This window comes from Ensifer sp. EB106-03-01-XG145, assembly GCF_058792075.1.
Genome location: NZ_JBYTEC010000003.1, coordinates 223872 through 281542, shown reverse-complemented (window position 1 = coordinate 281542; position 57671 = coordinate 223872). Strand labels below are relative to the sequence as shown.

The following is a 57671-nucleotide window of genomic DNA, read 5'->3' as shown; positions in this document are numbered from 1 at the left end:
TCGGCGATGGCACGCTTGGTGTCGTGCTGCGCGAAGCGATTGGCGTCGTCTCGATCATCACGCCCTGGAACTTCCCGTTCCTGATCGTCAGCCAGAAGCTGCCCTTCGCCTTGGCGGCGGGCTGCACCACGGTGGTCAAGCCGTCCGAACTGACCTCGGCTTCGACGCTGCTGCTCGGCGAAATCCTCGAAGCGGCTGGCGTCCCTGCTGGCGTCGTCAACATCATCACCGGCACGGGGCCGGAGGTCGGCGCGCCGATGACGACGCATCCGGATGTGGACATGGTGTCCTTCACCGGTTCGACCGGCGTTGGTCGCCTGACCATGGCCAATGCCGCACAGACGCTGAAGAAGGTGTCGCTGGAACTCGGCGGCAAGAACCCGCAGATCGTCTTCCCCGACGCCAATCTCGACGAATTCATCGATGCGGCCGTCTTCGGCGCCTATTTCAATGCCGGCGAATGCTGCAATGCCGGCTCGCGTCTGATCCTGCATCGCGATATCGCCGACGAGGTGACGCGGCGGATCGCCGAGCTTTCGGCCAAGGTCAAGGTCGGCGATCCGCTGGATCCGGAAACCCAGGTCGGCGCGATCATCACGCCGCAGCATCTGGAAAAGATTGCCGGCTATGTTTCTGCTGCATCCAAGGATGGCGCTGCGGTCGCGCATGGCGGCACGGCCCTCGATCTCGGCATGGGTCAGTTCATGGCGCCGACGATCCTCTCGGCCGTGCGCCCCGACATGGCGGTGGCGCGCGAGGAAGTGTTCGGCCCGGTTCTTTCGGTATTGACCTTCGAGACGACCGAGGAAGCGATCAGCATCGCCAATGCGATCGACTACGGTCTTTCGGCCGGCGTCTGGAGCCGCGACTTCGACACCTGCCTGATGATCGGCCGCCGCGTGCGCGCCGGCACCATCTGGATGAATACCTTCATGGATGGCGCGTCCGAGCTGCCCTTCGGCGGTTACCGCCAGTCCGGCCTCGGCCGCGAGCTCGGCCGACATTCGGTCGAGGATTACACCGAGACCAAGACGCTCAACATGCATATGGGGCCGCGCACCGGCTGGTGGATGCCGCGTTAAGGCGCTGCTGAGGGAGGAGAAGACATGCGGATCGAGGGCGGAGATCAGAGGCGGCAGGAGGCAGCGTCACGCGACGCGGCCTTGCGCATCTTTTCCGCCCGCTCAGCCCGCCGTGCTGAAACTCGCGGGGATCTGCGGACAGAGCAACAGTTGCAGCTTACTGACGTCGCTTTCGCCGCCGATCTTCTGCAGGAGCACCCGGCCCATGTCCTCGCCGGTTGCCGTCAGGTCTTCGTAGATCGTCTCGACCTGCGGCTGGATGGCGCTCAGCAGATGCGAGGTCTGCTTGGCGACGATGTCGTATTCGCGGCCAAGCGTCAGCCCGCAATCGCTCATGCCGGTGATGGTTGCGAGCGCGCAGACCTCCCCGCCGCACATGAAACTGTCCGGCGGACCGGGCTCGGCGTAGCGCTGCCGGATACGGTCGCGGATCGCGCCGGCGGGACTGTCGAGGTCGATGCCGGTGAGGATCTCATAGGCGCAGCCGGCCTCGCGCACGGCGGTCATGAAGCCATGCTGCAGATGACCGGCGAAGGTGAAGTCGGCGGGGCCGCTGATCAGCGCCGGCTTGCGCCTGCCCTTGGCGATCAGCCGTTTCGTCGCCTGATAGGAAAAGGTGAAATTGTCGTAGTCGACATAGGGGTGCGGGGTGGAAAGCTCGGTGCGCCCGTGGGTGACGAAGGGAAAGCCGAGATCGGACAGCAGCCGGACGCGGGGATCGAGCGGTTCCGTGCGCGAGAAGATCAGGCCATCGGCCATGCCGTTGCGGGTGATGTAGTTGACCGCCTCGACATTGGTCGAATTCAGGAAGTTCGGCATGACGATCAGGTGAAACGCCGTGCCCTGCAGCGCCTTGGCGATGCCGCTCATGATCGAAGTGCCGTAGCCGAGGATTTCCTCATGCGGGTCGAGCAGCACGCCGATGACATTGGTGCGGCCGGTCTTCAGGCGCTGGGCGGCGCGGTCGGGCGAGTAGCCGATCTCATCGGCGACCTCGCGCACCCGCTTGCGGGTATCGAGCGAAATCTGCGGCGCATCGGAAAGCGCGCGGGATACGGTGGTGACCGCAAGGCCGGTGATTTCCGCGATCGTGCGAAGGGTCGGCTTGCCGCGCTTGGCGGTGGAGCCACCGTCTTCGCGATGGGCGGGCTTGGAGGGATCGGCCAATGCAAGTCATCCTGAGAGCGGGCGAGAGCGGGTTTTGTAACGTGGTGCGAACGCTTAGGCAATCGAATCATGAAAACGTTTTAAATCTCGCATCGCGGCATGGTTTGCTGCACTGCAAAAGCCAATGTGTGCTATATAATTCAGCAAATTCAATCGGTTCTGAAGGTGCTAAAATACAAAATGGCGCAATGCTTGACTTGCTGAATTTATAACGTTTTAAATGGCCAGCCGCTGGCTAGAGCGGCGCGAATTCCGGGGTGGAAGGAGGTTCCACTTCGAAAACTTGCAAACGGGAGGATAACGATGCGCAAGTTGATGACGACGACGGCCGTTGTGGCGCTGATGATGGCGGCCACCGCCGCGCGCGCAGCCGAAAACGTGGAAGTTCTGCACTGGTGGACATCCGGTGGCGAAGCTGCCGCACTCGACGTCCTGAAGAAGGATCTGGAAAGCAAGGGCATCACCTGGACCGACATGCCGGTTGCCGGCGGTGGCGGTACGGAAGCCATGACCGTTCTGCGCGCTCGCGTCACCGCGGGCAACGCTCCGACCGCCGTTCAGATGCTCGGCTTCGACATTCTCGACTGGGCCAAGGAAGGCGCGCTCGGCAACCTCGATGAAACCGCTGCCAAGGAAGGCTGGGACAAGGTTGTGCCGACGGCCCTGCAGCAGTTCTCGAAGTATGACGGCCACTGGATCGCAGCTCCGGTCAACGTCCACTCGACCAACTGGGTCTGGATCAACAAGGCCGCACTGGACAAGGCTGGCGGCAAGGAACCGGCCAATTGGGACGAACTGATCGCGCTGCTCGACAACTTCAAGGCTCAAGGGATCACCCCGATCGCCCATGGCGGCCAGCCCTGGCAGGATGCGACGATCTTCGACGCTGTCGTGCTTTCGCTCGGCACCGACTTCTACAAGCAGGCCTTTATCGACCTCGACCCGGCAGCGCTCGGCGGCGACAAGATGAAGGAAGCCTTCGATCGCATGACGAAGCTGCGCTCGTATGTCGACGACAACTTCTCCGGTCGCGACTGGAACCTCGCTTCCGCCATGGTCATCGAGAACAAGGCCGGCCTGCAGTTCATGGGCGACTGGGCGAAGGGCGAGTTCCTGAAGGCCAAGAAGGTGCCTGGCACCGATTTCGTCTGCATGCGCTTCCCGGGCACGCAAGGCTCGGTCACCTTCAACTCCGACCAGTTCGCGATGTTCAAGGTTGCTGACGACAAGGTTCCGGCGCAGCTCGCCATGGCTTCGGCCATCGAAAGCCCGACCTTCCAGTCGGCCTTCAACGTGGTCAAGGGTTCGGTCCCGGCCCGCACCGACGTTCCGGACACGGACTTCGACGCTTGCGGCAAGAAGGGCATCAAGGACCTCGCCGAAGCCAACAGCAACGGCAAGCTTTTCGGTTCCATGGCGCATGGCCATGCCAACCCGGCTGCCGTCAAGAACGCGATCTACGACGTCGTGACGCGTGAGTTCAACGGCGAACTGACGTCCGAAGAGGCCGTCAAGGAACTGGTCACAGCGGTCGAGGCCGCGAAGTAACGGGCTCGTTCCGGGGCGCTCAAAGCGCCCCGGACACCCATTCCGACATGCAAGCGTCGTCGTACCGCCGTGGCCAATAGGACGCGGGGAAGGGCGCTTCGATACCCAGAACCTCGCGCGGATGCCGATATCAGGGATTTCCCGACGGCCGCGCCAGAAGTGGTGAACGTTCATGGATAGCCGCAGCCGCCTGCAGGACCTGATACCGAAGCTGGTCCTTGCCCCGAGCTTCCTTATCGTCCTGATCTTTGTCTATGGCTTCATTGCCTATACCGGCTTCCTGTCGATGACGGACAGCAAGATGCTGCCGTCCTACAATTTCGTCGGGTTCAGCAATTACGCGAAGCTGTGGGCACTGCCGCACTGGTGGCGGGCGGTGAGCAACCTGGCGATCTTCGCCGCGCTCTATATCGCCATCTGCTCCGTGCTCGGCCTTGGGTTGGCGATCCTGCTCGACCAGAAGATCCGGGCCGAAGGTTTCCTGCGGCCGATCTACCTCTATCCGATGGCGCTCTCGTTCATCGTGACGGGAACGGCTTGGAAGTGGTTCCTCGATCCTGGCATCGGTCTTGAAAACACCATGCATCTCTGGGGCTGGGAGAGCTTCTCCTTCAACTGGATCAAGGACCGCAACTACGCGATCTACTGCGTCGTGATTGCCGCTGTCTGGCAGTCGACCGGCTTCATCATGGCGATGTTCCTGGCCGGCCTTCGCGGCGTCGACAACGAGATTATCAAGGCAGCACAGATCGACGGCGCCAAGACCTCGACGATCTATCGCCGGATCATCATTCCCTTGATGCGGCCGGTGTTCCTGTCGGCCTTCGTGGTGCTCGCGCACCTGGCGATCAAGGCCTACGACCTGATCATCGCCTTGACCGGCGGCGGCCCGGGGCAGGCGACCGAACTGCCAGCGACCTTCATGTATTCCTACACCTTCACCCGCAACCAGATGGGCATCGGCGCGTCCTCGGCGATCATCATGCTGGTGATGATCTTCTCGATCATCGTTCCGTATCTCTATTCCGAAATCCGGGGAGCAAAACGCTGATGAGCGCTCCGAGCCCAGACAACATCATCTCGCACAACCGCCTCACCCGCGCGCTGATCTACACCGCGCTGATCCTCTTCGCGCTCTATTCGCTGCTGCCGCTCTATGTGATGCTGGTGAACTCGGTGAAGCCGCTCGATGAGATCCGCCAGGGCGGCATGCTCAACCTGCCGCAAACCTGGACGATCGAGCCCTGGCTTCAGGCCTGGTCGACGGCGCAGATCGGCGTTCAGCCGACTGGCCTCAAGCCATTCTTCATCAACTCGATCCTGATGGTCGTTCCGGCCGTGGCGATCTCGACGATCATCGGCGCGCTCAACGGTTATGTGCTGACGAAGTGGCGCTTCCCGGGTGCCAACATCTTCTTCGGCATGCTGCTGCTCTCGTGCTTCATCCCGTTCCAGATCGTGCTGATCCCGATGGCGCGTATCCTTGGCATCCTCGGGCTCGCCGGTTCGATCTGGGGCCTGATCTTCGTCCATGTGATCTACGGCCTCGGCTTCACGACGCTTTACTTCCGCAACTACTACGAGGCGTTTCCGACGGAACTGGTGCGCGCGGCGCAGATCGATGGCGCCAGCTTCTTCCAGATCTTCTGGCGTATCCTCCTGCCGTCGTCTGGCCCGATCATCGTCGTTTCGGTCATCTGGCAGTTCACCAATATCTGGAATGACTTCCTGTTCGGTGCGTCTTTCTCCGGCCCCTATTCGACGCCGATGACGGTTGCGCTCAACAACCTCGTTTCGTCCTCGACAGGCGTCAAGGAATACAACGTTCACTTCGCGGGCGCGATCCTTGCCGCCCTGCCAACGCTCATCGTCTACATCGTGTCCGGCCGCTACTTCGTTCGCGGGCTGATGTCGGGCGCCGTGAAAGGATAGGCTCATGTCTTTCTTGAAAATCAGCAACCTGCGCAAATCCTATGGCTCGCTCGAGATCCTGAAGGACATCAACCTGGAGATTGAAAAGGGTGGTTTCCTCGTGCTCGTCGGCCCCTCGGGCTGCGGCAAGTCCACGCTGCTCAACACGATTGCCGGGCTGGAGCCGATCACGTCGGGGGAGATCGCCATCAATGGCCGCTCGGTCGCCGATCTGCATCCGTCGAAGCGCGACATCGCCATGGTGTTCCAGTCCTACGCGCTCTATCCGAACATGACGGTCGCCGGAAACATCGCCTTCGGCATGGAAATCCGCGGCGTGCCGAAGGACGAGCGCGAAAAGGCGATCAAGCAGGTCGCCGACATGCTGCAGATCGGCCATTTGCTCGACCGCAAGCCGAGCCAGCTTTCCGGCGGTCAGCGCCAGCGCGTCGCCATGGGCCGTGCGCTGGTGCGCAACCCGCAGGTCTTCCTGTTCGACGAGCCGCTGTCCAACCTCGACGCCAAGCTGCGCGTCGACATGCGCACCGAGATCAAGCGCCTGCACCATCGCATGAAGACGACGATCGTCTACGTCACGCACGACCAGATCGAGGCGATGACGCTGGCGACCAAGATCGCGGTCTTGAAGGACGGCGTGCTGCAGCAGTTCGGAACGCCGGCGGAGATCTACAACAATCCGGCCAACATGTTCGTCGCCGACTTCATGGGCTCGCCGGCCATGAACCTGTTGACGGCGCGCATCGAAAAGAGCGGTTCCGACGTTGCCGTCACGCTCGCGCGCCCGAACGCCGAGCCGATGAAGCTGGCGGTGCCGCATAACGGCGCACTCGCCGCCTATGCCGGCAAGGACGTCGTCTTCGGCATCCGTCCGGAAGCGCTGACCGATCCTGACGGGGCCGACCGCAATGCCAAGGCGATCGTCGAAGGTGAATGCCTGATCGAGGTGGTTGAGCCCGCGGGTTCGGACACTTTCGCGGTGACCCGTCTCGGCGGCAAGGAGGTCGTTGCTCGCCTGCGCGCCGATGCGCGCATCGCCCCCGGCCAGACCTCGCGCCTTGCCTTCAACCTCGACAAGGCGGTGTTCTTCGACCCGCAGAGCCAGCAGCGGATCGTGTAACGAACGATGCAGGAGCAGCCGGACATCGTCATCATCGGGTCGGGTATCGGCGGCTCCACCATTGCGGCGGGGCTTGCCGGCTCCGGTGCCCGCATCGCCATCCTCGAGCGCGGCGAGCGCCTGCCCGACACGCCGGAGGCACGCAGCTACAGCTCGATATTCGTCAAGGGCCATTTCCGACCCAGGGAGATGTGGCGCGAGCCCGATGGTGCCGAGTTCAATCCGGGAAATTTCTACTTCGTCGGCGGCAATTCCAAGCTCTTCGGCGCGGTGCTCCTGCGCTACCGTGCCGAGGATTTCACCGAGATGCAGCACCTTGGCGGCGTCTCGCCGGCCTGGCCCTTTGCCTATGAAGAGCTGGAGCCGTGGTACGGCAAGGCCGAGCAATTGTTCGAGGTGCGCGGCGAGCTGGGCCAGGACCCGACGGAGCCGTTCCACGCTTCGCCCTATCCTCACGGCCCGGTACCGGACGAGCCGGCGATTGCCCGCGCGCGCGCCGAGTTGAAGGCGCAGGGACTGCACCCGGCGACGCTGCCGCTCGGTGTCGATATCGAGACGTGGCTCGCCGGCGGGCGCACGCCATGGGACGGATTTCCCAACACCGGCGAGGGCAAGAAGGATGCCGAGACCGCATCGCTCGCGGCCGCCCTGAAGGACCCCAATATCGAGCTGATCACCTCAGCCCATGTCGACACGCTGGAGGCAGGCCCGGGCGGGCGGATCGAGGCGATCCACTACACCCACAGGGGCGAGAAGAAGCGCCTGTCGCCGATGCTGGTGATCCTGGCGGCGGGCGCGATCAATTCGGCGGCCATCCTGCTGCGCTCCGGCGACGGCAAGGGGCTGGCAAACGCTTCCGACCAGGTCGGCCGCAACTTCATGAACCACAATTGCAGCGCCATGCTGGCGATCAATCCGTTCCGGCGCAATGACAGCATCTACCAGAAGACGCTGATGCTGAACGATTATTACCTGACCGGCGGCCGGGACGGTTTGCCGCTCGGCAATGTCCAGCTGCTCGGCAAGATCAACGCCGACATCCTCAAGGCCAATGCGCCGGTCTGGGCACCGCGCTTCGCCTTCGACTTCATGGCCGGTCATGCGGTCGACTGGTACATGATGACCGAGGACCTGCCGAACCCGGAAAGTCGTATCATGGTCGACGGCAAGGGCATCATCATGCAGTGGCGGCGCTCGAACATGGAGGCACTTTCCGGGCTCGAAGCGAAGATGCGCGCGCACTTCAAGGCCGCCGGCTATCCGATCGTGCTATCCCAGGCCTTCGACAAGCGCACGCCGTCGCACCAGTGCGGCACGGTGCGCATGGGCAAGGACCCGAAGGATGCGCCGCTCGACGTTTATTGCCGTGCTTTCGACCACCCGAACCTTTTTGTCGTCGACGCGAGCTTCCTGCCCACGTCTGCTGCCGTCAATCCGGCGCTGACGGTTGCCGCCCAGGCGCTGCGCGTCGCCGACCATATCGTTGCGAAGGAGTTCCGATCATGACGTCATCGACGCGTCCCGTCGCCATCGTCACCGGCGGCCGCCGCGGCATCGGGCTCGGCGTTGCCCGCGCGCTTGCGCGCGAGGGTTTCGACATCGCGATCACCGGTCTCGGCGCTCCAGACACTGCCACGGACCAGACGCTTGCCGAACTTGCGGGCGATCGCGGCCGGGCCATCTACATCGAGGCCAATCTTGCCGATGTCGGCGGGCATGGCGCCACCGTCGAGCGCATCCGTAACGAACTCGGTCCGATCCGCTGCCTCGTCAACAATGCCGGCATCGCCTCGGTCGTCAGGGGCGATTTCCTCGACCTGCTGCCGGAGAATTTCGACACGATCGTCGCCACCAACCTGCGCGGCACGGTGTTCTTCACCCAAGCGGTTCTGGTGTCGATGCTGACCGATCCGGCCGATGTGACGCCGCGGTCGATTATCAACATCACCTCGGTTTCGGCGACGATGAGTTCGCCGGAGCGGCTCGACTATTGCATGACCAAGGCCGGGCTTGCCGCCTTCAGCCAGGGGCTGGCGCTCCGGCTCGCCAATACCGGAATCTCGGTCTTCGAGATCCGGCCGGGTATCATCCGCTCCGACATGACCGCGGGCGTCTCGGCGAAATACGACACCCTGATCGATGGCGGGCTGGTGCCGATGCACCGTTGGGGCGAGCCGGAGGATATCGGCAACATGGTGGCCGGTCTCGCCGGCGGCACTTTCGGCTTTGCCACGGGTTCCGTCATCCAGGCGGATGGCGGCCTTTCGATCGGCCGACTCTAGGAAACAGGCAGGATTTTACGGACGCTCGCAAGCGGGCAGGGTTTGGAGTTATCACGTCGAAAATTTGGAACGTTCCAAATGGCGGCGGCGGAGGAAAACAGAGAATGAGCTACGACTACATCATCACCGGTGCCGGCCCGGCCGGCTGCGTTCTTGCCAACCGCCTCTCCGAGGATTCGTCGGTGCGCGTGCTGCTGCTGGAGGCCGGCGGCGGCGACTGGAACCCGCTGTTCCACATGCCAGCCGGTTTCGCCAAGATGACCAAGGGTGTTGCCAGCTGGGGCTGGGAGACCGTGCCGCAGAAGCACATGAAGGGCAGGGTGCTGCGCTATACCCAGGCCAAGGTCATCGGCGGCGGCTCGTCGATCAATGCCCAACTCTATACCCGCGGCAACGCCGCCGACTACGATCTCTGGGCCTCCGAGGACGGCTGCACCGGCTGGGACTATCGCAGCGTGCTTCCCTATTTCAAACGCTGCGAAGACAACCAGCGTTTTGCCGACGACTATCACGCCTATGGCGGCCCGCTCGGCGTCTCAATGCCGGTCTCGGCGCTGCCGATCTGCGACGCCTATATCCGCGCCGGCCAGGAACTCGGCATTCCCTATAACCATGATTTCAACGGCCGCCAGCAGGCGGGCGTCGGCTTCTACCAGCTCACCCAGCGCAACCGTCGCCGGTCGAGCGCGTCGCTTGCTTATCTCTCGCCGATCAAGGATCGCCGTAATCTGACGGTCCGGACCGGCGCGCGCGTCGCGCGGATCGTGCTTGAGGGCACCCGCGCCGTCGGCGTCGAAGTCGTCACCGGCAAGGGCAGCGAGGTGATCCGGGCCGAGCGCGAGGTGCTCGTTTCCTCTGGTGCCATCGGCTCGCCGAAGCTGCTGTTGCAATCCGGTATCGGCCCGGCGGATCACCTGAAGTCGGTCGGCGTCTCGGTGAAGCACGACCTGCCCGGGGTCGGCGGCAACCTGCAGGACCACCTCGATCTCTTCGTCATTTCCGAATGCACCGGCGACCACACCTATGACGGCGTGGCGAAACTACATCGTACGCTGTGGGCCGGGCTGCAATATGTGCTGTTCCGTTCCGGTCCGGTGGCGTCCTCGCTCTTTGAAACCGGGGGCTTCTGGTATGCCGATCCCAATGCGCGTTCGCCGGATATCCAGTTCCATCTGGGGCTCGGCTCCGGTATCGAGGCGGGCGTCGAAAAATTGAAGAACGCCGGCGTGACGCTCAATTCCGCCTATCTGCATCCGCGCTCGCGCGGCACGGTCCGGCTTTCGTCCTCCGATCCGGCGGCAGCGCCGTTGATCGATCCCAACTACTGGGAGGATCCGCACGATCGCAAGATGTCGATCGAGGGGTTGAAGATCGCCCGCGAGATCATGCAGCAGGCGGCGCTGAAGCCTTTCGTGATGGCGGAACGTCTTCCCGGCAATTCGGTCATCAGCGATGAACAGTTCTTCGACTACGGCTGCGCCAATGCCAAGACGGATCACCACCCCGTCGGAACCTGCAAGATGGGGACGGACGCCATGGCGGTGGTCGACCTCGATCTCAAGGTGCGGGGGCTGGAGGGACTGCGCGTCTGCGACAGCTCGGTGATGCCGCGCGTTCCCTCTTGCAACACCAACGGGCCGACGATCATGATGGGGGAGAAGGGCGCCGACATCATTCGCGAGCGCCAGCCCCTGCCGCCTGCCATCTTTGCCCACGAACGTAACGACAGCCGCCCGCGCGCCCGCGCCGATATCCGTTGAGGTCCCCATGATCCGCCATTGCGTCTTCATCCGCTTCCGCCCCGAAATCTCCGAGGAGGAGAAAGCAACGATCTTCGACGAGATCGTCGCGCTGAAATCACGGTTGCCGGGTTTCATGGCAGCCCATATCGGTGGCAATGTCAGCCCGGAAGTGGGCATGGACAAGGGCCATGGCCTAGGTTTCATCGTCGACTTCACCGATGCGGCGGCCCGCGACGCCTACCTGGAAGACGAGGCGCACCGCAAGACCGGCGCCAAGATCGTCGCTGCGGCCGAAGGCGGCGTTGCCGGTATCTTCGTCTACGACCTCGAAATTGCCGATTGAGTGACGATCATGCTCGAAGCGCGCCCGTTCCTGACCCGGCTATTCGAGGAAGCCGTAAGAGCCGCCGACCCCTATGAGGCAATCAAGGCGCATCTGCCCGATCCGCCAAAGGGGCGGACCGTGGTCGTCGGCGCCGGCAAGGCGGCGAGCCAGATGGCGGCCGCCTTTGAGCGGCTCTGGAAGCATCCGTTGCGCGGGACGGTGGTGGCACGACACGGCCCGATCGAACATTGCGAGCGGATCACGGTGCTGCAATCGGCCCACCCTGTGCCGGACGAAGCCGGCCTCGCGGCCTCGAGCGTGCTGCTTTACGCCGTCTCCAACCTGACAGCCGACGATCTCGTGGTTGCGCTGGTTTCCGGCGGCGGCTCGGCCCTGCTGCCGGCGCCGCCTGAAGGCTTGACGCTTGCCGACGAGATTGCGGTCAACAAAGCGCTCCTTGCTTCCGGTGCACCGATCTCAGCGATGAATGTGGTCCGCAAGCACGTGTCGCGCATCAAGGGCGGTCGGCTCGCTGCGGCGGCTTTCCCGGCGCGTGTCGTCACCCTGGTGGTCTCCGACGTGCCCGGCGACAATCCGGCCTTCGTCGCCTCGGGTCCAACCGTTCCGGATCGCAGCACGCCGGCGGAGGCACTTGATATCGTTGCTCGTTACCGCATGGCGCTGCCCGATGGGGTGATGGCGCATCTGCGCTCGGAAGCGGCAAGAGCGCCCGATCCGGACGATCTGCGTTTTGCCGGACATGAATGCCACGTGATCGCCTCGGCGAGCGTGTCGCTGGAGGCGGCCGCGGCTAAGGCGCGCGAACTCGGTATCGAGGCGCGTATTCTATCCGATGCGATCGAGGGAGAGGCGCGTGATATCGGCCGCATGCATGCGGCGCTCGCTCGTGAAGTGGCGCTCAGGAGCCGCCCCTTCGAGAAGCCGGTGGTGCTGCTTTCCGGCGGCGAGACGACGGTGACGATCTCAGGCAAGGACTACGGCAAGGGTGGGCGCAACAGCGAATTGCTGCTGTCGCTGGCGCTCGATATCGATGGCGTTGCGGGCATTGATGCGCTTGCGGCGGATACGGATGGCATCGACGGTTCCGAGGACAATGCCGGCGCCTTTGCCGACGGTGAGAGCATAACCCGCATGCGGGCGGCCGGCATCGATCCGCGCCTGCACCTCGCCCGCCATGATGCCTGGTCGGCCTTTGCCGCGAGTGGTGATCTCTTCGCGCCCGGACCGACCGGAACGAACGTCAACGATTTCCGGGCGCTGCTGATCCGCTAGGACGCGGCTTTCTCGCAGAGATGTTAGCCGGATTCGGCGCCGCATGTGAAATGCAAACGCCGCCGCCGATATCCGCGGCGGCGGCGCTGTTTTGACTTGCTTCGCTTTGACTTACTTGGCGCGCTTCAGCGCATCGCCAAGGATCGAAACGATCTCGGCGAAATGCTTCTCTTCGGCGATCAGCGGCGGCGAGAAGGCGATGATGTCGCCGGTGACGCGGATCAGCAGACCCTTTTCGAAGCAATCGACGAAGACGTCATAGGCGCGGGCGCCGACAGCGCCGTCGCGCGACTGCAGCTCGATGCCGGCAATCAGGCCGATCGTGCGGATGTCGATGACGTTTGGCAGGCCCTTCAGGGAATGCATGGCATCGTGCCAGGCGTCCTGCAGCTCGACAGCGCGGGTCATCAGGCCCTCGTCGCGGTAGATGTCGAGCGTGGCGATGCCGGCGGCGCAAGCGGCCGGGTGGCCGGAGTAGGTGTAGCCGTGGAAGAGCTCGATCGCGTTTTCCGGACCATGCATCAGAGCATCGTGCACCTTGCGGCTGGCAAAGACAGCGCCCATCGGGATCGCGCCGTTGGTAAGCCCCTTGGCGGTCGTCACCAGATCGGGCGTGACGCCGAAGAAATCCGTCGCAAAGGGGGCGCCCAAGCGGCCGAAGCCGGTGATGACTTCGTCGAAGATCAGGAGGATGCCGTGCTTGTCGCAGATGGCGCGCAGGCGTTCCAGGTAACCCTTCGGCGGGATGAGCACGCCGGTCGAGCCGGCGACCGGTTCGACGATGCAGGCGGAGATGGTTTCGGCGCCGTGCAGCGCCACCAGCCGCTCGAGATCATCGGCAAGTTCGGCGCCGTGCTCCGGCTGGCCCTTGACGAAGGCGTTCTTGGCGAGGTCGTGGGTGTGGCGAAGGTGGTCCGAACCGGGAAGCTGCGGGAAGACGCGGCGGTTGTTGAGGATGCCGCCGACCGAAATGCCGCCAAAGCCGACACCGTGATATCCACGCTCACGGCCGATCAGGCGGGTGCGGGTGCCCTGGCCAATCGCGCGCTGGTAGGCGATCGCGATCTTCAGGGCGGTGTCGACCGATTCCGAGCCGGAGCCGGTGAAGAACACGCGGTCAAGCTTCTGGCCCTCAGGACCCGGAGCGATCTCGGCGAGACGTTCGGCGAAATCGAAGGCGATCGGGTGGCCCATCTGGAAGGAGGGCGCGAAATCCATGGTCGACAGCTGGCGCTCGACGGCAGCGGCAATCTGGCGGCGACCATGGCCGGCGTTGACGCACCAGAGGCCGGCGGTGCCGTCGAGGATCGTGCGGCCATCGGTGCTGGTGTAGTGCATGCCCTCGGCCGAGGCGAGCAGGCGCGGTGCCTGTTTGAACTGCCGGTTGGCGGTAAAGGGCATCCAATAGCTGTCGAGTACGGGAGCGTTGGGTTTGGTGTGCTGGTTCATGGCATCCTCCTGAGGTCGGCGATTGACGCCATGATTTGATTTGCCAAACAAGTCCTTTTCTGCTGTCACTTAACTCATTGAATTTCATCGGGTCGATGCAGTGTATTTGCGCTATTTCGAACAACCTGAACACCAAGGTTTGATCTGCATGACAGTCGACATCGGAAACCGGCTTCGCCATCTGAGGCTGATGCACAATCTGTCGCAACGCGAACTCGCCAAGCGCGCCGGCGTCACCAACTCGACGATCTCGCTGATCGAATCAAACGCGTCCAATCCGTCCGTCGGTGCTCTGAAGCGCATCCTCGATGGTATTCCGATCGGGCTTGCGGAATTCTTCTCCTTCGAGCCGGAGCGGCCGCGCAAGGCGTTTTATGCAGCGGAAGAACTGGTCGAGATCGGCAAGGGGCCGATTTCCTACCGGCAGATTGGCGAAAACCTCTTCGGCCGCAGCCTGCAGATCCTGAAGGAATGTTACCAGCCGGGCGCGGACACTGGAAAGGTGCCGCTGGTGCATGATGGTGAGGAGGGGGGCATCGTGCTTTCGGGCCGCATCGAGGTCACCGTCGATGACGAGCGGCGGATACTGGGGCCGGGGGATGCGTATTACTTTGAGAGCCGGCGGCCGCATCGCTTTCGCTGCGTCGGGCCGGTGCCTTGCGAGGTGATCAGCGCCTGTACGCCGCCGACGTTTTGAGGACGGACGGCGCCGGGGCGCCGTCCGCAGTACGTTACGAAAGCCGCGCGCAGGCGTCGGCGATGCGCTTGAGTGCTTCCTTCAGTTCCGCTTCCGACGTCGCATAGGAGATGCGGAAGAACGGCGACAGGCCGAAGGCCGAGCCTGGAACGACGGCCACGTGGGCATCGTCGAGCAGGTAGGCGCAGAAGTCCGTATCCGTCTCGATCGTCTTGCCCGAGGGTGTGACCTTGCCGAGCATGCCGGCGCAGCCGGAGAAGGTGTAGAAGGCACCTTCCGGAACGCGGCAGTCGAGACCGTCGATGGCGTTGAGGCCATGGACGACCAGGTCGCGGCGACGCTGGAAGCTGGCCGTGCGTTCCATCAAGAATTCCTGCGGCCCGGTGAGCGCGGCGACGGAAGCGGCCTGGCTGACGGAGGAGGGGCAGGAGGTTGCCTGGCTCTGGACCACGGCCATAGCCTTGATCAGGTCACGCGGTCCGCCAGCATAACCGATGCGCCAGCCGGTCATGGCATAGGCCTTGGAGACGCCGTTGACCGTCAGAGTGCGGTCTTTCAGGCGCGGCTCGAGCTGGGCCGGGGTGACGAAGCGAAAGCCGTCATAGACGATGTGCTCGTACATGTCGTCGACCAGCAGCCACACATGTGGATGCTTCAGGAGCACGTCGAGCAGCGGCCGGTAGTCGGCAGCGCTGTAGGCGGCACCCGAGGGGTTCGACGGCGAATTCAGGAGCACCCAACGCGTCCTCGGCGTGATTGCCGCTTCGAGCTTGTCGGCTGTCAGCCGGAAGCCCGAGGAGGCGTCGCAGGGGATCAGAACCGGCTTGCCTTCGCAGATCTGGACGATATCCGAATAGGAGGTCCAGTAGGGCGTCGGGATGATCACCTCGTCGCCGGGATTGATCGACGCCATCATGGCGTTGAACAGGATCTGCTTGGCGCCGGTTGCCACCGTGATCTCGTCTTGCTCGTAGGCAATGCCGTTTTCACGCTGGAACTTTTCGCGGATCGCCTTCTTGAGGTCCGGCGTGCCGTCGAGTGCGGTGTACTTGGTTTCGCCGCGCTTGATCGCCTCGCAGGCGGCGTCCTTGACGTAGTCGGGCGTGTCGAAGTCCGGCTCGCCAGCGCCGAGAATGATGACCGGCTTGCCTTCGCGCTTCATGGCTTGCGCGCGGGCGCCGATTTTCAGGATTTCGGAGACTCCGATCGAGGAGATCCGCGAGGCGGGCTGAAAGCCCGCCTCCTTGACCGTTTGGTTGATGGTCATGGTCGAATCCTACTTAAGTGCGCCGATTATTCGATGTCGAACGACACGCCCTGCGCCAGCGGCAGAGCCTTCGAATAGTTCACCGTGTTGGTGGCGCGGCGCATGTAGGCCTTCCACGAGTCCGAGCCGGATTCGCGACCGCCGCCGGTTTCCTTCTCACCGCCGAAGGCGCCGCCGATTTCAGCACCCGAGGTGCCGATGTTGACGTTGGCGATGCCGCAATCCGAGCCGTCGACCGCCAGGAAGCGTTCGGATTCCTGCATGTCGCGGGTGAAGATCGAGGACGACAGGCCGGCCGCGACCGCATTGTGGTCGGCAACGACGGCGTCGAAGTCGCTGTACTTCATGACGTAGAGGATCGGCGCGAAGGTCTCTTCGAGCACCGGGCCAGCCTGCTTCGGCATTTCGACGAGGGCCGGCTTGGCATAGTAGCCGTTATCATAGCCGAGTTCGACGCGTTCGCCGCCGGTGACGGTGCCGCCATGGGTCTTGGCTTCGCCGATTGCCTTCTGCATGCTGTCGAAAGCAGCCTTGTCGACGAGCGGGCCGACGAGGGCGGTCGATTCCAGCGGGTTGCCGACCGAGACCGAGCCATAGGCCTTCTTCAGACGCGGAACGAGCTGGTCATAGACGCTCTCGTGCACGAAGAGACGACGCATGGTGGTGCAACGCTGGCCGGCGGTGCCCATGGCGCCGAAGGCGATGGCGCGCAAGGCCATGTCGAGATCGGCCGAGGGGCAGACGATGCCGGCATTGTTGCCGCCGAGTTCGAGGATGGCGCGGGCAAAACGCTTGGCAAGGCGCGGGCCGACGTCGCGGCCCATGCGGGTGGAACCGGTCGCCGAAACGAGCGGAACCTTCGGGTTGTCGACGAGGACTTCGCCGACGGTGCGGTCGCCGATGAGAACCTGCGACAGGCCTTCCGGCGCATCGCCGAAGCGGGCGAGTGCACGCTCGAAGATTGCCTGCGAGGCAAGCGCCGTGAGCGGGGTCTTTTCCGACGGCTTCCAGACGACGGAGTTGCCGCAGACGAGCGCCAGCGCCGTGTTCCACGACCAGACGGCGACCGGGAAGTTGAAGGCCGAGATGACGCCGACGACGCCCAGCGGATGCCAGGTTTCCATCATGCGGTGGCCGGGGCGCTCGGTGGCGATCGTCAGGCCGTATAGCTGGCGGGAAAGACCGACGGCGAAATCGCAGATGTCGATCATTTCCTGGACTTCGCCGAGGCCTTCGGAGGTGATCTTGCCGGCTTCGATCGAAACCAGGCGGCCGAGGTCGGCCTTGAAGGCGCGCAGTTCTTCGCCGAGCAGGCGGATCAGTTCGCCGCGCTTCGGTGCCGGAACCAGGCGCCAGGCCTTGAAGGCTTCATGAGCCTTTTCGATCTTGGCGGCGGCTTCCGCAGCCGAAACCGTCTTGAGGTTGCCGATCTTCTCGCCGGTGACCGGGCTGTAGGACGGCATGTCGCCGCCGGTGTAGAGTTCCTTGGCGACGCCCATCTTTTCGAGAAGCGCTGCGGCTTCCTTGGTCACGTCGACTTTTTTGGTTGCGATGTTCATGGTCTGACTCCCGTTTTCCTGGCTTGACCTATCCGAAGCGCACGCTGCCGAGCTTTCCCGGCGAGGTGAGCGTCTTCAGGCCTGCGGCCATGTCCTTGAGTTTGTCTGGTGTATAAATGTCGTAATAGGCCTGGTTGCGGCGGCCGATCGCATGTTCCGCGCTGAAGCTGCCGTGATACTCCTCAACGGCGACCGCGAAAACCCATTCGCGCAGCCGCGGTTCGAAGGTCTCGTCCTTGAGAAGGTCGCTGTCCTTCGGCACGACGAGGTTGAAGTGCACGCCGCCGTCGCCGATATGGCCGAAGTCGCAGACGGTCACATCAGGGAATTTCGCCGGCATTTCGGCCTTCATATGGTCGCAGAAGGCCATGATGTCACCCCTGCGGAAGGAGACGTCGAAGGCGATCAGCTTGCCGAGATGCTTGACGCCCTCGGACAGAGCGTGGCGCAGCGCCCAGATCTCATGCGGCGGGCCGACGAAAGCATCGGCGAGCGGCGCCTCTTCCATTTCCCAGATCTCGGCAAGTGCCGATTCCAATACCGCGTCGAGCGACTGTTCGCCGTCGCGCGGTGCCCAGGTGCGGCTGATCTCGGCGAGGATGACATAGTCAGGAACGTTGCCGCCCTGGAAGGGGTTCTTCAGTGACGGCACATGGGCGAAGGCGGCCTTGACGGCGTTCTTCGACATGCCCTCGAAGGCCGAGAGATAGGCGCCGAGCCGCTCTTCCATGGCGCGGAGCAACGGCAGTACATGGGCGCCGCTTGCCGGAACGAGCAGCGCGGTTGCCGTCTGTTGCGGCAGGCGTTCTAGGTTCAGCACGCATTCGGTGACGATGCCGAAGGCGCCCGAAGTGCCGATAAAGAGCTGCTTCCAGTCAACGCCGGTGTTGTTCTTGCGCAGGTCGCATTGCAGGTCGAGCACGGTGCCGTCCTCGTCTGCGAGAACGACCTTGAGCCCGAGGGTGTTGCGGCGCACGTCGCCATATTTCAGAAAGCGCGAACCGCCGGTATTGGTGGCGATCATGCCACCGATACGCGGGTCGGCGCCGAGATCGATCGGGAAGAACAGGCCGTGCTCTTCCAGGCGCCGGTTGAGATCGGACAGCCGAAAGCCGGCGTCGAGCCGCACCGACCGATTGTCGAGGTCGAGCTCGAAGCGCTTCGCCAGCCGGTCGAGGCTGAGCACGGCCTCGTCGCCCGATTGATCTGGGGTCGAGCCGGAAACGAGCCCGGTGTTGCCGGATTGCGGGATGAGCGCTATGCCGTTCGTGACGCAATAGGCGACTGCAGCAGAGACTTCTTCCGTCGTTGCCGGCCGCAGCACGAGCGAGGTCCGGCCGCGATCGTAGCGCGCGCCGGTCTCGTAGGCTTCCAGGTCTTCAGGACGCGTAACGACCCCCTTGTTTCCAAGGATGTCGGCGAGCGCGTCGATGTGCCGTTTGTCGATCATCAGAAAAGCATCATTCCGCAGCGATCGCGCCGGTCAAGGCCCGGATGCAGCTTTCGATCGAAGCCTGCTCAATGCCGGCATAGTGATCGAACTCGTTGAGCACGGTGGCGCCGAGATCGCTTTCGAAGCGCTTCTGGTTCGGGCTCGCGACGAAGTCCTGCTGGGCGCCGTCGCCGAGGTTCGACTGGAAGATACCCGCGGCGCTGACCGGCAGGAAGTCTTCGTAGACGATCGCGTCGAACTGGACGAGACCGCTCGCGATCAGCGCTTCGATGTCACGCGCCGGGGAGACGCCGGCCTTGCGGCCTTTCTCCGTCAGCGAGTAGCTGAAATAGCCGAGGCCGGCTTCGCGGATGCCGGCCCAATTGTCCGGGAAGGGTTCGAAGGCCTTGGCGAGGGCCGCTTCGTATTCGCGGGCATTGGAGCCGTCGGCGGCCGGGCGGACGATCTTGCGCGAGGCGTCGAGCAGGTCGTCATAGAGTGCACGACCCTTCGGGGTCAGCGCGATGCCGCGCTGCTCGATCTCGCCGAAACGGGCGGTGTGGGAGCCGGCCTTCCAGGCGCCGTCGGCATCCTTGAAGGAAACCGGTTCTTCCAGCGCCTTGAACGAGGTCTGGCGCAAAAGGATCGGGCACTTGCGGGTCGGCGGGCCCTCGACGACGGCCTTCGGTGCGATCTCGTATTCCGGCATCAGCGCCTGCACCTTGTCGATGTCGAGCGTGCGCGGCGTCAGGTGATTGATGTGCGGACCCTTGAAGGAAACGACGTCGGCGATCAGACGATGGGCGTCGTGCAGACGCTTGTACATGTCGGCGCTGACATTGGCCTTGTCGTGCCAGCGGAAGGTTTCGAGCACTTCCGAGACGAAACGCTCAGCGTCGGCTTTGTCGAGACCGCCGTCACGTTCAGCCTTTTCGGTCAGTTCGACAGCGACGGGCGTAAAGATCCGGCGCTCGGCGAGGATCGCCTGTGACTCGGCGCGCAGGCTCTCGTCAGCGATCAAGTCCAGGCGCAGAAGCGAGGTGAAAACGCGGAAGGGATTGCGCTTCAGAGCGGCGTCACCAACGGGGCGGAAGGCCGTCGAGTGCACCGGCACACCGGCAGTCGACAGGTCGTAGTAGCCGACCGGGTACATGCCCATGACGGCAAAGACGCGACGCATCATCGATAGCTCGGCGGGCGTGCCGAGGCGGATCGCGCCGTGGCGTTCCTCGGAGATACGGTCGAGCGAATCGGTGGCGTCGAGGCGCTCCTTCAGGAGCGGGTCGGCGGCGAGCGTATCGTCGTTCACCTTGGCGACCAGTTCCATCAGCGTGCCGTAGGCCGGCACCTCGTCGCGGTACATGACCGACATGGCTGCGGAAAAGGCCGAACGGATGTCGTCGGCCGATACGAAACTATTCTCTTTCACTGGGGCTCGCCTCGCGCTATGGGTGAAGGACAAGGTCATTCTCATTTCGGATCATATCCGATCGAACTGGCCATTGATCGCGTTGCTTCTGACTATGTTGATGCGAGGCTGGAATGAAGTTAAGCCGCAGGCTGGTTCCCGACGTGACGACGCTGCAGGCGTTCGAATGCGCGGCGCGACACGGCAGCTTCACGCAGGCCGCTGCCGAGCTGAACCTTACCCAAAGCGCCGTCAGCCGGCAGATCAAGGATCTCGAAAACCAGCTCGGCGTGCTTTTGTTCGAGCGCGTGCGCCAACGGGTGATCCTGTCGGATGCCGGCCAGAAGTTCCTGCCCGAGGTTCGCCGTCTCCTCAATCAGACCGAGGAGCTGATGGTGCGCGCCATGGCTTCGGCGCGGGCGGACTCGACGCTCTCGATCGCGTCGCTGCCGACTTTCGGCAGCCGCTGGCTGGTGCCGCGCCTTCCCGACTTCCTCAAGCGCCATCCGGATACGGTGCTGAACATCGCCTCCCGTTCCGCGCCCTTCGATTTCGACGAGCAGAACTTCGATCTCGCCATTCACTACGGCCAACCGGTCTGGGCGCGCGCCACCTGCAGCTATCTGTGCAGCGAGATCATCGTGCCCGCTGCGAGCCCTGCCCTGTTGGCGAACCATCCGATCGAGACCCCCGAGGATCTCGTCGCCGGCCCATTGCTGCATCTCGCCACGCGGCCGAAGCTCTGGGCGCAATGGTTCGAGGCCAACGACATGGACGGCCGCGGCGCCTATCGCGGCAACCGTTTCGACCAGTTCTCCATGGTGATCGAAGCGGCGACGGCGGGGCTCGGTTTCGCGCTGCTGCCACGTTACCTGATCGAGCAGGAAATTGCCGCCGGCACGCTCAGCATCGTGCTCGATCGGCCGATGAAGACGGAAAACAGCTATTATCTGGCCGTGCCCGAGGGTAAGCTCGAAAACCCCATCAGCCTGGCCTTCCGGGAGTGGATCACCGAGCAAGTGGGCTGAGCGGATCGACGCTTTTCTACAAATCGAGGGAACCTTCCTCGCCGCTTCACGTTTCGCCTCGTCTGCCATTCGCGATGAAGCTTGAGAAGAGGGCAATTGAGAGAGCTGTATCGAAGTGCCATTGGGGGCGCGCGCAGCGGCCGGTTTCGGCTTGATTCGTTTGTGCACAAATCGTCCGAACTTGTATGAGCAATCCTTGCAAGCTGTTGGCACCACGGCTAAAAAATGCCATTTTCATGCATCACCGCGGCCTTGAAAACCAATGCGCCGCCGGCTTTGCGATCTCCGATGCCCAGTCGAGGGCGGTGCCTGTTACCGCCAATTCCCCACATGCGGGAATTGACGGTGGATGGGAGGACACATGACCGTGTCTAGCAATGCGCCGGCTCAGCCTGACTTCTCAGGTCCGCAGCCAACCCGGCAACCCCAAGAGGACCGGGCCGATCAACCCCGGTTGGATTCAGAACCCGTACCCATGCAGCTTCAAACAACGCCGCCCACCTCTCCGCGCGAACCGGAAGCAAAGCAGATCGATTACAACGATTCGATCCGCGCCACCTTCTTCTCGATGGAGGACCTCCGGCAATGCGGCGAGGATCTCGCAGTGAAGGGTGCCTCCTCGCTGCCGGGATTCTTCCCGTTCGAGTTCCGGCCGCGGCATCGCGAAAACGAGAGCGAGATCCTGCGCGTCTACCGCGCGACCGCTGCGGACGTGGAAGCCGGGGCGACGATCACGCCGGCCGCCGAATGGCTGCTCGACAACCACCACGTCGTCGAAGAGGCGATCCAGGAGGTCCGGCGCGATTTCCCGCGTCGGTTCTATCGCCAGCTGCCGACGCTTTCGGTTTCCGGTACGGTGATCCCGCGCACCATGGCGCTCGCCTGGCTCTATGTCGCCCACACCCACAGCACGGTGACGCGCGATAGCATCACGGCGATGGTCGAAGGCTTCCAGAAGCACGACACCTTCAAGATCGGCGAACTCTGGGCGCTGCCGTCGATCCTGCGCTTCGTGCTGATCGAGAACCTCCGCCGGATCGCCATCCGCGTCGAGCGCTCGCGCGGCATGCGCCGAAAGGCGAACGACATTGCCGACCAGATCATCCGCCTGAACGATCCGGAGAAATATCGGGCGCTGCTTGCGGAATCGGAAGCGCTGGCTGCCGACAACACCTTCGTCGCGCAACTGCTCTACCGCACGCGTGACGGCTCGCAGACCTCCGGTGCCGTCATCGGCTGGATCGAGGAACAGCTTGAGAGGCGCGGCAGCGACGTCGAAAACGCGCTGGTCGCCGAACAGAACCGCCTGTCGTCCGGCAATGCGACGATGAGCAACATCATCCGCAGCCTGCGCGAGATCGACGATACCGACTGGGCTGTCTGGTTCGAAAGCGTCAGCAAGATCGACGCGGCGCTACGCGAGGGCTCCGACTATGCGGCGCTCGATTTCGGCTCGCGCAACAAGTATCGCGACACGATCGAGAAGCTCGCGCGTCGTTCCGGTCACAGCGAATACGAGGTGACGCAGATCGCCATCGAGATGGTGCGCGAGGCGGAGACTGCGGCCGAGACCGAAGTGCCGCTGCAGGAGCCGAACGTCGGATCCTTCCTCGTCGGCAAGCAGCGCAAGGTGCTCGAGAAGAAGATCGGCTATCGACCGTCGCTGCTGCAGACCATCATCCGTATCAGCCGCAAGCTCGACTGGTTCGCGATCGCCGGCCCGAACATCCTCTTGACGATCCTGGCGATGATCGCCGTCTATTCCTTCGTCAGTCCGATGGATATTCCGAACGGCGCGAAGCTGATCATGCTGCTTCTGTTCGCGCTGCCGGCGTCCGAAGGCGCGATGGGCCTGTTCAACACGCTGGTGACGCTGTTCGTCAGACCATCGCGACTTGTCGGCTATGAATTCCTCGACGGAATTCCCGAGCATGCCCGCACCCTCGTCGTCGTACCTTGCCTGATTGCCAAGCGCGACCATGTCGACGAACTCGTGCGCAATCTCGAGGTGCACTACCTCGCCAACCCGCGCGGCGAGATTTATTTCGCGCTGCTCAGCGACTGGGCCGATAGCAAGGTTGAGGAGTCGAGCACCGATTCCGATGTGCTCGACTACGCCAAGCGCGAGATCGCTCAGCTTTCGGCGCGCTACGCCTATGATGGCAAGACGCGCTTCCATCTCCTGCATCGCCGCCGCCTGTTCAACGAGCAGGAAGGCGTGTGGATGGGTTGGGAGCGCAAGCGCGGCAAGCTGCACGAACTGAACATGCTGCTTCGCGGCGACCGCGACACCTCGTTCCTGCAGGGCGCCAACACGGTGCCGGACAACGTGCAGTACGTGATGACGCTCGATTCCGACACGCGCCTGATGCGCGATGCGGTGACGAAGCTCGTCGGCAAGATCTACCATCCGATCAACCGTCCGGTGGTCGACCCTAAGACACAGGACGTGATCGCCGGCTACAGCCTGCTGCAGCCCCGCGTGACGCCGTCGCTGACAACGGGCAGCGAAGCTTCCGCCTTCCAGCGTATCTTCTCGGCCAACCGCGGCATCGACCCCTATGTCTTCACCGTTTCCGACGTCTACCAGGACATCGCCGGCGAAGGCAGCTTCACCGGCAAGGGCCTCTACCATGTCGACGCCTTCGAGGCGGCGCTGAAGGGCCGGATCCAGGAAAATGCCGTTCTCAGCCACGATCTGCTCGAAGGTTCCTATGTGCGTTGCGCGCTGGTAACCGACGTCGAGCTCGTCGAGGACTTCCCGACCCGCTACGAGGTCGAGATGTCGCGCCAGCATCGCTGGGCGCGTGGCGACTGGCAGCTGCTGCCCTACATCTTCAATTTCTCGAACGGGCTGTCGATGCTCGGGCGCTGGAAGATGTACGACAACCTGCGTCGCTCGCTGATCCCGCTTGCCTGGCTCGTCGCCTCGGTGATGGGCTGGTACTACATGGAGCCGACCGAGGCGCTGATCTGGCAGATTGTCCTGATCTTCAGCTTGTTCGTGGCCCCGACCCTGTCGCTGATCAACGGCCTCCTGCCGCGCCGCAACGACATCGTCGCCCGCGCCCACCTTCACGCGGTGCTGACGGAAGTCCGCGCTGCCAATGCACAAGTGGCGCTCCGCATCGTCTTCATCGCCCACAATGCGGCGATGATGGGCGACGCGATCGCGCGCTCGCTCTACCGCACCTTCGTCAGCCGCAAGCTGATGCTCGAATGGCGCACGGCCGCGCAGGTGCAGAGTGCCGGCCACGGCACGATTGGCGATTACTACCGCGCGATGTGGATCGCGCCGGCGCTTTCGGCGCTTTCGCTGGCGCTTGCCGCGATCTCCGACACCGGCTTGCCGTTCATCGGCATTCCCTTCGCGTTGCTCTGGGCGCTTTCGCCTGCGGTCGCCTGGTTCGTCAGCCAGTCGGCCGAAACCGAGGACCAGCTCGTCGTCTCCGATGAAGCGATCGACGAGATGCGCCTGATTGCCCGGCGCACCTGGCGCTATTTCGAGACCTTCGTGACCGCCGAGCAGCACTTCCTGCCGCCGGACAACTTCCAGGAAACGCCGCAGCCGGTCCTGGCCGAGCGCACCTCGCCGACGAATATCGGCGTCTACCTGCTGTCGGTGATGTCGGCACGCGATTTCGGCTGGATCGGCTTCGAGGAGACGATCAACCGGCTGGAGCAGACGATCGCCACCATCGACCGCCTGCCGAAGTATCGCGGCCACCTGTTCAACTGGTATCGGACGAACACGCTCGACACCATGGAGCCGCGCTACATCTCGTCGGTCGACAGCGGCAACCTTGCCGGTCACCTGATTGCCGTATCGTCGATGTGCCGCGACTGGGCCGAGGCGCCGTCGGCGCATGTCCAGGGCAGCCTGGACGGCATCGGCGACGTGGTGGCGATCCTCCAGGAGGTGTTGCGCGATCTGCCCGACGACCGCAAGACGGTCCGGCCGCTGCGTCGCCTGATCGAGGAACGCATCGTCGGCTTCCAGAACGCGCTTGCCGCGGTCAAGCGCGAGCGCGAGTTCGCGTCGATCCGGGTGATCAACCTCGCGGTGCTGGCGCGCGACATGCACAAGCTCACCGTCAACCTCGATCACGAGGTGCGCACGCCGCAGAGCACCGAAGTGACGAAGTGGGCAAATGCGCTCGTCAGCACCTGCGAAGCCCATATTTCCGACGGTGTCTTCGATCTCGGTGCGATCGAATCGCTGCGTCAGCGCCTGCTGGTGCTGAAGGATCGCGCCCGCGACATCGCCTTCTCGATGGATTTCGGCTTCCTGTTCCGGCCGGAGCGGCGCCTGCTGTCCATCGGCTTCCGGGTCAACGCCAACGAGCTCGACGAAGCCTGCTACGACCTTCTCGCCTCGGAAGCACGGCTCACCAGTCTGTTTGCCATCGCCAAGGGCGACTTGCCGACGGAGCACTGGTACAAGCTCGGCCGTCCGATCGTGCCGATCGGCGCGCGCGGCGCGCTGATCTCCTGGTCGGGCTCGATGTTCGAGTATCTCATGCCGCCGCTGGTGATGCAGGAACGGCAGGGCGGCATCCTCAACCAGACCAACAATCTGATTGTGAAGGAGCAGATCAACCACGGCCGCCGTCTGGGCACGCCCTGGGGCATTTCGGAAGCCGCGTTCAACGCGCGCGACCACGAGCTCACCTACCAGTACACCAACTTCGGCGTGCCGACGCTCGGGCTCAAGCGCGGCCTCGGCCAGAACGCGGTCATCGCGCCCTACGCCTCGATCCTCGCCTGCATGTACGATCCGAAATCGGCGCTCGCCAACCTCGGACGCCTGCGCGAGGTCGGCGCACTCGGTGTCTACGGCTTCCATGATGCCGTAGACTTCACTCCGACGCGTGTGCCCGAGGGCCAGAAATGCGCGGTCGTGCGCAACTACTATGCGCACCACCATGGCATGTCGATCGCGGCTGTCGCCAACGTCGTCTTCAATGGCCGTCTGCGCGAGTGGTTCCACGCCGATCCGGTGATCGAGGCCGCCGAACTGCTGCTGCAGGAAAAGGCGCCGCGCGACATCCCGATCATGAATGCCAAGCGCGAGCCGGAATCGGTCGGCAAGGGTCAGGACGATCTCCTGCGTCCGGAAGTCCGCATCATCGAGAACCCGCTGGCACAGGACCGGGAGACCGTGTTTCTCTCCAACGGCCATTACTCAGTCATGCTGACGGCCAACGGCGCCGGCTATGCCCGCTGGAACGGCCAGTCCGTCACCCGCTGGAAGCCGGATCCGGTCGAGGACCGCACCGGCACCTTCATCTTCCTGCGCGACACGACGACCGGCGATTGGTGGTCCGCGACATCGGAGCCGCGCCGTGCGGCCGGCGAGAAGGTGCTGACCCGCTTCGGCGACGACAAGGCCGAATTCGTCAAGACCGTCGGCGACCTCACCAGCGAGGTCGAGTGCATCGTCGCCACCGAACACGACGCCGAAGGGCGCCGGGTCATCCTGCTCAACACCGGCACCCAGGATCGCTTCATCGAAGTGACCTCCTATGCCGAGCCGGTGCTTTCGATCGACGAGGCCGACAGCGCGCACCCGGCCTTTTCGAAGATGTTCGTGCGCACGGAAATCAGCCGCCGCGGCGACGTCATTCGCGTCAGCCGCAACAAGCGCAGCTCCAGCGACCCGGACATGGAAGTGGCGCATCTCGTCACCGACAATGCCGGCAGCGATCGCCATACGGAAGCGGAGACCGACCGTCGCCGCTTCATCGGCCCGGGCCGGACGCTTGCCGAAGCTGCCGCGTTCGACACGGACGCAGTGCTTTCGGGCACGGACGGCTTTACGCTCGATCCGATCATGTCGCTGCGCCGCGTCGTTCGCGTGCCCGCCGGCAAGAAGGTCAGCGTCGTCTTCTGGACAATCGCTGCGCCGAGCCGCGAGGAGGTCGATCGCGCGATCGACCGCTATCGCCATCCGGAGACCTTCAACCAGGAACTCATCCACGCCTGGACCCGCAGCCAGGTGCAGATGCGCCATGTCGGCGTGACATCGCAGGAGGCCGCGAGCTTCCAGATGCTCGGCCGCTACCTCGTCTATCCGGACATGCATCTGCGTGCCGACACGGCGACGGTGCAGGCAGGCCTCGACTCCCAGTCGAAGCTCTGGCCGCTGGCGATCTCGGGCGACTACCCGATCTTCTGCCTCCGCATCAACGACGACGGCGATCTCGGCATCGCACGTGAAGCGCTGCGCGCCCAGGAATATATGCGCGCCCGCGGCATCACCGCCGACCTCGTCATCATCAACGAGCGGGCCTCGTCCTATGCGCAGGATATGCAGCATGCGCTGGATTCCATGTGCGAGAACCTGAGGCTTCGCGGCCTTTCGGACGGCCCGCGCCAGCATATCTTCTCGGTGCGCCGCGACCTGATGGAACCGGAGACCTGGTCGACCCTGCTGTCGGCCTCGCGCGCCGTGTTCCATGCCCGCAACGGCACGATCTCCGACCAGATCGCCCGCGCCAACTCGCTCTATTCGCCGGCACCGGTGAAAGGTGTCGAGAAGAGCGGCGAGTTCGTGGGACCGCTTTTGGCGGCGCCGCAGGAGAAGGCAGACGTTGCCCCGGCCGAAATCAAGGGCGATGGCCTTTCCTTCTGGAACGGCTTCGGTGGTTTTGCCGAAGGCGGTCGCGAGTATGTCGTGCGTCTTCGTGGCGGCGAAGCGACGCCGCAGCCCTGGATCAACGTCATCTCCAACGAGCAGTTCGGCTTCCACGTTTCGGCGGAAGGCGCGGCCTTCTCCTGGAGCCGCAATTCGCGCGACTACCAGTTGACGCCGTGGACGAACGACACGGTCATCAACCGTCCGGGCGAGGCGATCTTCATCCGCGACATGGAGAGTGGTTCGGTATCGACGCCCTATGCGTCGCTCTCGCGTCGCCGCTCCGTCGTCTTCGAAACGGCGCATGGGCTCGGCTATTCGCGCTTCCGCAGCACCCAGGACGACCTCGAGATCGTGGCGACCCATACGGTTCACCGGAGCCTGCCGGCAAAGCTCGTCCGCGTCTCGATCCGCAACCGTGCGACGACAGCGCGACGGTTGAGGCTCTACGGCTACAACGAATGGGTACTCGGCAACAATCGCGCCCGCTCGGCGCCCTTCATTCTCTCGAAATGGGATGAGGAGACAGCAGCGCTGGTCGCGACCAACCCCTACAGCATCGACTATGCCGGTCGTTCGGCGTTCTTCACCGCTGATGGCGGCCAGGCTGCCGGTTACACCGCGAGCCGGCGGGAGTTCTTGGGCTCGCTCGGCGGCATCCTCGTGCCGCAGGCGGTGCTTTCGGGTGCCGATCTCTCGGGTTCGGTCGACGTAGACGGCGACCCTTGCGCGGTCATTGCGTCCGATCTGACCATCGAACCCGGTGCCGAGCAGCAGGTCACCTTCATTCTCGGCGATGCCGACAATGAGGATCAGCTTCGTGCCGTACTCGGTGAGTTGCGTGAGACTGCATTCGACACGGTGCTCGGGGCGGCCAAGACGTTCTGGCGCGATTTCACCGATATCGTGAAGGTGGAAACGCCGGATCCGGCCTTCGACGCCATGATCAACAACTGGCTGCCCTACCAGAGCCTCGGTTGCCGCATCATGGCGCGCTCCGCCTTCTACCAGGCGAGCGGTGCCTTCGGCTTCCGCGACCAACTGCAGGACACGCTGGCTTTCCTGATCCACAGGCCGGAGCTTGCCCGGGCGCAGATCCTGAATGCTGCGGCTCGTCAGTTCGTCGAGGGCGACGTGCAGCACTGGTGGCTGCCGGGAACCGGCGCCGGCGTGCGCACGATGATATCCGACGACGTCGTCTGGCTCGCCCATGCCGTTACGCATTACTGCTCGGTGACCGGTACCTCCGACATCCTGAGAGAACAGATCGCCTTCATCAGCGGTCCGGCTCTCGAAGAGGGCCAGCACGACGCCTTCTACAAGCCTGAGATTTCCGAGGAGGTCGGCGACGTCTACGAGCATTGCGCCCGTGCGCTCGACCTCGCGATCAAGCGGACCGGCGAGAACGGCCTGCCGTTGATCCTCGGCGGTGACTGGAACGATGGCATGAACCGTGTCGGTGCTGCCGGAAAGGGCACCAGCACCTGGCTTGGATGGTTCCTCGCAGGCACGCTCCGCGGCTTCCTGCCTTACGCTCGCGAGCGTAAGGACCAGGCACGCGTCACCCGTTGGGAGGCGCATCTCGAAGCCCTGAAGAAGGCGCTCGACACCGCCGGCTGGGACGGCGACTACTATCGTCGCGGCTATTACGACGACGGCACGCCGCTCGGCACCAGCGAGGCGCTCGAGTGCCGGATCGATTCGATCGGCCAGTCCTGGAGCGTCCTCTCAGGCGAAGGCGACGAGCAGCGTTCGCTCAAGGCGATGGATGCGGTCATGGCCGAACTGGTCGATCCGGACCAGCACATCGTGCGGCTGTTCACGCCGCCGCTCGAGCGGACGTCGCAGGATCCAGGCTACATCAAGGCCTATCCGCCCGGCGTGCGCGAAAATGGCGGGCAATATACCCATGCGGCCACCTGGGTGGCGCTGGCCTTCGCCGAACAGGGCAGGGCGGAAGAAGCCTGGCGCGTCTTCCAGATGCTGAACCCGGTCTCGCATGCGCAGAGCCGCGAGGCGGCGGAACACTACCGCGTCGAGCCCTATGTCGTCGCCGCCGATATCTATGGCGAAGGCGATCTGGCGGGACGCGGCGGCTGGACCTGGTACACCGGTTCGGCTGGCTGGCTCTACCGCGTCGGCGTCGAAGGTATTCTCGGGATCCGCAGACAGGGCGACAAGCTGGTCATTCGGCCGGTGCTGCCGGCGGCCTGGGACGGCTACTCCGCAGAAGTGACGCTCAACGGCGCGCGGCACAAGATTTCGGTGCAGCGCGACCAGAAAAGTGGCGAGCCGATTGTCAGCATAAACAATAGTGTCACAAAAAACGCGCATGAAGGCATTTTGCTGTAACGGCCGGCATTGAAGACAGGATGAGACCGGCTTTGTTCCCGCAAGGGCAAGGCCGGTTTTTCTTTGCGGAAATGCGGGCGGCATGACCCCGACGGCCGGGTGTCGTGTCTTGGAGCGCCAGGCGTTCAGACGAACGCACAAAGGGCGCTCTAACACTTTGAAGCCAGAGCATCTTATCCGCTTCCAGTGACTTCACTTGAAAGCGGGATGCTCTAGATCATCGGAGCGGGATGGGGCGGAGAACTGCAACATGTTCCTCATCCCAGCTAGTTCATGGTGCCGGGCATCTCGCGCGTTTGAATGATGGCGCGGGCTGTCGGTGCCCGTTTCAACAGGGATGGGGCAGGGGCGCCAAATCCTGGAAAACGGACCGCATGCTGCAAAAGACTTTTCAGGGTGGTGTCAACCCGACGTCCGCCCGAATGGTTCCCAACGAGCGTGACACACGCCTCGACGTGTTCAGGGCGTTGTGCCTGCTGACGATCTTCGTCAACCACGTTCCGGGACAGTACCTCGAATATCTGACGCACAAGAACTTCGGCTTTTCCGATTCCGCCGAAGCCTTCGTGCTGATCTCCGGCCTGTCGGTCGGGATCGCCTATGGCGGCAAGTTCGCCGCCGGAGAACGGCTGGCGATGACGCTGAAAATCTGGCGCCGGGCGCTGGCGCTTTATGTCGCCCACATCATGACCAGCATCGTGACGCTGGCGATTTTTGCGGCCGGGGCGATCTATTTCGGCCGGCAGGATCTGATCGGCGAGATCAACATTCGGCCGATGGTGGAACAGACGGAACAGGGCATCGTCGCCATGGTGCTTCTGGGGTATCAGCTCGGCTACAACAACATCCTGTCGATGTATGCGGCGCTGTTCCTGATGCTGCCGGGTATTCTCTGGCTGAACGGCGTCAGCAAGAAACTGCTGCTGTCGCTGTCGGCCGCCCTGTGGCTCGCCGCAGGCATCTTCAAGTTCGTGCCGTCGAATTTCCTCGACGAGGGCTATTGGTTCCTCAATCCCTGGTCCTGGCAGTTCCTGTTCGTCATCGGCATCGTCATGATGACCTTCGTTCGCAATGGTGGATCACTCCCCCGATGGCCCTGGCTGATCGTCCTGTCGGGCGCTTATCTTGCGGTCTCCGCTGTCTGGGTGCTCTTCTCCTTCTGGAGCATCGACCTTTCCTTCGGTCTTCCAGCGGTCTTGACCGGCTTTGACAAGACCTTCCTGTCGGGCCCCCGGCTGCTCCATGTGCTGGCGCTTGCCTACATCGTCGCCGTGACGCCTCGCATCAGCAACCTCGCCAAACTCGACAGCGATCATCCGCTCGCGGTTGTCGGGCGACACTCGCTGCCGATCTTCATCTTCGGCACGATCCTGGCGATGTCCGGCCAGGTGCTGCTGTTCGTCACCGGGAGAAACCCGATCTTCGGCAGCCTCTTCGTGCTCGTCGGCATCGGGCTGCATTTCGCCTATGCCTATTATCTCGAATGGTTGCGCGGCATTGCTACTGCAAAGCCGCTGCGGGCGGCGTAAGAGAACGCCGCCCCTGCTGGGCGACTAATTTCTGGAACCAAGGGCAAGGCGGCAGGCGAGCCCCGTGAATACGCCGGCGAGAAGATACTGCGGCAGCTTCGGGAAACGCCTGATGCCAGCGAGCCGCGCGCGCAGATGGCTGCCGACCAGGATGACCGAGCCGTTCACGAGGAAGCCGACCCCGTTCAACACGGTCGCCAGCAGAAGCATCTGCGTGACCATCGACCCGCTCTTTGGGTCTACGAACTGTGGGAGCAGCGCCAGTACGAAGAGCGCCATCTTCGGATTGAGCAGGTTCGTCATCAGCCCCTCGCCGAAGATCCGCCAGTTCGAAAGTCGCTTGAGCGTCGAAACCGGTGACGCGCTCGATGCGTTCGAGCGGACTGTCTTGTAGGCGAGGTACAGCAGATAGGCGCAGCCCGCCCAGCGCACGATCTCATAGGCAACCGGCAAGGTGACGAAGAGCTGGGAAAGACCGAGTGCTGCGGCCAGCGCGTGGCAATAGGTGCCGACTGCGATCCCGGCATAGGTGAGGAACCCGGCTGCGCGCCCCTGGCTCACGCTCCGAGAAGCGATGAGCAGCATGTCAGGGCCGGGCGTGGCGGTGAGCACGAGGCTTGCTGTGGCGAAAACTGCGATTGTGGAGATGTCCGGCATGATGATTCCTTTGGAATTGGGGCCGGAATTCCCGTCTACCAACAATCTCGAGAATGGCAAGGCTGGTCGACGCGACGTTGTCAGAAAGCCGAAAAGCAAAAAACCACCCGCGTTTGACCGCGGGTGGTTCGGTTCGTTCGCTTGACTTCAAGCGCGTGTCTTATGCCGCCGTGTGGCTCATGCGGACGTCTTCGTCCGTCAGGATGCCGCTGGCGCGCAAGAGGGCTGCGAAGCGGCCATTGCTCTGGCTGAGCTCGTTGAAACCGCCCATTTCGACGACGCGGCCCTGATCCATGAAGATTACCAGGTCGGCCTCGCGCACCGTCGACAGGCGGTGTGCGATGATGAAGGTCGTGCGGTTCTTGCGCAGGGCATCGATCGCATCCTTCACGCGGGCCTCGGTTTCGACGTCGAGCGCGCTGGTCGCCTCGTCGAGCACCAGGATCGGCGCGTTCTTGAGGATGGCGCGGGCGATGGCCACACGCTGGCGTTCGCCGCCCGACAGACGGTTGCCGCGTTCGCCGACCACCGTGTCGTAGCCGCCCGTCCGGCCCTCGATGAAGTCGCAGGCGGCGGCCGCTTCGGCGGCAGCCATGACTTCCTCGATCGTCGCATCGTCACGGCCGAGGCGGATGTTGTCTGAGATCGAACGGTTCATCAGGCCCGCGTCCTGGAAGACGGTGGCGATCGAGCGGCGCAGCGACTTGCGCGTTACCTTCGAGATATCGTTGCCATCGATCAGGATCTGGCCATCACGCGGATCGTGAACACGCTGCAGCAGGTTGACGAGCGTCGTCTTGCCGGCACCCGTCGGGCCGACGATCGCGATCGTCTGGCCGGCCTTGGCCGTGAACGAGACGTTGTGCACGCCCTGGTTCGTGTTGGCAAAGTCGAAGGAGACGTTGCGGAACTCGACTTCGCCGACAGCTGGCGGCAGTTCAGTCGCGCCTGCCGGCTCGTCACGTTCGCGCACGGCGTCTTCGAGCTGGAAGAAGTCTTCGAGCTTGGCACGGGCTTCGAAAATCTGCGTCACGAAGGCCTTCATCTGGTCGAGACGGCCGATCAGCAGGTTGGCAAAACCGATGAAGGCGATGACTTCGCCGACGCCGAGCTCGCCGCGCTGCACCAGCACGGTGCCGATGACGAGGATCGCCATCATCGAAATGGTGGAGGCGACGCGGTTCAGCGCGCTCGCCAGTGCCCACCAGTCGAGCACCGGGAACTGGGCGGAGATCAGCCGCTCGGTGAACTTCTTCAGCTCGCGGGTTTCAGCCTCGATGCGGTTGTAGCTGTGCACGACCGAGACGTTGCTGATGGCGTCGGAAACGTGGGAGAAAACCGTATGATAGTGGTTCTCGACCGAGGCCTGACCTTCCTTGGTGCGGCTCATCACCGCCTTGCTGATCATGACATAGGCCGCGCCGAGCACGAGAAGGACGAGCGAGAGGCGCACGTCCATGGCAAAGGCGGTCGGAATGAGCAGCATCAGCGCGACGGCCGTAGCCAGGTGCTGGCGCATGAATTCGAGCCAGAGACCGAATAGGGTTTCGCAGGCGCGCAACAGCGTGTGCAGCGCGTTGGACGTGCCGCGCTGGCTATGCCAGGCGAGCGGCATGGAAACGATCCGTCCAAAGGCTTCCGTCAGGAGCGTGGCGCGGCGGCCATGGGCCAGCCGGTCCGCCTCGCGGGCAACGAGCACGAAGGCGACGGTGTTGAAGACGCCGAGGCCAGCCCACATCAAAAGCATCGGCGTGACCTCGCCCTTTGACGAGATGGCGTCGATGATGCGCCCGAACAGGATCGGTTCGGCAATCGAGATGGCTGCCAGAACGACGTTGGCGAGGACGATCGCCGAGACACGAAACTTGTGAACCGCAAGATACTGGAGCGCTCTTGCATACACTTGGAACAATGACACTGTCTCACCCCTTCCGGGTACCGGATTTGACGCGCCGCAGTCCTTCTGCGGCGGATGCACCCGCGTCCTCGAGCTACGGTTGGCGGGCTTGGGCTCCGCCCCTATACACTCGGGGCCGCGCTGAGACGGTCTTTTGCGGCAAAGGGAAGCCGTAGCCGGACGCATGGACAGCCACTCGTTTTCCCGTTTCGCTCGCATGCGAGCTTGGCGAGAATATTCATAGTCTGCTATCTGTCGTGCCAACTCCGATTTCTTGCATATTTCGCATAAGACCGGGCGTGGTATGAGGGATTATCGCGGGTGCAACATGAATGGTCGCTGAACGGTGCCTTTATGTCCGGATTCGGAAATGCGACCATATGCATCTACCTGGAAGGTGATCCATGAACATTACGCTGCTCGTACAGTTTCTCGCGCTTCTGGAGGAGATGAAGACACGCGAGGAAATCGTCCCGGAATTCGAGCGCCTGCTCGATCGCTGCGGCTTCGACTTCTACGGTGTCGTTCGGCAGCCGAAACCGCATGACAATCCGCTGCGGCTGCTGCTCGCCGGCCGCTGGCCGGAAGGCTGGCCGCAGATCTACATCCGCAAGAAGTTCGTGGTGATCGATCCGACCATCCGCTATCTCGGCCATGCGCAGCGCGGCTTCCGCTGGCGTGACACGCTGTTTGCCTTCCGCTCCGATCCACATCGCAAGCGCATGGAAAGCATGATGATCGAGGCCAGAAACCACGGTCTCTACGATGGCTACATCTTTCCGGTGCACGGCCGGCGCGGCCTGCTCGGCAACCTGACGGTCGGCGGTCGCGTCGTCGACTTGAGCCCGGTCGAGATCAGCCTCTTCGACGCCATCGCCAAGCGGCTGTTCTGGAAGCTTCTGGAGCTGACCGATCCCGAGGTTTCGGCCGAACTCGGCTCGCGCGTCGAGGTGCAGATGACGCGGCGCGAAATGGAAGCGCTCAACTATCTCGCCGACGGCATGACTTCGAACGACATAGGCAAGGTGCTCGATATCTCGAGCCATACGGTCGACTGGTATATGAACGGCATCCAGGAGAAATTGAAGGGCAAGAACCGCCATCACGTCGTGGCGATCGCCTTCCGGCTCGGGCTGATCTCCTAGAGTCGAAGGCTTTCGGTTTCCTGTCGCATCTGAAATTGCGCTCTGCTCGGTGACTCGCTAATACTTTATTTCGCGGGTGCAGCATTTCCCGCAATATCAAGTCATTGAGGAGACCGACTTGCCTATCTCGAAGATCCTTGTTGCCAACCGTTCTGAAATTGCCATCCGCGTTTTCCGCGCTGCAAACGAACTCGGTCTGAAAACGGTCGCGATATGGGCTGAAGAGGACAAACTGGCGCTGCACCGCTTCAAGGCGGACGAAAGTTATCAGATCGGCCGCGGGCAGCACCTTGCCCGCGACCTCGGTCCGATCGAGAGCTACCTGTCGATCGAAGAGGTGATCCGCGTCGCCAAGCTTTCGGGCGCCGACGCGATCCATCCGGGCTACGGCCTGCTTTCGGAAAGCCCTGAATTCGTCGATGCCTGTGATGCCGCCGGCATCATCTTCATCGGTCCGCGGCCGGCGACGATGCGCCAGCTCGGCAACAAGGTTGCCGCGCGCAACCTCGCGATTTCCGTCGGCGTGCCGGTCGTTCCGGCCACCGATCCTCTGCCGGACGACGAAAAGGAAATCCACCGCCTTGCGGCCGAGATCGGCTATCCGGTCATGCTCAAGGCCTCCTGGGGCGGCGGCGGACGCGGCATGCGCGCCATTCGCGACCCGAAGGACCTGATCCGTGAGGTGACGGAAGGCAAGCGCGAAGCCAAGGCCGCCTTCGGCAAGGATGAGGTTTATCTTGAAAAGCTGGTCGAGCGCGCCCGCCACGTCGAAAGCCAGATCCTCGGCGATACCCACGGCAATGTCGTGCATCTCTTCGAGCGCGACTGCTCGATCCAGCGCCGCAACCAGAAGGTCGTCGAGCGCGCGCCGGCGCCCTACCTCTCGGATGCGCAGCGCCAGGAGCTTGCCGACTATTCGCTGATGATCGCCCGTGCGACGAGCTATGTCGGCGCCGGCACGGTCGAGTATCTGATGGATGCCAACACCGGCAAGTTCTACTTCATCGAGGTCAACCCGCGCATTCAGGTGGAGCACACCGTCACGGAAGTCGTGACTGGCATCGACATCGTCAAGGCGCAGATCCACATCCTCGACGGCGAGGCGATCGGCACGCCGGAATCGGGCGTGCCGAAGCAGGAGGACATCCGCCTCAACGGTCACGCGCTGCAGTGCCGCATCACCACCGAAGACCCGGAGCAGAACTTCATTCCGGACTATGGCCGCATCACCGGTTATCGCTCGGCGTCCGGCTTCGGCATCCGTCTCGATGGCGGCACCGCCTATCCGGGTGCAGTCATTACCCGCTTCTACGACCCACTGCTCGTCAAGGTTACCGCCTGGGCGCCGAACCCCCTCGAAGCGATCAGCCGCATGGACCGCGCGCTGCGGGAGTTCCGCATCCGCGGTGTGGCAACCAACCTGACCTTTCTCGAGGCGATCATCAGCCATCCGAAGTTCCAGGATAACAGCTATACGACGCGCTTCATCGACACGACTCCGGAACTGTTCCAGCAGGTGAAGCGCCTGGACCGCGCGACGAAGCTCCTCACCTATCTCGCCGACGTCACGGTCAATGGCCACCCGGAGACGAAGGGCCGCCCGAAGCCGCCGGCGGATGCGGCAAAGCCCGTCGTCCCGTTCATCGACGGCGACATCAAATCCGGTACCAAGCAGAAGCTCGACGAACTCGGCCCGAAGAAGTTCGCCGAGTGGGTGCGTGGCGAACGCCAAGTGTTCCTGACCGATACGACGATGCGCGACGGCCATCAGTCGCTGCTTGCGACCCGCATGCGCACCCATGATATCGCCCGCGTCGCCGGCACCTATGCCCGCGCGCTTCCCCAGCTCTTCTCGCTCGAATGCTGGGGTGGCGCGACCTTCGACGTGTCCATGCGCTTCCTCACCGAAGACCCGTGGGATCGCCTGGCCCGCATTCGCGAAGATGCCCCGAACCTGCTGCTGCAGATGCTTCTGCGCGGCGCCAATGGCGTCGGCTACAAAAACTACCCCGACAACGTGGTCAAATACTTCGTGCGTCAGGCGGCAAAAGGCGGCATCGACGTGTTCCGCGTCTTCGACTGCCTCAATTGGGTCGACAACATGCGGGTGTCGATGGAGGCCGTTGCCGAGGAGAATCGCATCTGCGAGGCGGCGATCTGCTATACCGGCGACATCCTGAATTCGGCCCGGCCGAAATACGATCTCAAATACTACACAGCCCTTGCCGCCGACCTCGAAAAGGCCGGCGCGCACATGATCGCCGTCAAGGACATGGCGGGCCTGTTGAAGCCGGCGGCCGCACGCGTGTTGTTCAAGGCGCTGCGTGAGGCGACCGACTTGCCGATCCATTTCCACACCCACGACACCTCGGGCATTGCGGCCGCGACCGTGCTTGCCGCCGTGGAGACCGGCGTCGATGTCGTCGATGCGGCGATGGACGCGCTTTCCGGCAATACCTCGCAGCCCTGCCTCGGCTCGATCGTCGAGGCGCTCCGGGGGTCGGACCGCGATCCGGGTCTCGATCCCGAGTGGATTCGTCGCATCTCCTTCTATTGGGAAGCGGTGCGCCACCAGTATGCCGCCTTCGAAAGCGACCTCAAGGGACCGGCGTCCGAAGTCTACCTGCACGAAATGCCGGGCGGACAGTTCACAAACCTTAAGGAACAGGCGCGTTCGCTCGGTCTCGAAACCAAGTGGCACCGCGTCGCCCAGGCCTATGCCGACGCCAACCAGATGTTCGGCGATATCGTCAAGGTGACGCCATCGTCCAAGGTCGTCGGCGACATGGCGCTGATGATGGTGAGCCAGGACCTGACCGTCGCCGACGTCGAAAATCCTGCGAAGGACATCGCTTTCCCGGATTCGGTCGTCTCGATGCTCAAGGGCGATCTCGGCCAGCCCCCGGGCGGCTGGCCGGAAGCGCTGCAGAAGAAGGCGCTGAAGGGCGAAAAGGCCTATACCGCCGTTCCGGGCTCGCTGCTGCCGCCGGCCGACCTCGATGCTGAGCGCAAGGCAATCGAGGACAAGCTTGAGCGCAAGGTCGACGACTTCGAGTTCGCCTCCTATCTGATGTATCCGAAGGTCTTCACCGACTATGCGGTTGCTGCCGACACCTATGGCCCGGTCAGCGTCTTGCCGACGCCGGCCTATTTCTACGGGCTTGCGCCGGGCGAGGAGCTGCAGCCGGAGATCGAGCGGGGCAAGTCGCTCGTGATCCTGCACCAGGCCAAGAGCGAGCCGGACGAGAAGGGCATGGTCAAGGTGTTCTTTGAGCTCAACGGCCAGCCGCGCCTGATCAAAGTGCCGGACCGCAACCGCAGCGCTCAGAGCGCGGTGCGCCGCAAGGCCGAGGTCGGTAACGCCGCCCATCTCGGCGCGCCGATGCCGGGTGTCATCTCGACGGTCTTTGTCTCGCCAGGACAGGCGGTCAAGGCGGGCGACGTGCTGCTTTCGATCGAGGCGATGAAGATGGAAACGGCGCTGCATGCGGAGAAGGACGGCACGATTGCCGAAGTGCTGGTGCGCGCCGGCGACCAGATCGACGCCAAGGATCTGGTGATGGTCTTCGGCGCCTGAGGGTAAGTTCAAACAAACAGAAACGGCCGGATGCGAATCCGGCCGTTTTGTTTTCTGGAAGTAGAGGGGGCGTCTAGCCTGCTGGGGTCGTGCGTCCTGCTCCCCGGACTGAACATCAAGCCCGAGGATGACGGTAGAGATAGACAAGGCTGGCGCAAAGGGTGCCCGACCCACACCCGCCGGATCGTCCTGTGATCCGTCGTCCCCTCCGCTCAGATTTCGTAGTCGTGCGGGGCGCTCAGCGAGGCGATGAACTTCTTGGTACGCTCACGCTCGGGCGCCGAGAAGATCGTCTTCGGGGCACCGCTTTCGACGATGAGACCACCGTCGAGGAAAATCACCTTGTCGGCGACGCGGGATGCGAGGCGCAGGTCATGGGTCGCCATGACCATGGTCGTGCCTTCACGAGCAAGCCGGCTCAGGACTTCGACCACTTCTTCCGCCAGTTCCGGGTCGAGGGCAGAGGTCGGCTCGTCGCAGAGAAGCACGCGGGGCGACGGGGCAAGCGCGCGGGCGATCGCCACGCGCTGTTGCTGGCCGCCGGAAAGGGTCGCCGGCCAGGCGTCGGCCTTGTGCGCCATGCCGACCTTTTCCAAGAGTTCCATCGCGCGCGTCTTCGCCCTGTCGGCCGGCCATTTCAGCACCGTGACGAGACCTTCCATGACATTGCCGAGGGCGGTCTGGTGGGGGAAGAGCTGGAAGTTCTGGAACACCATGCCGGTCTGCCGGCGCAGGCGCTGGATCGCCGCCCAGCCGACCTTGCGGCCGGGCGAAAATTCGAGCGTCTCGTCGCCAAGCCGGATTGCGCCGGACGTTGGGATCTCCAGCAGATTGATGCAGCGCAGCAGCGTGCTCTTGCCGCCGCCGGATGGGCCGACCAAAGCCGTCACCGTGCCCTCGGCGAGCGTGACGGAGATGTCCTTGAGGACAAGATTGTCGCCGAAGCGCTTTTCGATGTGGGAGAGCTCGATCATGCGCGTGCCTCCAGGAAGCCGCCATAGCGGGCGAAGCGCCGCTCCAGCCTGACCTGCAGAGCCGACAGCACGGAGCTCATGGCGAGGTAGATCAGCGCCGCCAGGATATAGAGGATCAGCGGCTCGTAGGTGGTGGCAACGATGCGCTGGGCGGTCTGGAACATCTCTGGCACGGTGATGGCGGCGGCAAGCGAAGTGTCCTTCACCAGCGAGATGAAGGTGTTCGACAGCGGCGGCACGGCGACGCGGGTCGCCTGCGGCAGGATGGTGCGGCGCATCGCCTGGCTCCAGCTCATGCCGATGGAGTAGGCCGCTTCCCACTGTCCCCGTGGCACTGACGAGATGACGGCACGGATGATCTCGGAGGTGTAGGCGCCGACGTTCAGCGAGAAGCCGATGAGCGCGGCGGTGAAGGCGTCGAGCAGGATGCCGGCGCTCGGCAGCCCGTAGAAGATCACGAAAAGCTGGACGAGCAGCGGTGTGCCGCGGATCACCCAGACGTAAAATCGCGCGATGGCGACCACCGGCGCCGGTCCGAACAGACGGGCGACGGCGGTTGCGAGCCCGAGGATCAGGCCGAAGATGAAGGAAAGCAGCGTCAGCGGGATGGTGAAGGTGAGGCCGGCCCAGAGCAGGGACGGCAGCGAATCCAGCATCAGTTGGAGCCAGGTGGGCAAGGGGCGGGCCTTTCAAAAAGCGCGATCCGCTCCGGGGACCGGAACGGATCGCTTTTCATAGCCGAGAACCGCCGGCGGAGAAACCGGCCGGAGGTCTCTTGGAGGTTACTTCGAAACGTCGGCGCCGAAGTACTTCTGCGAGATCTTGTCGTAGGTGCCGTCGGCCTTGATATCGACGAGCGCCTTGTTGATCGCTTCGAGCAGTTCCGGCTCGCCCTTGCGGATGATGATGCCCGAGAAGTCGGCGTCAGCCTGCTCAGCGGCGATCTTGACCGGTGCGTCCGGCTTCTTCTTCTTGAAGTCGAGGAAGGAGAGGCTGTCGTTGATCGTCGCATCGGCGCGGCCGGTGAGCACGAGCTGGATCGATTGGTCGAAGCCGTCGGTGCCGACGAGTTCGGCGCCGGACGCGGTTGCGAGCTTGCCGAAGTTGCTGGTCAGCGACTGAGCCGACTTCTTGCCCTTGAGATCGGCGAAGCCCTTGATTTCCTCGTTGTCGGTCTTGACGATCAGCACGGCCTTGGAGGCGATGTAGGGTTCGGAGAAGTCGTACTTCTTCTTGCGCTCGTCGGTGATGCCGACCTGGTTGATGACCGTGTCGTAGCGGTTGGCGTCGAGGCCGGCGATCAGGCCGTCCCATTTGCCTTCGAGGAATTCGGCCTTGACGCCGAGCTTCTCAGCGACAGCCTGGCCGATCTCGACGTCGAAGCCGACGAGCGCGCCGGAGGCATCGTGATAGGTGAAGGGCGCATAGGTGCCCTCGGTGCCGATCTTCAGGACGCCGGCGGATTTGACCGCGTCGAGATTTTCGCCGGCTTCAGCGGAGGCGAGGGCGGCAACCTGCATCAGAGCGGCGGCGAACAGCGTGGGGAGGAGCTTCATCGTGATTTTCCATCTTCTTTGTGGTCCGGCCCGTCGTCCGGATTGAGCGGACAATCGCATAAAAGATTGGCGATCTGAGCGTATAAAACACCAATTCCCGAGCGTTTTGATGAAGAATTTTCCTCGAAACGGCGTCGATCACGCGCAAAAGGCACGGTTTGCTCGAATTGCTGGCCTGCGGTGATTTGGCTACTCCGCGACTTGAAATCGGTTTCAAAATTCGCTATGCACATTTATGGCGATTCATGCACGTTTATGCACGATTGGTAAAAATGTCCGGTGAACTCCTTCTTCGTGAACGAAAGACGCTGATCCAGGAGCGGCTGAAGGCCAAGGGCCGGGTGCTGGCTGCGGATCTTGCTGCCGAGCTCAATGTTTCCGAAGACACGATCCGCCGTGACCTGCGCGAAATGGCGGCAGCGGGGCTTTGCGAGCGGGTCTATGGTGGCGCGCTCCCGGTCGTTCCCGCGGCACACAGCAGTTTGAGCGAGCGGGTGGCGATGGCGCCGGAGCGCAAGGCAGCACTTGCTCGCACGGCGGTCGGATTGATCAAGCCGGGCATGACCGTGTTCCTCGATGCCGGTTCCACCAACCTTACCATCGCCCAGCTGATTGAACCCGACCTGCAGGTCACGATTGTCACCAATACGCCGCTGATCGCTGCAGCGCTGATGGAGAAGCCCGGCGTCGATCTCATCCTGCTTGGCGGGCCACTCAACCGTGCGGTCGGTGCGGCCATCAGCGCGCGGGCGCAGCGCGACGCGGAACTGCTCAGGCCCGATCTCTGCTTTCTCGGCACCTGCGGCGCCGATGCCGAAGCGGGCCTGACGGCGATCTATTTCGAGGACGCCGAATTCAAGCGGCTCGTCGCCTTGCGCAGCCGCCGTCTGGTCGTTGCCATCACCAGCGACAAACTCGGGACGGCTGCCGCTCATGGGATCGTCGATATCGACGAGAAGGCGACGCTGCTTCTCGAAGCAGACGCGCCTGCTGAGCATCGCGCGGCATTCGAGGCAGCGGGTGCAGACATCCTGATTGCGGGAGGGCTGGAACAATGACGATAACCCATGTGGCCCTCTGGACCCGCGATCTCGATCAGATTGCCGGATTCTGGTCGGCGTTCTTCGGTGCGGAGGTCGGCGACGTTTACGAAAGCCGGCGGCGGCCTGGCTTCCGCTCACGCTTCCTGACACTCGGCAAAGGACCGGCGATCGAGATCATGGAAGGTCCCTGGGTCGCTCCGGGTGATCCGGCCGAGCTCGAGCGCGCAGGCTTTGCCCATGTCGCGCTGTCGCTCGGCAGCGAACAGGCGGTCGATGCCATGGCTGTGCGCGCCGAGGCCGAAGGCATCCTGGTCGCGAAGGCGCGCTGGACCGGCGACGGCTTCTACGAGGCGGTGCTGCGCGACCCCGATGGAAATCTGATCGAAATCACTGTTTGAGCCGGCCCGATCCGGCACAGAGGCAAGACCATGGACCAACGTTCTCCCACTGCAACCGTCCGCCAGGGCTATATGACCCGCAACCGGCTGGCGGTTTCCCTGCTCTTTCTGATGAACGGCTTCGTCACCGGTAGCTGGGCGCCGAAGATCCCCGAGTTCAAGGACCGGCTCGGCATCAGCGAAAGCGTACTCGGCCTCCTGATCCTGATGTTTGGCATCGGCTCCCTGGTGTTGATGCCGATTGCCGGCGGCTATATCGCTCGCGTCGGTTCGCAGAAGGTGGTCAAGGTCACAGCCATCATCCTGTCGCCGCTGCTTCTGCTTTTGACATTGGTGCCAAACGTCTGGGCGGCGGCGATCGGCATGTTCGTGCTCGGCGGTTTCGTCGGCGCCATGGATGTCGCCATGAACGCCAATGCGGTCGAGGTCGAGAAATCGATGCGGCGGGCAATCATGTCCTCCTGCCACGCCTATTGGAGCCTCGGCGGCCTGATCGGCGCCGGCATCGGCGGGTTCCTCATGGCGCGCGTCGGCGTGCTGCCACATGTCTTCGTCGTCACCGTGATCTGCCTGACGTTGATTGCGATTGCCTGGCCGATGATCCTTGCCGACAAGCCGCATCCGGCCGCCGCCAAGGAAAAGCTCCGCCTGCCGATGACGCCGCTTCCCTGGCTGATCGGCATCATGGCGCTGTTTTCGATGGTGCCGGAGGGCACGGTGCTCGATTGGGGCGCGCTCTACCTGCGCAACGAGCTTGGTGCCTCGGTGGAACTGTCCGGCTTCGGCTTCGCCGCCTTCTCCGCCACCATGGCGACCATGCGCTTTGCCGGCGACCTCGTGCGCGACCGCTTCGGCGCCAAGCGGACGCTCCGCATTTGCACGGTCACTGCACTCGTCGGCATGATCATCGCGGGCACGGCGCCGAATGCCTATATAGCCATCCTCGGCTTTGCGATTGCCGGTGTCGGCATCTCCAACATGGTGCCGATCGCCTTTTCGGCAGCCGGCAACATGCCGGGCCTGCAGCCTGGCATCGGCCTTTCGGTCGCGACCTTCATGGGCTATTCGGGCATGCTGTTTGCGCCATCGGTGATCGGTTTCGTCGCCGAGCATACGGGCTTTGCCATCGTCTTTGCCTCGGTGCCGGTGCTGTTCATCGTCGTGCTGATGCTGTCGCATCATGCTCATCATGCCGACCACGCAAAGGGACACTGACGGCGGCCGCCTGCCATCAAATCGCCGTCAGGGCATGATGTCGCCGTTGACAACGGTGCTTTCCTCATCCACCTGATGGACGAAAAGCAAGAGCGGGACGGGCAGAAGTCCATGTGGTTTTCCGCCCGCATCCCGCGCTGAAACGATGAGACCAGGTCACTGGCGTGACCTGGGGACCAAGAGGCCTTCATGTCTGCCGCCTTCGATTTTGATCCGCAGCCCCGCCGTGCGTCCGTCGCCGTCGATGTCGGCGGGGTCATAGTGGGCGGTGGCGCGCCGGTGGTCGTCCAGTCGATGACCAACACCGATACCGCTGATATCGACGGAACGGTGGCGCAGGTTGCCGCCCTTCACAAGGCCGGCTCGGAACTGGTGCGCATCACCGTCGACCGCGACGAGAGTGCCGCCGCCGTGCCGAAGATTCGCGAGCGGCTCGAGCGCCTCGGCCTGGACGTGCCGCTCGTCGGCGACTTCCACTATATCGGCCACAAGCTGCTCGCCGATCATCCGGCCTGCGCCGAAGCGCTCGCCAAGTACCGCATCAATCCGGGCAATGTCGGCTTCAAGGACAAGAAGGACAAGCAGTTCGCCGAGATCGTCGAAATGGCGATCCGCTACGACAAGCCGGTGCGCATCGGCGTCAACTGGGGTTCGCTCGACCAGGAACTGCTGACGCGGCTGATGGACGAGAACCAGGCGAACGGCTTTCCGCTGACGGCCCAGCAAGTGACGCGCGAGACGATCGTCCAGTCGGCGCTGCTCTCGGCGGATCTCGCCGAAGAGATCGGGCTGCCGCGCAACCGCATCATCCTCTCGGCCAAGGTCTCCGGCGTGCAGGACCTGATCGCCGTCTACGCCATGCTGTCGGCACGCTCCGACCACGCGCTGCATCTCGGCCTCACCGAGGCCGGCATGGGCACCAAGGGCATCGTCGCCTCCTCGGCCTCGCTCGGCATCCTGATGCAGCAGGGCATCGGCGACACGATCCGCATTTCGCTGACGCCGGAGCCCGGTGGCGACCGCACCCGGGAGGTGCAGGTGGCGCAGGAACTGCTACAGGTCATGGGCTTCCGCCAGTTCATTCCGGTGGTTGCAGCGTGTCCCGGCTGCGGCCGCACGACGTCCACCGTGTTCCAGGAACTCGCGCAGAAGATCCAGGACGACATCCGCCGCAACATGCCGGTCTGGCGCGAGAAATATCCCGGTGTCGAAGGCCTGAAGGTCGCGGTGATGGGCTGCATCGTCAACGGCCCGGGCGAAAGCAAACATGCCGACATCGGCATCTCGCTTCCGGGCACCGGTGAAATGCCGGCCGCCCCGGTTTTCATTGACGGCCAGAAGGCGATGACGCTGCGCGGCCCCAACATCGCCGCGGACTTCGAGACGCTGGTTTCCGATTATATCGAGAAGCGTTATGGCCGCGGCCAGGCGGCTGCCGAATAGGCGTTTTCCTCCGGGCAGTTCCAAGCGACGTACAAGGCTCCTGCGGCCCGGAAGCGCGCGGCTTCAGGCCTATCGCCGCGACGTCAGCCCGCTCTCAGGTGGAATCACTCGAAGCGGAAAGATGCTCTAGAATCAAAAGGCTAGAGCGTCCTTTGTGCGTTCGTCTGAACGCACGGCGCTCTAGATCATTTCATTGTTTCATCGAAACACTGAAGTGGCCTAAGTCTTTGAAATTATGCAATTCCGGACGGAAAACCGTTTCACACTTTTCCTGGAATTGCTTGTCTTATGACATTGGCTGCCGAACAGGTCAGAACGGAACCGCTGCGGGAGGGTCGCCGCCCTCCCGCAGCGGCGAGGGTCGGATCGTTGGAATTGCGGACCTTTTGATGGGTCGAGCTAGAGTCGGATCGCCCTCGTCTTTCCCTTGAGGCCTGAACGGATACCCGGAGTTCGGCTCCGGATGACAAGCACAGGACAAGCGAAAGATGATGAACGATAGCATCGGGGTCGACATCTCGAAAGACCATCTCGACGTCCACAGGCTGAGCGACGGTGTGAGCCGGCGCTTCGCCAACGACAGCCGTGGCCATAGGACATTGATCGGCTGGTTGGAGCGGCCTGAGCTGCGTATCGTCTACGAGCCGACAGGTCCCTATCATCGGGCCATTGAGCACAGGCTGGCAGAGGCGGGCTTCGCGCTGGTCAAGGTCAATCCGCGTCAGGCGCGGCGATTTGCCGAGGCCACCGGCAGGCTCGCCAAGACCGACCGGCTGGATGCTGCGATGCTCGCCCGCATGGGGGTGTTGCTCGAACTTCAGGCGCGGCCGGCGCGAGGCCCGACCCTCAACGATCTCAAGGACCTGCACATGGCCCGCGAGGCATTGGTGAAGAACCGAACGGCCGCCAGGAACAGGGCGAAAAACCTGACCTTGCCGATCCTCAAGCGCCACAACGCCGAACAGCTCAGGCAGATCGAGCGCCAGATCGCGGCCCTCGAAAACGAGATCATGGCGCTCATCAAGGTCGATCCCGACCTCGCACGACGCTTCGACATCCTCGTCTCGATCCCGGGCGTGTCAGCAATCTCCGCCTTCGCGCTTCTCATCGACATGCCCGAACTCGGTACACTCGACCAGGCCCAGGTCGCTTCCCTCGCCGGCCTCGCTCCGGTCGCTCGCCAATCCGGACAGTGGATCGGCCGCGCCTTCATCCGCGGCGGCCGGGCCAATGTCCGACGAGCACTCTACATGCCCGCGCTCGTCGCCATCCGCTTCAATCCCGACCTCAAGGCCAAGTACGACCGGCTCAAGGCCGCCGGAAAAGCCTCAAAACTCGCCATTACCGCCGTCATGCGAAAGCTCATCATCATCGCAAACGCATTGCTCAGGGATGGCCGCATATGGGAACCAACCCGTACTTGACCAACACGGATACTCTAGAGGATCTCGTCCAGCGCTTCGATCAGCCGCGCGCATTCCTGATCGGTGCCGATCGTGATGCGCAGGAAATCGGAAATGCGGGGCTTGGCGAAATGGCGGACCAGCACGGCTCGCTCGCGCAGCGCCTTCATCAATGCCTCTCCGTCATGGCCCGGATGCCGGGCGAACACAAAGTTGGCTTGGGATGGCAATACCTCGAAGCCGCGTTGAGCGAGGTCCGCCGCAAGCTGTTCGCGGGAGCCGATGATTTTTGCGCGCGTTTCCTCGAACCAGGCCTCGTCCTCGATCGCGGCGATGGCGCCTGCTTGCGCCGGACGGCCGAGCGGATAGGAGTTGAAGCTGTCCTTCACCCGCTCCAGCGCCTCGATCAGCGGCCGCTGGCCGATGGCGAAGCCGACACGAAGGCCTGCAAGCGCGCGTGACTTGGAGAAGGTCTGGACGACCAGCAGGTTCTCGTATTTCGAAACGAGTTCTGCTGCCGACTGGCCGCCGAAGTCGACATAGGCCTCGTCGATGACGACGGGCTGGTCCGGGTGGCTTGCGACGAGCCGCTCGATTTCGGCGAGCGGCAGGCCGATGCCTGTCGGAGCGTTCGGGTTCGGCAGGATGATCGCGCCGCAGGGGCGATCATAGTCGGCGATGTCGATCTCGAAGGCGTCGTTGAGCGGGACCTCGACCGTGTCGATCTCGAAGAGCCGCGCATAGGTCGAATAGAAGCTGTAGGAAATATCCGGATAGAGCAGCGGCGAGTCGTGCTTCAGGAGGCCGGCGAAGATATGGGCCAGCACCTCGTCCGAGCCGTTGCCGACGAAGACTTCCTCCGCCGTCACGCCATAGCGCGCGGCGATCGCCTGGCGAAGCTTGAGCGCCAGCGGGTCGGGATAAAGGCGGAGATCGCTGCTTGCTGCAGCGCCGATCGCGTCGAGCACTTTTTGCGAGGGACCGTAGGGGCATTCGTTGGTGTTAAGCTTCACCAGATTGGCGATGCGCGGCTGCTCGCCCGGCACATAGGGCTTGAGCTTCGAGACGATCGGCGACCAGTATTTGCTCACGGGGCTAGTTCCTGCGGTTGGCGACGAAGCGGGCGGTGTCGACGAGAATGGCCGAGCGCTCGCCATAGGGCGCGAGCAGGGCTTCGGCTTCTACGACCAGTTGCTCCAGCCGCTCCTCTGCCCAGGCCTGGCCGTGCAGCGCGACGAGCGTGCCTTTGCCGCGAGCGGCGTCCTTGCCGGTCGCCTTGCCCATGGTCTCTGCGTCAGCGGTCAGGTCGAGCAGGTCGTCGGCGAGCTGGAAGGCAAGGCCGATCTTTTCGCCGAAGTGGCGAAGCCGGGCGCGGTCGTTTTCCGATGCGCCGGCGACGATGGCGCCCGCTTCGCAGGCGAAGCGGATGAGGGCGCCGGTTTTCATGGCCTGCAGCGTCACGATGCCGGCCTCGTCGGGCGGCGACTTCTCTGCTGCCAGATCGAGCGCCTGTCCGCCAGCCATGCCGCCGTGGCCGGCGGCGCGTCCGAGCGCCAGGATCAGCTCCACTTTCTGGCCGTCCGTCAGCAGCGTTTCGGGGGCCGCGATGATGTCGAAGGCGAAGGTCAGCAGGCTGTCGCCGGCGAGGATCGCGGTTGCCTCGTCGAAGGCCTTGTGCACCGTCGGCTGGCCGCGGCGGATATCGTCGTCGTCCATCGCCGGCAGGTCGTCATGGACGAGGGAATAGCAATGGACGCATTCGAGCGCCGCCCCGACGCGCAAGGATGCATCCAAGCTGCCGCCGAGAAGATCCGCACATTCGATCACCAGAAAGGGGCGCAGCCGCTTGCCGCCGTTCAGCACGCCGTGCCGCATGGCCGCGAGCAGGTTTGCTGGTCGCGCAATCTCGTCGACCGCCGTCGCCGAGCCGAGCAGGCGCTCGAGCAGAGCTTCGACGGCGCGGGCATTGCCGGCGAGGCGGCGGGTGAAGGGCGATGTGTCCTGGCTCATGCGCGCTCTTTGGCACGGGCGAAGAGGGCTTTCAACGGGGATTCGTGTCGCAGCGGCGCGCTTTCCCTGGGACAGCCGCCTGGGCGCCTTGCCTTTTACCAGAAAGCCCGTTCAACTTTGCCGGACCATGCACTAAGAGAAGCGGATGGACAGCGAGGTGAACAGTCAGGCCGTGAACGTCGTTCCGGAAGCGCGCGAGGAGGGCGAAGTGCCTTCCAGTCGCTGGTCTTCGCTTCGCCGGACGTTGCGCAAGAAACGCCGCCAGATCATCCTGGCTGTCCTGGGTTTCGTTGCCCTGCCCTATGTGCTGATCGTTCTCTATCTCGTCGAGTTCGTCCACCCGGTCTCCACCTTGATGCTGCGCGATCTCGTTCTGCTTCGCGGCTACGACCGCCAATGGGTCGATTTCGAGAACATCTCGCCGGTGCTCGTCCAATCGGTGATGATGTCGGAGGACGGTCAGTTCTGCGCCCATGACGGCGTCGACTGGGGCCAGATGCGCGGCGTGGTCGAGGATGCGCTTGAAGGGGAATCGACCCGTGGCGCCAGCACCATCCCGATGCAGACGGTCAAGAACCTCTACCTCTGGAACGGCCGCTCCTTCCTGCGCAAGGGCATGGAGCTGCCGCTGGCGGTCGCTGCCGATTTCGTCTGGAGCAAGCGGCGGATGATGGAGATCTATTTGAACGTCGCCGAATGGGGTGATGGGATCTACGGTATCGAGGCGGCGGCCCGCCACCATTTCGGCGTTTCCGCGGCGAAGCTCTCGCGCCGGCAGGCCGCACTGCTTGCGGTTTCGCTGCCCAACCCGAAAGAGCGCAATGCCGGCAAACCCGGCCGTGGGCTCAAGCGTCTGGCGAATTTGATCGAGCGTCGCGCCAGCCGCTCCGGCGGCTACATCACCTGCCTTTATGATTGAGATCAGACCTTTTCATTGGATGCGGTTGCCGGGGGATGTCATCCTGGCTTCGTAGAGTTCTGCCATCTGGGCCCTCTCTCCATTCAAAAGGCCCGATCGCTCCCATGACCTCGATTTCCCCTTCGCTTCTCGCCTTTGGCCGCAACGCGGACACCATTCCGCCGAAGCATCTCGGAACCCGCTACGCCACGGACGGCCGCTTCCTGCGTGAGCCGGGCAACACGGTCGTCTCCCACGTCACCGCCGGATCGCCGTCCGAGACGGCCGTGCTTGCCGTGCGCGAGCGTCTGATGGCGATGCCCGAGGCGGGGCAGTTCGCCTTCACGCATCCGTCCAGCCTGCACATGACGATCTTCCAGGGCATCATCGAATATCGTCGCAGGCTACCCTATTGGCCCGTCGACATGGCGCTCGATACACCGATCGATGTGATGACCGAACACTACTGTGCGCGGCTGAGGCACTTTGCGCCGTTGCAGCCCTTCCGTGCCCGCGTGACCGAGATCACGCCAACCGGTCTCGCGCTTGAAGGCGACAGCGTCGCCGATCGGGCTTGCCTCAAGGCCTGGCGCGATGCTTTCGCCGAAGTCTTCGGCTATCGCCATCCTGATCATGACGACTATGCGTTTCACATCACCTTCGCCTATGTCATCGACTGGCTCGATGACGCGGCACTGCCGCGCTGGCAGGAAATGTTGAGCGAACAACTCGCCTGCCTCAGGGAGCGGGCGCCGGTGATCGAGCTCGATCCGCCGGCCTTCTGCTCGTTCGAGGACATGAACCATTTCGAGGAACTGATCGTTTTCTCGGACAGATCAGCAATCACGGCCAGCAATTAAGGCCAGCATCAAGGAATGTAGATGACCGGACTTACCCTTTACGTCGGCAACAAGAACTATTCGTCCTGGTCGATGCGGCCCTGGATGGCGATGACCGCCGCGGGCATCGCCTTCGAGGACGTGGTCATTCCCTTCGATTTCGCGGCCGGCAATCCTGATATCCGCGCGATCTCGCCGACCGGAAAGGTGCCGCTGCTGCGCCACGGCGATCTGCTCGTCTGGGAATCGCTGGCGATCATCGAATATGTCGCCGAGCTCTTTCCCGACGCCGGGCTTTGGCCGTCCGATCGCCAGGCCCGCGCCCGGGCCCGCAGCTATTCCATGGAGATGCTCTCCGGTTTCAGGGCGCTGCGCGGTGCCTGCCCGATGAACATCCGCCGGGAGAGGCGGGCGCTTCAGGTGGATGCCGACGTTCGCGCTGATGTCGTGCGCATCGAGCAGATCTGGAAGGAGGCGCTTGCCCACTCCGGCGGGCCGTTCCTCTTCGGATCCTTCAGCGCGGCCGATGCAATGTACGCGCCTGTGGTCAACCGCTTCGACGTCTACGATCTCGTTGCGGATCAAGAAACGCTCGGCTACATGCAACGGGTGAAGGCACATTTCGCTTTCCGGAAGTGGGAAGAGGCTGCCCGCGCCGAGCCGTGGGTCGTTCCCGATGACGAGGTCTGAATCGGCGCCGCCAGATCTTGAGTCGAAAAATTGCGGCTGGGGACTGGTCAAACAGCAGTTGCCCATGTATAAGCGCGCCAAATTTCCGTGATTGACATCTGTTTAACACGGCCATTTCGGCTGCTGAACAGTGTTTGCCCGATAAGTGGAGAATGAAATGGCTGTACCTAAAAGAAAAACGAGCCCGTCCAAGCGTGGCATGCGCCGTTCCGCTGACGCTCTCAAGACGCCGACCTACGTCGAAGACAAGAACTCCGGCGAACTGCGTCGCCCGCACCACATCGACCTGAAGACCGGCATGTACCGTGGCCGTCAGGTTCTGACCCCGAAGGAAAACGCATAAGCGTTTCCGTTCGTGGAATGGTTCAAAGGGCTGGCTCTGCCGGCCCTTTTGTTTTGCGTCTGACATTTTCTCGCTTGGACCCTGTGTTATCCGCAGGAGCTAGAGCATCACGCGCCAAGGTGAAGTCACTGGAAGCGGAGAGATGCTCTAGACCCTAAGTGCTGGAGCGTCCTTGGTGCGTTCATGCGAACGCACAGCGCTCTACAGCGCCGCGCGTCTTATCAGACGCGCAAAGGTCGCTGTAGCACTTTGAATTGCTGCATGTTTTTGTCCTTTAACCGGCTACGATTAAAGGAAACATGCAGTAGGCCTGAAGACGCCGCAAGACGCGGCAAAGGAGTTCGTGCCCGATGCTCGCTGCCGTTCCGCTGCTGATCCTGCCGTTCGTTGTCTACAATCTCGCGATGATCGGAATGTTCGGCGGTATTGCCGGCTTGAACGCCGAGATGCTGTCGCTGTCCATGCTGTCGGGCGCGACCTGGACGATGCGCTTCGGCGACCTCCTGATCGTCGTCGCACTGCTGTTGCTCTTCGTCGAATTGCTGAAGGCGACCCGCACGAGCACGCGTGCGCTGATGGATCACCTGTTGTCGATGATTCTGTTCATCGCCTTCCTGATCGAATTCCTGCTGCTGGCGCCGGCGGCAACCCAGCTCTTCTTCATCCTGATGACGATCAGCTTCATCGACGTCATCGCCGGCTTCGCCGTCTCGATGCGCTCGGCCGGACGGGACGTGTCGATCGGCCTTTAAAGCCTGTAGCGCAAAAGTGCGCAGCGGTTTTGCGACAACGACATGCGAAATATCAAGAACTTAAAGCGCAAGGCGCGAATCTGAAAGATCGCGACGCGCTTTAGGTCACGATCGATCCCGGGGCGTTGGCCCAATTCAAAACATGGTTTGCTGGACGGGAATTGGGCGGGTGACTCACACCCGCCTTTGCAAGAAGAATGCGCTCAGCCGAGATTGTCGAGCTTGGTCTGGAGCGCGCGAAGCTGTTCCTTGAGCTCGTCGATATCCTTGGCTTCGGCCTTCTTGGTTTCCTTCACCGGCGGGGCGGTGATGAAGGGCGAGAACATCTGCATCGCCTGATGGAACATCTCGGTATTGCGGCGGACCTGCTCTTCGACAAGTTGCAACGGAACCTGCAGGTTCTTGCCGAGCGGCGTGTCACCGAAGGCCTTGTTGATCTGCTCGCGCATCTGCGACTGCTGCTCGGTGAAAGCCTGCATCGAATGCTCGAGATAGCTCGGCACCACCATCTGCATCTGGTCGCCGTAGAACGAGATCAGCTGGCGCAGGAAGGAGATCGGCAGCAGCGTGTTGCCGGTCTTGGACTCCTGCTCGAAGATGATCTGCGTCAGCACGGAATGGGTGATGTCCTCTCCGGACTTTGCGTCCTGGACGATGAAATCGTCGCCCTTCTTCACCATGACAGCCAGGTCGTCGAGCGTGACATAGGTGCTGGTCCCGGTGTTGTAGAGCCGCCGGTTCGCATATTTTTTTATAACGATCTGGCCTTCGTGCTTCGCCATCAGGGTCTCCTCTCACCCATCATCCCGTCTTTATTGCGTTTTTCAGAGTATCCGCAAAAGAGCGCCGCTGACAATGTCTTTGTGCGTTGCGGCGACGCAAGTGCGAAATCTTGCGGTTGCGTCTTGGGTGACGGTTTTGTGGCACCGCATCAAGGCGTTTGACTTGCGCCGCGCGCTTTGCCAGTCTGCTTCCATTAGGCAAGAAAGATCTGAGGAAACGTCCCATGAGCAATCCCTCCATCGTGATCGCCAGCGCCGCCCGTACCGCGGTCGGATCCTTCAACGGTGCATTCGCCAACACACCGGCGCACGAACTCGGCGCCGCCGTCATCAAGGGCGTGCTCGAGCGCGCAGGCGTCGAGGCAGGCGAGGTCGACGAGGTGATCCTCGGCCAGGTCCTGCAGGCCGGCGAGGGCCAGAACCCGGCGCGTCAGGCGGCGATGAAGGCGGGTCTTCCGCAGGAGAAAACCGCCTGGGGCATGAACCAGCTCTGCGGTTCCGGTCTTCGTGCCGTGGCGCTCGGCATGCAGCAGATTGCAACCGGTGATGCGGATATCATCGTCGCCGGCGGCATGGAGTCCATGTCGATGGCGCCGCATTGCTCGCATCTTCGCGGCGGCGTGAAGATGGGCGATTTCAAGATGATCGACACGATGATCAAGGACGGTCTGACCGACGCCTTCTACGGCTATCACATGGGCATCACCGCCGAAAACGTCGCCCGCCAGTGGCAGCTCAGCCGTGAAGAGCAGGACGCCTTCGCGCTCGCCTCGCAGAACAAGGCCGAAGCGGCACAGAAGGCCGGGCGGTTCGCCGACGAGATCATTCCCTTCATCGTCAAAGGCCGCAAGGGCGACGTCACCGTCGACCAGGACGAATATATCCGCCATGGCGCAACGCTCGACCAGATGACGAAGCTGCGTCCGGCCTTCGACAAGGAAGGCACGGTCACCGCCGGCAACGCCTCTGGCCTCAATGACGGCGCCGCGGCCACGCTGCTGATGACCGAAGCGCAGGCTTCCAAGCGCGGCATCCAGCCGCTCGCCCGTATCGTTTCCTGGGCAACGGCCGGCGTCGATCCGCAGGTCATGGGCACCGGCCCGATCCCGGCTTCGCGCAAGGCGTTGGCGAAAGCCGGCTGGGCGATCGGAGACGTCGAACTGGTCGAGGCCAACGAGGCTTTCGCGGCACAGGCCTGCGCGGTCAACAAGGACCTCGGCTGGGATCCGTCGATCGTCAACGTCAATGGCGGCGCGATCGCCATCGGCCATCCGATCGGCGCTTCCGGTGCCCGCGTGCTCAACACGCTGCTCTTCGAAATGAAGCGCCGCGGCGTTTCCAAGGGGCTTGCAACGCTCTGCATCGGCGGCGGCATGGGCGTCGCCATGTGCGTCGAACGGCTCTAATCGGTTTGGCGGCATGAACAGCGCCAGGTGGGTTCCATTTTCCCTCTTGCTGGCCGGTTCGCCGATCGTTTCCGCACATGCCAATCCCGCGCGTCTCGACGAGGCGCGGTTGGTTCAGTGCATGCTGGAACATACGACCTCGGACGATGAGGTCGTTTTCAAGGACATGATAGTTGCGGCCCTGAACGATGACAGCGGTGCTTTGAAAGCGTCGCTCGTTCAGCTCTCCAGTCTGATGATGAACCTCGCGCTCACCAAGTGCGAGGTGGGTATGTCTATGCTCGCGACGCCTCAGTTCCAGGCTGCCGCCGAGCTCTACGGACGACAGGTCGGCGAAAAGCTGATGAAGAAGGCCTTTGAGAAACTGAACTGATCAAGTGGGAGGCGTGCATGAGCAGGGTAGCATTGGTCACAGGTGGGTCGCGCGGCATCGGCGCGGCAATCTCCATCGCACTCAAGAATGCCGGCTACAAGGTGGCCGCAAACTATGCCGGCAATGACGAAAAGGCTGAGGCCTTCAAGCAGGAAACCGGCATCCCCGTCTACAAGTGGGATGTTTCCAGCTATCAGTCCTGCGCCGAAGGCATCGCCAAGGTCGAGGCGGATCTCGGCCCGGTCGAAGTGCTGGTCAACAATGCGGGCATCACCCGCGACGCGATGTTCCACAAGATGACGCCCGAGCAATGGGGCGAGGTGGTCGGCACCAACCTCACCGGTCTCTTCAACATGACGCATCCGATCTGGTCCGCCATGCGCGACCGCGGTTTCGGCCGCGTCATCAACATCTCGTCGATCAACGGCCAGAAGGGCCAGATGGGCCAGGCCAACTATTCGGCGGCCAAGGCCGGTGATCTCGGCTTCACCAAGGCGCTCGCCCAGGAAGGTGCGGCGAAGGGGATCACGGTCAACGCCATCTGCCCGGGTTATATCGGCACGGAAATGGTGCGGGCGGTGCCGGAGAAGGTGCTGAACGAGCGGATCATCCCGCAGATCCCGGTTGGCCGCCTCGGCGAGCCGGAAGAAATCGCCCGCTGCGTTGTGTTCCTGGCCTCCGACGACGCCGGCTTCATCACCGGCTCGACGATTTCGGCGAATGGCGGACAGTTCTTCGTCTGACCTTTTGATCTCATCATTGCTTTTGAACGGCGCCCTTCGGGGCGCCGTTTTTGTGTAGGGCGGAGAGAAGAAACGGCTGTTCCCCCGGCATTTGGAACCCGAAGCTGCGCCCGTGATTCTGTTGCCGGCGCGCGGCGCAGACACTATATCTTGTGGAGAACAAAAGCGGAATGATGCGCGTATCACGAGTCGCCATCGGATCCTCCCGTATTGGTCGAGGGTGCTCGGTGCGATTCTCATTCTCTCTGCCCAGCGAATCTGCGATGAATTTCGTTAAAAATTTTCTAGGCTTTCCAGAGTCTTGGATTCGGAATCCTTTGACCTGTCTGGCAATGGGACAGCCAGAATTGAGGCGAGTCGTGGGCTCTAACACAAGCGCGCGGCGTCAGATTCAGCATGTGGTGCAACGTTCGGTGTTGAAATCTATATGTAGTCGTGAACATACAGTGAATCGCGATGAGTCTTCGATTCGTCGCCGATTCGTTCCATGGCTGTTCCTGTTCTCGATTGCGCCAACCACAACAGGTGGTGCAATGGGCTGGGAGACGCCGAACATGGTTTTAGTTGTCGGCGCCCCTTGCGTTTGGCTCGGTGCGTGGGCATGTGTTTGCCGCCAGCGTGAAAAGACGCTGTCGTAATTTCTGAATGCCCGGGATCGATGACGTGTCCGTTCACCCCATGATCCTGAGCGGCCGCGGCGTAACCGCGGTGCTCGGGCCAACCAATACCGGCAAGACGCACTACGCGATCGAGCGCATGATCGCGCATGATAGCGGCGTCATAGGCCTGCCGCTGCGCCTCCTGGCGCGCGAGGTCTATACGCGCCTGGTCGAAAGGGTCGGCCATCACAATGTCGCGCTGATCACTGGCGAGGAGAAGATCACTCCGCATCGCGCCCGCTATTCGGTCTGCACCGTCGAAGCGATGCCGCGCGAGACGACCGCGTCCTTCGTGGCGATCGACGAAGTGCAGCTTGCCGGCGATCTCGAGCGCGGTCACATCTTCACCGACCGGATCCTGCATCTGAGGGGGCGTGGCGAGACGCTGCTTCTGGGGGCTGCAACGATGCGGCCGATCCTGGAGCACCTCCTGCCCGGCATTACCGTCGTCGAGCGGCCGCGCATGTCGCAACTGCTCTATGCCGGTTCGAAGAAAATCACCCGCCTGCCGCATCGCTCGGCGATCGTCGCCTTCTCGGCCGACGAAGTCTATGCGATCGCCGAACTGATCCGTCGCCAGCGCGGCGGTGCCGCCGTCGTGCTCGGCGCGCTTTCGCCGCGCACGCGCAATGCGCAGGTGGCGCTCTATCAGGAAGGCGACGTCGAATACATGGTGGCGACCGACGCGATCGGCATGGGTCTCAACCTCGACGTCGATCACGTCGCCTTCGCGCAGGACCGCAAGTTCGACGGCTACCAGTTTCGCAACCTGAACCCGGCCGAGCTAGCGCAGGTCGCCGGGCGCGCCGGGCGACATCTGCGTGACGGAACGTTCGGCGTCACGGGTCGCGTCGATCCTTTCGACAACGAGCTCGTTCATCGCATCGAGTCGCACGAGTTCGATGCGGTCAAGGTGCTGCAATGGCGCTCGAAGGCGTTCGACTATTCCTCGCTTACCGCCTTGAAGAAGAGCCTCGATGCCGCGCCGAAAGTTCCCGGCCTTGCCCGGGCGCTACCTGCGG

General features: G+C 63.1%; 45 protein-coding genes (2 of these 45 cut by a window edge). 30 read left to right on the top strand and 15 right to left on the bottom strand.

Annotated elements, in window-relative coordinates:
- Positions 1 to 1082: the 3' portion of an aldehyde dehydrogenase family protein gene (locus tag AC3WWH_RS11920; RefSeq protein WP_058321645.1), read on the top strand. It extends 427 nt beyond the left edge of the window; only the last 1082 of its 1509 coding nucleotides appear in the window; its start codon lies off the left edge, out of view; the stop codon is at positions 1080 to 1082.
- Positions 1083 to 1184: 102 nt separating this feature from the next.
- On the opposite strand, the gene AC3WWH_RS11915 is transcribed toward AC3WWH_RS11920, so the two are convergent.
- Positions 1185 to 2249: a LacI family transcriptional regulator gene (locus AC3WWH_RS11915; protein ID WP_058321646.1), complete on the bottom strand. Its 1065-nt coding sequence runs from the start codon at positions 2247 to 2249 to the stop codon at positions 1185 to 1187.
- Between the two features lie 315 nt (positions 2250 to 2564).
- Here AC3WWH_RS11915 and AC3WWH_RS11910 point away from each other — a divergent pair, with 315 nt between their 5' ends.
- From AC3WWH_RS11910 to AC3WWH_RS11870, 9 genes are all read left to right on the top strand, one after another.
- Complete coding sequence (locus AC3WWH_RS11910) at positions 2565 to 3797, top strand: ABC transporter substrate-binding protein (protein WP_373419844.1); 1233 nt, start codon at positions 2565 to 2567, stop codon at positions 3795 to 3797.
- A gap of 172 nt (positions 3798 to 3969) precedes the next feature.
- A complete protein-coding gene (locus tag AC3WWH_RS11905) occupies positions 3970 to 4848 on the top strand; it encodes a carbohydrate ABC transporter permease (RefSeq protein WP_057254851.1) in 879 nt (292 codons plus the stop codon).
- Positions 4848 to 5729, top strand: coding sequence for a carbohydrate ABC transporter permease (locus AC3WWH_RS11900; protein ID WP_058321647.1), 882 nt, complete (start codon positions 4848 to 4850; stop codon positions 5727 to 5729). The genes AC3WWH_RS11905 and AC3WWH_RS11900 overlap by 1 nt, the downstream gene beginning before the upstream one ends.
- A gap of 4 nt (positions 5730 to 5733) precedes the next feature.
- Entirely contained in the window at positions 5734 to 6846 is a 1113-nt protein-coding gene (locus tag AC3WWH_RS11895; protein WP_057254853.1) for an ABC transporter ATP-binding protein, read from the top strand.
- A gap of 6 nt (positions 6847 to 6852) precedes the next feature.
- A complete protein-coding gene (locus AC3WWH_RS11890; protein WP_058321648.1) occupies positions 6853 to 8352 on the top strand; it encodes an FAD-dependent oxidoreductase in 1500 nt (499 codons plus the stop codon).
- A complete protein-coding gene (locus AC3WWH_RS11885; RefSeq protein ID WP_058321649.1) occupies positions 8349 to 9128 on the top strand; it encodes a 3-ketoacyl-ACP reductase in 780 nt (259 codons plus the stop codon). The genes AC3WWH_RS11890 and AC3WWH_RS11885 overlap by 4 nt, the downstream gene beginning before the upstream one ends.
- A gap of 104 nt (positions 9129 to 9232) precedes the next feature.
- Positions 9233 to 10888 carry a GMC family oxidoreductase gene (locus tag AC3WWH_RS11880; RefSeq protein WP_058321650.1) on the top strand — a complete coding sequence of 552 codons (1656 nt, stop codon included), beginning with the start codon at positions 9233 to 9235 and terminating at the stop codon, positions 10886 to 10888.
- A 7-nt stretch (positions 10889 to 10895) separates the two neighbouring features.
- On the top strand, positions 10896 to 11213 hold the full coding sequence (locus AC3WWH_RS11875; protein WP_057254857.1) for a Dabb family protein: 318 nt from the start codon (positions 10896 to 10898) through the stop codon (positions 11211 to 11213).
- Positions 11214 to 11222: 9 nt separating this feature from the next.
- Positions 11223 to 12488, top strand: a complete 1266-nt coding sequence (locus tag AC3WWH_RS11870) for a glycerate kinase type-2 family protein (protein ID WP_058321790.1) — start codon at positions 11223 to 11225, stop codon at positions 12486 to 12488.
- Between the two features lie 111 nt (positions 12489 to 12599).
- On the opposite strand, the gene aptA is transcribed toward AC3WWH_RS11870, so the two are convergent.
- Positions 12600 to 13937: an omega-aminotransferase AptA gene (aptA, locus tag AC3WWH_RS11865; protein ID WP_058321651.1), complete on the bottom strand. Its 1338-nt coding sequence runs from the start codon at positions 13935 to 13937 to the stop codon at positions 12600 to 12602.
- Between the two features lie 148 nt (positions 13938 to 14085).
- Here aptA and AC3WWH_RS11860 point away from each other — a divergent pair, with 148 nt between their 5' ends.
- Complete coding sequence (locus tag AC3WWH_RS11860) at positions 14086 to 14634, top strand: cupin domain-containing protein (protein WP_053251695.1); 549 nt, start codon at positions 14086 to 14088, stop codon at positions 14632 to 14634.
- A 34-nt stretch (positions 14635 to 14668) separates the two neighbouring features.
- On the opposite strand, the gene AC3WWH_RS11855 is transcribed toward AC3WWH_RS11860, so the two are convergent.
- Genes AC3WWH_RS11855 through hglS form a run of 4 tightly spaced genes read right to left on the bottom strand, consistent with a single transcriptional unit; the run spans position 14669 to position 20321 of the window.
- On the bottom strand, positions 14669 to 15901 hold the full coding sequence (locus tag AC3WWH_RS11855; protein ID WP_058321652.1) for a pyridoxal phosphate-dependent aminotransferase: 1233 nt from the start codon (positions 15899 to 15901) through the stop codon (positions 14669 to 14671).
- A gap of 26 nt (positions 15902 to 15927) precedes the next feature.
- Entirely contained in the window at positions 15928 to 17460 is a 1533-nt protein-coding gene (gene amaB / locus AC3WWH_RS11850) for an L-piperidine-6-carboxylate dehydrogenase (protein ID WP_057254860.1), read from the bottom strand.
- Positions 17461 to 17488: 28 nt separating this feature from the next.
- Positions 17489 to 18910: an FAD-binding oxidoreductase gene (locus AC3WWH_RS11845; protein WP_058321653.1), complete on the bottom strand. Its 1422-nt coding sequence runs from the start codon at positions 18908 to 18910 to the stop codon at positions 17489 to 17491.
- Between the two features lie 10 nt (positions 18911 to 18920).
- A complete protein-coding gene (hglS, locus tag AC3WWH_RS11840; RefSeq protein WP_058321654.1) occupies positions 18921 to 20321 on the bottom strand; it encodes a 2-oxoadipate dioxygenase/decarboxylase HglS in 1401 nt (466 codons plus the stop codon).
- A 113-nt stretch (positions 20322 to 20434) separates the two neighbouring features.
- Here hglS and AC3WWH_RS11835 point away from each other — a divergent pair, with 113 nt between their 5' ends.
- From AC3WWH_RS11835 to AC3WWH_RS11825, 3 genes are all read left to right on the top strand, one after another.
- Positions 20435 to 21328, top strand: coding sequence for a LysR family transcriptional regulator (locus tag AC3WWH_RS11835; protein ID WP_057254863.1), 894 nt, complete (start codon positions 20435 to 20437; stop codon positions 21326 to 21328).
- A 361-nt stretch (positions 21329 to 21689) separates the two neighbouring features.
- Positions 21690 to 30317: a cyclic beta-(1,2)-glucan synthase gene (gene ndvB / locus AC3WWH_RS11830; protein ID WP_058321655.1), complete on the top strand. Its 8628-nt coding sequence runs from the start codon at positions 21690 to 21692 to the stop codon at positions 30315 to 30317.
- Between the two features lie 374 nt (positions 30318 to 30691).
- A complete protein-coding gene (locus AC3WWH_RS11825) occupies positions 30692 to 31846 on the top strand; it encodes an OpgC family protein (protein WP_057254865.1) in 1155 nt (384 codons plus the stop codon).
- A gap of 24 nt (positions 31847 to 31870) precedes the next feature.
- On the opposite strand, the gene AC3WWH_RS11820 is transcribed toward AC3WWH_RS11825, so the two are convergent.
- Together AC3WWH_RS11820 and AC3WWH_RS11815 are read right to left on the bottom strand one after the other, a co-directional pair.
- Complete coding sequence (locus AC3WWH_RS11820) at positions 31871 to 32503, bottom strand: LysE family translocator (protein WP_058321656.1); 633 nt, start codon at positions 32501 to 32503, stop codon at positions 31871 to 31873.
- A gap of 160 nt (positions 32504 to 32663) precedes the next feature.
- On the bottom strand, positions 32664 to 34421 hold the full coding sequence (locus AC3WWH_RS11815) for a glucan ABC transporter ATP-binding protein/ permease (RefSeq protein ID WP_057254867.1): 1758 nt from the start codon (positions 34419 to 34421) through the stop codon (positions 32664 to 32666).
- A 383-nt stretch (positions 34422 to 34804) separates the two neighbouring features.
- On the opposite strand from AC3WWH_RS11815, the gene AC3WWH_RS11810 reads away from it, so the two are divergent.
- Positions 34805 to 35545, top strand: a complete 741-nt coding sequence (locus AC3WWH_RS11810) for a helix-turn-helix transcriptional regulator (protein WP_057254868.1) — start codon at positions 34805 to 34807, stop codon at positions 35543 to 35545.
- Between the two features lie 118 nt (positions 35546 to 35663).
- Positions 35664 to 39122 (top strand): pyruvate carboxylase, encoded by a 3459-nt coding sequence (gene pyc / locus AC3WWH_RS11805; protein WP_058321657.1) that lies wholly within the window; start codon positions 35664 to 35666, stop codon positions 39120 to 39122.
- 212 nt (positions 39123 to 39334) lie between these two features.
- Here pyc and AC3WWH_RS11800 read toward each other — a convergent pair whose 3' ends face one another.
- From AC3WWH_RS11800 to AC3WWH_RS11785, 4 genes are all read right to left on the bottom strand, one after another.
- Entirely contained in the window at positions 39335 to 40096 is a 762-nt protein-coding gene (locus AC3WWH_RS11800; protein WP_057254870.1) for an amino acid ABC transporter ATP-binding protein, read from the bottom strand.
- Positions 40093 to 40773: an amino acid ABC transporter permease gene (locus AC3WWH_RS11795; RefSeq protein ID WP_082616163.1), complete on the bottom strand. Its 681-nt coding sequence runs from the start codon at positions 40771 to 40773 to the stop codon at positions 40093 to 40095. The genes AC3WWH_RS11800 and AC3WWH_RS11795 overlap by 4 nt, the downstream gene beginning before the upstream one ends.
- A 105-nt stretch (positions 40774 to 40878) precedes the next feature.
- Positions 40879 to 41652: an amino acid ABC transporter substrate-binding protein gene (locus AC3WWH_RS11790; RefSeq protein WP_058321658.1), complete on the bottom strand. Its 774-nt coding sequence runs from the start codon at positions 41650 to 41652 to the stop codon at positions 40879 to 40881.
- Complete coding sequence (locus AC3WWH_RS11785) at positions 41649 to 41885, bottom strand: hypothetical protein (protein ID WP_156433048.1); 237 nt, start codon at positions 41883 to 41885, stop codon at positions 41649 to 41651. Before AC3WWH_RS11785 ends, AC3WWH_RS11790 begins: the two co-directional genes overlap by 4 nt.
- Before the next feature lie 39 nt (positions 41886 to 41924).
- On the opposite strand from AC3WWH_RS11785, the gene AC3WWH_RS11780 reads away from it, so the two are divergent.
- From AC3WWH_RS11780 to AC3WWH_RS11760, 5 genes are all read left to right on the top strand, one after another.
- On the top strand, positions 41925 to 42710 hold the full coding sequence (locus AC3WWH_RS11780; RefSeq protein WP_113398390.1) for a DeoR/GlpR family DNA-binding transcription regulator: 786 nt from the start codon (positions 41925 to 41927) through the stop codon (positions 42708 to 42710).
- Complete coding sequence (locus AC3WWH_RS11775) at positions 42707 to 43093, top strand: glyoxalase/bleomycin resistance/extradiol dioxygenase family protein (protein WP_058321659.1); 387 nt, start codon at positions 42707 to 42709, stop codon at positions 43091 to 43093. Before AC3WWH_RS11780 ends, AC3WWH_RS11775 begins: the two co-directional genes overlap by 4 nt.
- A gap of 30 nt (positions 43094 to 43123) precedes the next feature.
- Positions 43124 to 44308: an MFS transporter gene (locus tag AC3WWH_RS11770; RefSeq protein WP_058321660.1), complete on the top strand. Its 1185-nt coding sequence runs from the start codon at positions 43124 to 43126 to the stop codon at positions 44306 to 44308.
- A gap of 189 nt (positions 44309 to 44497) precedes the next feature.
- Positions 44498 to 45751 carry a flavodoxin-dependent (E)-4-hydroxy-3-methylbut-2-enyl-diphosphate synthase gene (gene ispG / locus AC3WWH_RS11765; RefSeq protein WP_058321661.1) on the top strand — a complete coding sequence of 418 codons (1254 nt, stop codon included), beginning with the start codon at positions 44498 to 44500 and terminating at the stop codon, positions 45749 to 45751.
- A 488-nt stretch (positions 45752 to 46239) separates the two neighbouring features.
- Positions 46240 to 47175 (top strand): IS110 family RNA-guided transposase, encoded by a 936-nt coding sequence (locus tag AC3WWH_RS11760; RefSeq protein ID WP_058321662.1) that lies wholly within the window; start codon positions 46240 to 46242, stop codon positions 47173 to 47175.
- Positions 47176 to 47189: 14 nt separating this feature from the next.
- Here AC3WWH_RS11760 and hisC read toward each other — a convergent pair whose 3' ends face one another.
- Entirely contained in the window at positions 47190 to 48245 is a 1056-nt protein-coding gene (gene hisC, locus AC3WWH_RS11755; protein WP_058321663.1) for a histidinol-phosphate transaminase, read from the bottom strand.
- A gap of 4 nt (positions 48246 to 48249) precedes the next feature.
- A complete protein-coding gene (locus tag AC3WWH_RS11750; RefSeq protein WP_058321664.1) occupies positions 48250 to 49164 on the bottom strand; it encodes a polyprenyl synthetase family protein in 915 nt (304 codons plus the stop codon).
- A 145-nt stretch (positions 49165 to 49309) separates the two neighbouring features.
- Between AC3WWH_RS11750 and mtgA the strand changes: the two genes are divergently transcribed.
- The 5 genes from mtgA (at position 49310) to AC3WWH_RS11725 (ending at position 52686) form a co-directional block, all read left to right on the top strand.
- On the top strand, positions 49310 to 50083 hold the full coding sequence (gene mtgA / locus AC3WWH_RS11745) for a monofunctional biosynthetic peptidoglycan transglycosylase (protein WP_082616167.1): 774 nt from the start codon (positions 49310 to 49312) through the stop codon (positions 50081 to 50083).
- A 104-nt stretch (positions 50084 to 50187) separates the two neighbouring features.
- Entirely contained in the window at positions 50188 to 50922 is a 735-nt protein-coding gene (locus AC3WWH_RS11740; protein ID WP_058321665.1) for a DUF1868 domain-containing protein, read from the top strand.
- Positions 50923 to 50943: 21 nt separating this feature from the next.
- On the top strand, positions 50944 to 51591 hold the full coding sequence (locus AC3WWH_RS11735) for a glutathione S-transferase family protein (RefSeq protein WP_057254880.1): 648 nt from the start codon (positions 50944 to 50946) through the stop codon (positions 51589 to 51591).
- A gap of 157 nt (positions 51592 to 51748) precedes the next feature.
- The gene (rpmF, locus tag AC3WWH_RS11730; protein ID WP_057254881.1) at positions 51749 to 51934 is read left to right on the top strand and encodes a 50S ribosomal protein L32; all 186 of its coding nucleotides are present in this window, start codon (positions 51749 to 51751) and stop codon (positions 51932 to 51934) included.
- Between the two features lie 350 nt (positions 51935 to 52284).
- Complete coding sequence (locus AC3WWH_RS11725; RefSeq protein WP_057254882.1) at positions 52285 to 52686, top strand: hypothetical protein; 402 nt, start codon at positions 52285 to 52287, stop codon at positions 52684 to 52686.
- Positions 52687 to 52889: 203 nt separating this feature from the next.
- Here the strand turns inward: AC3WWH_RS11725 and phaR are convergent, their stop codons facing one another.
- The gene (gene phaR, locus AC3WWH_RS11720) at positions 52890 to 53468 is read right to left on the bottom strand and encodes a polyhydroxyalkanoate synthesis repressor PhaR (protein WP_057254883.1); all 579 of its coding nucleotides are present in this window, start codon (positions 53466 to 53468) and stop codon (positions 52890 to 52892) included.
- Positions 53469 to 53692: 224 nt separating this feature from the next.
- Here phaR and AC3WWH_RS11715 point away from each other — a divergent pair, with 224 nt between their 5' ends.
- The 4 genes from AC3WWH_RS11715 to AC3WWH_RS11700 form a co-directional block, all read left to right on the top strand.
- Entirely contained in the window at positions 53693 to 54874 is a 1182-nt protein-coding gene (locus AC3WWH_RS11715; protein ID WP_058321666.1) for an acetyl-CoA C-acetyltransferase, read from the top strand.
- Positions 54875 to 54887: 13 nt separating this feature from the next.
- Positions 54888 to 55247 (top strand): hypothetical protein, encoded by a 360-nt coding sequence (locus AC3WWH_RS11710; protein ID WP_156433049.1) that lies wholly within the window; start codon positions 54888 to 54890, stop codon positions 55245 to 55247.
- 17 nt (positions 55248 to 55264) lie between these two features.
- Positions 55265 to 55990 (top strand): beta-ketoacyl-ACP reductase, encoded by a 726-nt coding sequence (locus AC3WWH_RS11705; protein WP_058321668.1) that lies wholly within the window; start codon positions 55265 to 55267, stop codon positions 55988 to 55990.
- Positions 55991 to 56653: 663 nt separating this feature from the next.
- Positions 56654 to 57671: the 5' portion of a helicase-related protein gene (locus AC3WWH_RS11700; RefSeq protein WP_058321792.1), read on the top strand. Its footprint extends 2021 nt past the window's final position; only the first 1018 of its 3039 coding nucleotides appear in the window; the start codon lies at positions 56654 to 56656; its stop codon lies off the right edge, out of view.

What these genes read in the sequence shown, in the direction of transcription:
- AC3WWH_RS11910 (WP_373419844.1), top strand. Translation starts at nt 2,565, where the DNA reads ATGACGACGACGGCCGTTGTGGCGCTGATGATGGCGGCCACCGCCGCG.
- AC3WWH_RS11905 (WP_057254851.1), top strand. Translation starts at nt 3,970, where the DNA reads ATGGATAGCCGCAGCCGCCTGCAGGACCTGATACCGAAGCTGGTCCTT.
- AC3WWH_RS11900 (WP_058321647.1), top strand. Translation starts at nt 4,848, where the DNA reads ATGAGCGCTCCGAGCCCAGACAACATCATCTCGCACAACCGCCTCACC.
- AC3WWH_RS11895 (WP_057254853.1), top strand. Translation starts at nt 5,734, where the DNA reads ATGTCTTTCTTGAAAATCAGCAACCTGCGCAAATCCTATGGCTCGCTC.
- AC3WWH_RS11890 (WP_058321648.1), top strand. Translation starts at nt 6,853, where the DNA reads ATGCAGGAGCAGCCGGACATCGTCATCATCGGGTCGGGTATCGGCGGC.
- AC3WWH_RS11885 (WP_058321649.1), top strand. Translation starts at nt 8,349, where the DNA reads ATGACGTCATCGACGCGTCCCGTCGCCATCGTCACCGGCGGCCGCCGC.
- AC3WWH_RS11880 (WP_058321650.1), top strand. Translation starts at nt 9,233, where the DNA reads ATGAGCTACGACTACATCATCACCGGTGCCGGCCCGGCCGGCTGCGTT.
- AC3WWH_RS11875 (WP_057254857.1), top strand. Translation starts at nt 10,896, where the DNA reads ATGATCCGCCATTGCGTCTTCATCCGCTTCCGCCCCGAAATCTCCGAG.
- AC3WWH_RS11870 (WP_058321790.1), top strand. Translation starts at nt 11,223, where the DNA reads ATGCTCGAAGCGCGCCCGTTCCTGACCCGGCTATTCGAGGAAGCCGTA.
- aptA (WP_058321651.1), bottom strand. Translation starts at nt 13,937, where the DNA reads ATGAACCAGCACACCAAACCCAACGCTCCCGTACTCGACAGCTATTGG.
- AC3WWH_RS11860 (WP_053251695.1), top strand. Translation starts at nt 14,086, where the DNA reads ATGACAGTCGACATCGGAAACCGGCTTCGCCATCTGAGGCTGATGCAC.
- AC3WWH_RS11855 (WP_058321652.1), bottom strand. Translation starts at nt 15,901, where the DNA reads ATGACCATCAACCAAACGGTCAAGGAGGCGGGCTTTCAGCCCGCCTCG.
- amaB (WP_057254860.1), bottom strand. Translation starts at nt 17,460, where the DNA reads ATGAACATCGCAACCAAAAAAGTCGACGTGACCAAGGAAGCCGCAGCG.
- AC3WWH_RS11845 (WP_058321653.1), bottom strand. Translation starts at nt 18,910, where the DNA reads ATGATCGACAAACGGCACATCGACGCGCTCGCCGACATCCTTGGAAAC.
- AC3WWH_RS11835 (WP_057254863.1), top strand. Translation starts at nt 20,435, where the DNA reads ATGAAGTTAAGCCGCAGGCTGGTTCCCGACGTGACGACGCTGCAGGCG.
- ndvB (WP_058321655.1), top strand. Translation starts at nt 21,690, where the DNA reads ATGACCGTGTCTAGCAATGCGCCGGCTCAGCCTGACTTCTCAGGTCCG.
- AC3WWH_RS11825 (WP_057254865.1), top strand. Translation starts at nt 30,692, where the DNA reads ATGCTGCAAAAGACTTTTCAGGGTGGTGTCAACCCGACGTCCGCCCGA.
- AC3WWH_RS11820 (WP_058321656.1), bottom strand. Translation starts at nt 32,503, where the DNA reads ATGCCGGACATCTCCACAATCGCAGTTTTCGCCACAGCAAGCCTCGTG.
- AC3WWH_RS11810 (WP_057254868.1), top strand. Translation starts at nt 34,805, where the DNA reads ATGAACATTACGCTGCTCGTACAGTTTCTCGCGCTTCTGGAGGAGATG.
- AC3WWH_RS11800 (WP_057254870.1), bottom strand. Translation starts at nt 40,096, where the DNA reads ATGATCGAGCTCTCCCACATCGAAAAGCGCTTCGGCGACAATCTTGTC.
- AC3WWH_RS11790 (WP_058321658.1), bottom strand. Translation starts at nt 41,652, where the DNA reads ATGAAGCTCCTCCCCACGCTGTTCGCCGCCGCTCTGATGCAGGTTGCC.
- AC3WWH_RS11785 (WP_156433048.1), bottom strand. Translation starts at nt 41,885, where the DNA reads ATGTGCATAGCGAATTTTGAAACCGATTTCAAGTCGCGGAGTAGCCAA.
- AC3WWH_RS11780 (WP_113398390.1), top strand. Translation starts at nt 41,925, where the DNA reads ATGTCCGGTGAACTCCTTCTTCGTGAACGAAAGACGCTGATCCAGGAG.
- AC3WWH_RS11775 (WP_058321659.1), top strand. Translation starts at nt 42,707, where the DNA reads ATGACGATAACCCATGTGGCCCTCTGGACCCGCGATCTCGATCAGATT.
- AC3WWH_RS11770 (WP_058321660.1), top strand. Translation starts at nt 43,124, where the DNA reads ATGGACCAACGTTCTCCCACTGCAACCGTCCGCCAGGGCTATATGACC.
- ispG (WP_058321661.1), top strand. Translation starts at nt 44,498, where the DNA reads ATGTCTGCCGCCTTCGATTTTGATCCGCAGCCCCGCCGTGCGTCCGTC.
- AC3WWH_RS11760 (WP_058321662.1), top strand. Translation starts at nt 46,240, where the DNA reads ATGATGAACGATAGCATCGGGGTCGACATCTCGAAAGACCATCTCGAC.
- AC3WWH_RS11750 (WP_058321664.1), bottom strand. Translation starts at nt 49,164, where the DNA reads ATGAGCCAGGACACATCGCCCTTCACCCGCCGCCTCGCCGGCAATGCC.
- mtgA (WP_082616167.1), top strand. Translation starts at nt 49,310, where the DNA reads ATGGACAGCGAGGTGAACAGTCAGGCCGTGAACGTCGTTCCGGAAGCG.
- AC3WWH_RS11740 (WP_058321665.1), top strand. Translation starts at nt 50,188, where the DNA reads ATGACCTCGATTTCCCCTTCGCTTCTCGCCTTTGGCCGCAACGCGGAC.
- AC3WWH_RS11735 (WP_057254880.1), top strand. Translation starts at nt 50,944, where the DNA reads ATGACCGGACTTACCCTTTACGTCGGCAACAAGAACTATTCGTCCTGG.
- rpmF (WP_057254881.1), top strand. Translation starts at nt 51,749, where the DNA reads ATGGCTGTACCTAAAAGAAAAACGAGCCCGTCCAAGCGTGGCATGCGC.
- AC3WWH_RS11725 (WP_057254882.1), top strand. Translation starts at nt 52,285, where the DNA reads ATGCTCGCTGCCGTTCCGCTGCTGATCCTGCCGTTCGTTGTCTACAAT.
- phaR (WP_057254883.1), bottom strand. Translation starts at nt 53,468, where the DNA reads ATGGCGAAGCACGAAGGCCAGATCGTTATAAAAAAATATGCGAACCGG.
- AC3WWH_RS11715 (WP_058321666.1), top strand. Translation starts at nt 53,693, where the DNA reads ATGAGCAATCCCTCCATCGTGATCGCCAGCGCCGCCCGTACCGCGGTC.
- AC3WWH_RS11710 (WP_156433049.1), top strand. Translation starts at nt 54,888, where the DNA reads ATGAACAGCGCCAGGTGGGTTCCATTTTCCCTCTTGCTGGCCGGTTCG.
- AC3WWH_RS11705 (WP_058321668.1), top strand. Translation starts at nt 55,265, where the DNA reads ATGAGCAGGGTAGCATTGGTCACAGGTGGGTCGCGCGGCATCGGCGCG.